Origin of the sequence: Neptuniibacter marinus (assembly GCF_001597725.1) — a bacterium.
Taxonomy (GTDB): domain Bacteria; phylum Pseudomonadota; class Gammaproteobacteria; order Pseudomonadales; family Balneatricaceae; genus Neptuniibacter; species Neptuniibacter marinus.
In genome coordinates this window covers 1-56,671 of record NZ_LUTR01000017.1, presented here as the reverse complement: position 1 = coordinate 56,671, position 56,671 = coordinate 1, and the positions used below count along the sequence as shown (strand labels likewise).

General features: G+C 42.5%; 55 protein-coding genes, 4 tRNA genes, 1 other RNA gene and 1 pseudogene (1 of these 61 cut by a window edge). 30 read left to right on the top strand and 31 right to left on the bottom strand.

The window, feature by feature from the left end; genetic code table 11:
- On the bottom strand, nucleotides 1-684 hold the 5' portion of the coding sequence (locus A3774_RS11920) for an EAL and HDOD domain-containing protein (RefSeq protein ID WP_067867631.1). The gene continues 543 nt to the left of window position 1, outside the view; the window shows 684 of its 1,227 coding nt (coding positions 1-684); the start codon lies at nucleotides 682-684; its stop codon lies off the left edge, out of view.
- A 674-nt stretch (nucleotides 685-1,358) separates the two neighbouring features.
- Here A3774_RS11920 and ffs point away from each other — a divergent pair.
- From ffs to A3774_RS11905, 3 genes are all read left to right on the top strand, one after another.
- Nucleotides 1,359-1,455: signal recognition particle sRNA small type (gene ffs / locus A3774_RS11915), an RNA gene on the top strand.
- 178 nt (nucleotides 1,456-1,633) lie between these two features.
- On the top strand, nucleotides 1,634-1,963 hold the full coding sequence (locus tag A3774_RS11910) for a hypothetical protein (protein WP_067867628.1): 330 nt from the start codon (nucleotides 1,634-1,636) through the stop codon (nucleotides 1,961-1,963).
- Between the two features lie 108 nt (nucleotides 1,964-2,071).
- Nucleotides 2,072-2,410, top strand: a complete 339-nt coding sequence (locus tag A3774_RS11905) for a hypothetical protein (RefSeq protein WP_067867625.1) — start codon at nucleotides 2,072-2,074, stop codon at nucleotides 2,408-2,410.
- A gap of 91 nt (nucleotides 2,411-2,501) precedes the next feature.
- Here A3774_RS11905 and cynS read toward each other — a convergent pair whose 3' ends face one another.
- Entirely contained in the window at nucleotides 2,502-2,942 is a 441-nt protein-coding gene (cynS, locus tag A3774_RS11900) for a cyanase (protein ID WP_067867622.1), read from the bottom strand.
- Between the two features lie 276 nt (nucleotides 2,943-3,218).
- Here cynS and A3774_RS11895 point away from each other — a divergent pair, with 276 nt between their 5' ends.
- Nucleotides 3,219-3,845, top strand: coding sequence for a DUF2238 domain-containing protein (locus tag A3774_RS11895; RefSeq protein ID WP_231867978.1), 627 nt, complete (start codon nucleotides 3,219-3,221; stop codon nucleotides 3,843-3,845).
- Between the two features lie 2 nt (nucleotides 3,846-3,847).
- On the opposite strand, the gene A3774_RS11890 is transcribed toward A3774_RS11895, so the two are convergent.
- Nucleotides 3,848-4,720, bottom strand: a complete 873-nt coding sequence (locus A3774_RS11890; RefSeq protein WP_067867619.1) for a LysR substrate-binding domain-containing protein — start codon at nucleotides 4,718-4,720, stop codon at nucleotides 3,848-3,850.
- A gap of 152 nt (nucleotides 4,721-4,872) precedes the next feature.
- Between A3774_RS11890 and A3774_RS11885 the strand changes: the two genes are divergently transcribed.
- Both A3774_RS11885 and fghA read left to right on the top strand, forming a co-directional pair.
- Nucleotides 4,873-6,003, top strand: a complete 1,131-nt coding sequence (locus tag A3774_RS11885; RefSeq protein ID WP_067867615.1) for an S-(hydroxymethyl)glutathione dehydrogenase/class III alcohol dehydrogenase — start codon at nucleotides 4,873-4,875, stop codon at nucleotides 6,001-6,003.
- Between the two features lie 63 nt (nucleotides 6,004-6,066).
- Entirely contained in the window at nucleotides 6,067-6,903 is an 837-nt protein-coding gene (fghA, locus tag A3774_RS11880; protein WP_067867612.1) for an S-formylglutathione hydrolase, read from the top strand.
- A gap of 69 nt (nucleotides 6,904-6,972) precedes the next feature.
- Here fghA and A3774_RS11875 read toward each other — a convergent pair whose 3' ends face one another.
- The 3 genes from A3774_RS11875 to A3774_RS11865 all read right to left on the bottom strand — a co-directional run bounded on the left by A3774_RS11875 (nucleotide 6,973) and on the right by A3774_RS11865 (nucleotide 10,107).
- Complete coding sequence (locus A3774_RS11875; protein WP_067867609.1) at nucleotides 6,973-7,587, bottom strand: LysE family translocator; 615 nt, start codon at nucleotides 7,585-7,587, stop codon at nucleotides 6,973-6,975.
- Between the two features lie 48 nt (nucleotides 7,588-7,635).
- A complete protein-coding gene (locus A3774_RS11870; protein ID WP_067867605.1) occupies nucleotides 7,636-8,442 on the bottom strand; it encodes a flagellin in 807 nt (268 codons plus the stop codon).
- Nucleotides 8,443-8,718: 276 nt separating this feature from the next.
- The gene (locus A3774_RS11865; protein WP_231867977.1) at nucleotides 8,719-10,107 is read right to left on the bottom strand and encodes an SLC13 family permease; all 1,389 of its coding nucleotides are present in this window, start codon (nucleotides 10,105-10,107) and stop codon (nucleotides 8,719-8,721) included.
- Nucleotides 10,108-10,208: 101 nt separating this feature from the next.
- Here A3774_RS11865 and A3774_RS11860 point away from each other — a divergent pair, with 101 nt between their 5' ends.
- Entirely contained in the window at nucleotides 10,209-11,018 is an 810-nt protein-coding gene (locus A3774_RS11860; protein WP_067867602.1) for an AraC family transcriptional regulator, read from the top strand.
- 67 nt (nucleotides 11,019-11,085) lie between these two features.
- Here A3774_RS11860 and hisC read toward each other — a convergent pair whose 3' ends face one another.
- A complete protein-coding gene (gene hisC / locus A3774_RS11855) occupies nucleotides 11,086-12,156 on the bottom strand; it encodes a histidinol-phosphate transaminase (RefSeq protein WP_067867599.1) in 1,071 nt (356 codons plus the stop codon).
- 192 nt (nucleotides 12,157-12,348) lie between these two features.
- On the opposite strand from hisC, the gene A3774_RS11850 reads away from it, so the two are divergent.
- A complete protein-coding gene (locus tag A3774_RS11850; protein ID WP_067867596.1) occupies nucleotides 12,349-12,744 on the top strand; it encodes a DUF2750 domain-containing protein in 396 nt (131 codons plus the stop codon).
- Nucleotides 12,745-13,173: 429 nt separating this feature from the next.
- Here A3774_RS11850 and A3774_RS11845 read toward each other — a convergent pair whose 3' ends face one another.
- Nucleotides 13,174-13,581, bottom strand: coding sequence for a bacteriohemerythrin (locus A3774_RS11845; protein WP_067867593.1), 408 nt, complete (start codon nucleotides 13,579-13,581; stop codon nucleotides 13,174-13,176).
- Nucleotides 13,582-13,941: 360 nt separating this feature from the next.
- On the bottom strand, nucleotides 13,942-14,700 hold the full coding sequence (locus A3774_RS11840) for a hypothetical protein (RefSeq protein ID WP_067867590.1): 759 nt from the start codon (nucleotides 14,698-14,700) through the stop codon (nucleotides 13,942-13,944).
- Between the two features lie 293 nt (nucleotides 14,701-14,993).
- Between A3774_RS11840 and A3774_RS11835 the strand changes: the two genes are divergently transcribed.
- The 3 genes from A3774_RS11835 to A3774_RS11825 all read left to right on the top strand — a co-directional run bounded on the left by A3774_RS11835 (nucleotide 14,994) and on the right by A3774_RS11825 (nucleotide 17,145).
- Nucleotides 14,994-15,653 carry an NADPH-dependent FMN reductase gene (locus tag A3774_RS11835; protein WP_067867587.1) on the top strand — a complete coding sequence of 220 codons (660 nt, stop codon included), beginning with the start codon at nucleotides 14,994-14,996 and terminating at the stop codon, nucleotides 15,651-15,653.
- A 182-nt stretch (nucleotides 15,654-15,835) separates the two neighbouring features.
- A complete protein-coding gene (locus tag A3774_RS11830) occupies nucleotides 15,836-16,090 on the top strand; it encodes a MetJ regulator of methionine regulon (protein WP_067867584.1) in 255 nt (84 codons plus the stop codon).
- A gap of 260 nt (nucleotides 16,091-16,350) precedes the next feature.
- Entirely contained in the window at nucleotides 16,351-17,145 is a 795-nt protein-coding gene (locus A3774_RS11825) for a transglutaminase domain-containing protein (RefSeq protein ID WP_067867581.1), read from the top strand.
- Nucleotides 17,146-17,220: 75 nt separating this feature from the next.
- Here A3774_RS11825 and A3774_RS11820 read toward each other — a convergent pair whose 3' ends face one another.
- The 3 genes from A3774_RS11820 to A3774_RS11810 all read right to left on the bottom strand — a co-directional run bounded on the left by A3774_RS11820 (nucleotide 17,221) and on the right by A3774_RS11810 (nucleotide 21,234).
- On the bottom strand, nucleotides 17,221-18,987 hold the full coding sequence (locus A3774_RS11820) for a DEAD/DEAH box helicase (protein WP_067867577.1): 1,767 nt from the start codon (nucleotides 18,985-18,987) through the stop codon (nucleotides 17,221-17,223).
- Nucleotides 18,988-19,126: 139 nt separating this feature from the next.
- Nucleotides 19,127-20,281 (bottom strand): DUF5610 domain-containing protein, encoded by a 1,155-nt coding sequence (locus A3774_RS11815; protein WP_156473708.1) that lies wholly within the window; start codon nucleotides 20,279-20,281, stop codon nucleotides 19,127-19,129.
- A 395-nt stretch (nucleotides 20,282-20,676) separates the two neighbouring features.
- A complete protein-coding gene (locus tag A3774_RS11810) occupies nucleotides 20,677-21,234 on the bottom strand; it encodes a DUF2058 domain-containing protein (protein WP_067867571.1) in 558 nt (185 codons plus the stop codon).
- Nucleotides 21,235-21,414: 180 nt separating this feature from the next.
- On the opposite strand from A3774_RS11810, the gene A3774_RS11805 reads away from it, so the two are divergent.
- Nucleotides 21,415-22,422 (top strand): serine/threonine protein kinase, encoded by a 1,008-nt coding sequence (locus A3774_RS11805; RefSeq protein ID WP_231867976.1) that lies wholly within the window; start codon nucleotides 21,415-21,417, stop codon nucleotides 22,420-22,422.
- 73 nt (nucleotides 22,423-22,495) lie between these two features.
- Nucleotides 22,496-24,451 carry a DNA topoisomerase III gene (locus tag A3774_RS11800; protein ID WP_067867568.1) on the top strand — a complete coding sequence of 652 codons (1,956 nt, stop codon included), beginning with the start codon at nucleotides 22,496-22,498 and terminating at the stop codon, nucleotides 24,449-24,451.
- Between the two features lie 185 nt (nucleotides 24,452-24,636).
- Here the strand turns inward: A3774_RS11800 and A3774_RS11795 are convergent, their stop codons facing one another.
- A complete protein-coding gene (locus A3774_RS11795; protein WP_067867565.1) occupies nucleotides 24,637-25,974 on the bottom strand; it encodes an SLC13 family permease in 1,338 nt (445 codons plus the stop codon).
- 298 nt (nucleotides 25,975-26,272) lie between these two features.
- Nucleotides 26,273-27,445: a YbfB/YjiJ family MFS transporter gene (locus A3774_RS11790; protein WP_067867562.1), complete on the bottom strand. Its 1,173-nt coding sequence runs from the start codon at nucleotides 27,443-27,445 to the stop codon at nucleotides 26,273-26,275.
- Between the two features lie 110 nt (nucleotides 27,446-27,555).
- Here A3774_RS11790 and A3774_RS11785 point away from each other — a divergent pair, with 110 nt between their 5' ends.
- The 3 genes and pseudogenes from A3774_RS11785 (at nucleotide 27,556) to rimK (ending at nucleotide 29,901) form a co-directional block, all read left to right on the top strand.
- The gene (locus tag A3774_RS11785) at nucleotides 27,556-28,419 is read left to right on the top strand and encodes a LysR family transcriptional regulator (protein ID WP_067867559.1); all 864 of its coding nucleotides are present in this window, start codon (nucleotides 27,556-27,558) and stop codon (nucleotides 28,417-28,419) included.
- A gap of 42 nt (nucleotides 28,420-28,461) precedes the next feature.
- Nucleotides 28,462-28,893, top strand: a pseudogene (locus tag A3774_RS16825) (ATP-dependent zinc protease family protein); the annotation flags it as partial.
- Between the two features lie 84 nt (nucleotides 28,894-28,977).
- Nucleotides 28,978-29,901, top strand: a complete 924-nt coding sequence (gene rimK, locus A3774_RS11780) for a 30S ribosomal protein S6--L-glutamate ligase (RefSeq protein ID WP_456264840.1) — start codon at nucleotides 28,978-28,980, stop codon at nucleotides 29,899-29,901.
- Nucleotides 29,902-29,905: 4 nt separating this feature from the next.
- On the opposite strand, the gene A3774_RS11775 is transcribed toward rimK, so the two are convergent.
- Nucleotides 29,906-30,808 (bottom strand): LysR family transcriptional regulator, encoded by a 903-nt coding sequence (locus tag A3774_RS11775; protein WP_067867556.1) that lies wholly within the window; start codon nucleotides 30,806-30,808, stop codon nucleotides 29,906-29,908.
- Nucleotides 30,809-30,870: 62 nt separating this feature from the next.
- On the bottom strand, nucleotides 30,871-31,272 hold the full coding sequence (locus A3774_RS11770; RefSeq protein ID WP_067867553.1) for a hypothetical protein: 402 nt from the start codon (nucleotides 31,270-31,272) through the stop codon (nucleotides 30,871-30,873).
- Nucleotides 31,273-31,623: 351 nt separating this feature from the next.
- On the opposite strand from A3774_RS11770, the gene A3774_RS11765 reads away from it, so the two are divergent.
- Entirely contained in the window at nucleotides 31,624-31,890 is a 267-nt protein-coding gene (locus A3774_RS11765; protein ID WP_067867550.1) for a hypothetical protein, read from the top strand.
- 76 nt (nucleotides 31,891-31,966) lie between these two features.
- Here A3774_RS11765 and A3774_RS11760 read toward each other — a convergent pair whose 3' ends face one another.
- The 8 genes from A3774_RS11760 to arsC form a co-directional block, all read right to left on the bottom strand.
- The gene (locus tag A3774_RS11760) at nucleotides 31,967-33,556 is read right to left on the bottom strand and encodes a GDYXXLXY domain-containing protein (protein WP_067867546.1); all 1,590 of its coding nucleotides are present in this window, start codon (nucleotides 33,554-33,556) and stop codon (nucleotides 31,967-31,969) included.
- Nucleotides 33,549-34,556, bottom strand: a complete 1,008-nt coding sequence (locus A3774_RS11755) for a DUF2157 domain-containing protein (protein ID WP_067867541.1) — start codon at nucleotides 34,554-34,556, stop codon at nucleotides 33,549-33,551. Before A3774_RS11755 ends, A3774_RS11760 begins: the two co-directional genes overlap by 8 nt.
- 112 nt (nucleotides 34,557-34,668) lie before the next feature.
- Complete coding sequence (locus tag A3774_RS11750) at nucleotides 34,669-34,920, bottom strand: regulator (RefSeq protein WP_067867537.1); 252 nt, start codon at nucleotides 34,918-34,920, stop codon at nucleotides 34,669-34,671.
- Between the two features lie 46 nt (nucleotides 34,921-34,966).
- Entirely contained in the window at nucleotides 34,967-35,437 is a 471-nt protein-coding gene (locus A3774_RS11745) for a nucleoside triphosphate pyrophosphohydrolase family protein (protein WP_067867534.1), read from the bottom strand.
- A gap of 52 nt (nucleotides 35,438-35,489) precedes the next feature.
- On the bottom strand, nucleotides 35,490-37,190 hold the full coding sequence (locus A3774_RS11740; protein ID WP_067867653.1) for a SufS family cysteine desulfurase: 1,701 nt from the start codon (nucleotides 37,188-37,190) through the stop codon (nucleotides 35,490-35,492).
- 34 nt (nucleotides 37,191-37,224) lie between these two features.
- Entirely contained in the window at nucleotides 37,225-37,662 is a 438-nt protein-coding gene (locus A3774_RS11735) for a DUF2069 domain-containing protein (protein ID WP_067867531.1), read from the bottom strand.
- A gap of 25 nt (nucleotides 37,663-37,687) precedes the next feature.
- Nucleotides 37,688-38,287, bottom strand: a complete 600-nt coding sequence (gene wrbA / locus A3774_RS11730; protein ID WP_067867525.1) for an NAD(P)H:quinone oxidoreductase — start codon at nucleotides 38,285-38,287, stop codon at nucleotides 37,688-37,690.
- Nucleotide 38,288: 1 nt separating this feature from the next.
- Nucleotides 38,289-38,639: an arsenate reductase (glutaredoxin) gene (gene arsC / locus A3774_RS11725; RefSeq protein WP_067867521.1), complete on the bottom strand. Its 351-nt coding sequence runs from the start codon at nucleotides 38,637-38,639 to the stop codon at nucleotides 38,289-38,291.
- Nucleotides 38,640-38,814: 175 nt separating this feature from the next.
- On the opposite strand from arsC, the gene A3774_RS11720 reads away from it, so the two are divergent.
- The 3 genes from A3774_RS11720 to A3774_RS11710 are packed head-to-tail and all read left to right on the top strand — an operon-like array spanning nucleotide 38,815 to nucleotide 41,496.
- A complete protein-coding gene (locus tag A3774_RS11720; RefSeq protein ID WP_067867518.1) occupies nucleotides 38,815-40,029 on the top strand; it encodes a YihY family inner membrane protein in 1,215 nt (404 codons plus the stop codon).
- Between the two features lie 52 nt (nucleotides 40,030-40,081).
- Nucleotides 40,082-40,366, top strand: coding sequence for an acylphosphatase (locus A3774_RS11715; RefSeq protein WP_067867515.1), 285 nt, complete (start codon nucleotides 40,082-40,084; stop codon nucleotides 40,364-40,366).
- A gap of 59 nt (nucleotides 40,367-40,425) precedes the next feature.
- A complete protein-coding gene (locus tag A3774_RS11710; protein WP_067867512.1) occupies nucleotides 40,426-41,496 on the top strand; it encodes an HDOD domain-containing protein in 1,071 nt (356 codons plus the stop codon).
- A 52-nt stretch (nucleotides 41,497-41,548) separates the two neighbouring features.
- Here the strand turns inward: A3774_RS11710 and A3774_RS11705 are convergent, their stop codons facing one another.
- From A3774_RS11705 to A3774_RS11690, 4 genes are all read right to left on the bottom strand, one after another.
- The gene (locus A3774_RS11705; protein ID WP_067867509.1) at nucleotides 41,549-43,273 is read right to left on the bottom strand and encodes a proline--tRNA ligase; all 1,725 of its coding nucleotides are present in this window, start codon (nucleotides 43,271-43,273) and stop codon (nucleotides 41,549-41,551) included.
- Between the two features lie 83 nt (nucleotides 43,274-43,356).
- On the bottom strand, nucleotides 43,357-44,196 hold the full coding sequence (locus A3774_RS11700) for a mechanosensitive ion channel family protein (RefSeq protein ID WP_067867507.1): 840 nt from the start codon (nucleotides 44,194-44,196) through the stop codon (nucleotides 43,357-43,359).
- Nucleotides 44,197-44,219: 23 nt separating this feature from the next.
- Complete coding sequence (locus A3774_RS11695; protein WP_067867504.1) at nucleotides 44,220-44,699, bottom strand: DUF523 domain-containing protein; 480 nt, start codon at nucleotides 44,697-44,699, stop codon at nucleotides 44,220-44,222.
- Between the two features lie 240 nt (nucleotides 44,700-44,939).
- Nucleotides 44,940-45,371: a MaoC family dehydratase gene (locus A3774_RS11690; RefSeq protein WP_067867499.1), complete on the bottom strand. Its 432-nt coding sequence runs from the start codon at nucleotides 45,369-45,371 to the stop codon at nucleotides 44,940-44,942.
- 257 nt (nucleotides 45,372-45,628) lie between these two features.
- Here A3774_RS11690 and fabV point away from each other — a divergent pair, with 257 nt between their 5' ends.
- From fabV to A3774_RS11670, 4 genes are all read left to right on the top strand, one after another.
- A complete protein-coding gene (gene fabV / locus A3774_RS11685) occupies nucleotides 45,629-46,822 on the top strand; it encodes an enoyl-ACP reductase FabV (protein ID WP_067867496.1) in 1,194 nt (397 codons plus the stop codon).
- Nucleotides 46,823-46,929: 107 nt separating this feature from the next.
- Nucleotides 46,930-47,673 (top strand): META domain-containing protein, encoded by a 744-nt coding sequence (locus A3774_RS11680; RefSeq protein ID WP_082792431.1) that lies wholly within the window; start codon nucleotides 46,930-46,932, stop codon nucleotides 47,671-47,673.
- 94 nt (nucleotides 47,674-47,767) lie between these two features.
- Nucleotides 47,768-49,978, top strand: coding sequence for a YgiQ family radical SAM protein (locus tag A3774_RS11675; protein WP_067867489.1), 2,211 nt, complete (start codon nucleotides 47,768-47,770; stop codon nucleotides 49,976-49,978).
- A 119-nt stretch (nucleotides 49,979-50,097) separates the two neighbouring features.
- Complete coding sequence (locus A3774_RS11670; protein ID WP_067867486.1) at nucleotides 50,098-50,283, top strand: hypothetical protein; 186 nt, start codon at nucleotides 50,098-50,100, stop codon at nucleotides 50,281-50,283.
- Nucleotides 50,284-50,349: 66 nt separating this feature from the next.
- On the opposite strand, the gene A3774_RS11665 is transcribed toward A3774_RS11670, so the two are convergent.
- The gene (locus A3774_RS11665; RefSeq protein ID WP_067867483.1) at nucleotides 50,350-50,952 is read right to left on the bottom strand and encodes a DUF5610 domain-containing protein; all 603 of its coding nucleotides are present in this window, start codon (nucleotides 50,950-50,952) and stop codon (nucleotides 50,350-50,352) included.
- Between the two features lie 233 nt (nucleotides 50,953-51,185).
- Nucleotides 51,186-52,514 carry a diguanylate cyclase domain-containing protein gene (locus A3774_RS11660; protein WP_067867481.1) on the bottom strand — a complete coding sequence of 443 codons (1,329 nt, stop codon included), beginning with the start codon at nucleotides 52,512-52,514 and terminating at the stop codon, nucleotides 51,186-51,188.
- Nucleotides 52,515-52,650: 136 nt separating this feature from the next.
- Here A3774_RS11660 and A3774_RS11655 point away from each other — a divergent pair, with 136 nt between their 5' ends.
- Together A3774_RS11655 and cysS are read left to right on the top strand one after the other, a co-directional pair.
- Nucleotides 52,651-53,559, top strand: coding sequence for a hypothetical protein (locus tag A3774_RS11655; RefSeq protein WP_067867478.1), 909 nt, complete (start codon nucleotides 52,651-52,653; stop codon nucleotides 53,557-53,559).
- A gap of 80 nt (nucleotides 53,560-53,639) precedes the next feature.
- Nucleotides 53,640-55,025: a cysteine--tRNA ligase gene (cysS, locus tag A3774_RS11650; protein WP_067867476.1), complete on the top strand. Its 1,386-nt coding sequence runs from the start codon at nucleotides 53,640-53,642 to the stop codon at nucleotides 55,023-55,025.
- Nucleotides 55,026-55,082: 57 nt separating this feature from the next.
- Here the strand turns inward: cysS and folD are convergent, their stop codons facing one another.
- Entirely contained in the window at nucleotides 55,083-55,937 is an 855-nt protein-coding gene (gene folD / locus A3774_RS11645) for a bifunctional methylenetetrahydrofolate dehydrogenase/methenyltetrahydrofolate cyclohydrolase FolD (protein WP_067867474.1), read from the bottom strand.
- Nucleotides 55,938-56,298: 361 nt separating this feature from the next.
- Here folD and A3774_RS11640 point away from each other — a divergent pair.
- The 4 genes from A3774_RS11640 (at nucleotide 56,299) to A3774_RS11625 (ending at nucleotide 56,669) form a co-directional block, all read left to right on the top strand.
- Nucleotides 56,299-56,375 (top strand) — tRNA-Arg (locus A3774_RS11640).
- Between the two features lie 23 nt (nucleotides 56,376-56,398).
- Nucleotides 56,399-56,474 (top strand) — tRNA-His (locus A3774_RS11635).
- A gap of 15 nt (nucleotides 56,475-56,489) precedes the next feature.
- A tRNA-Leu gene (locus A3774_RS11630) sits at nucleotides 56,490-56,574 on the top strand.
- Nucleotides 56,575-56,593: 19 nt separating this feature from the next.
- A tRNA-His gene (locus tag A3774_RS11625) sits at nucleotides 56,594-56,669 on the top strand.
- Nucleotides 56,670-56,671: the final 2 nt, after the last annotated feature.

Below are 56,671 nucleotides of genomic sequence, written 5' to 3'. Positions count from 1 at the left end.
GAGGGTCGCTGCGGTTACATCCTCATCTTGAAGGGCCGCTAGTAGATGAATCACAATCGCTTGGTTAGAGGTTAATTTCTTTCCTTGGATTTTTGTGGGTTGCGATAAAAAGTTACCTTGGAATAGTCGAAACCCCAATTTATAGCAGGTTTCATACTCCTCGTAACTTCCAACATTTTCTGCCAAGGCTGTGACTTTAAAACGTTGAATCTGTTTTAAATGGGCCGATATATCAGACTGACTATGTTTGATGATATCAACCCTAACTACATGGGCAAGCTCAAGTAGGGGATTGTATTTTTCAGAATAGGTAAAGTCATCGATGACTAGACGGTATCCAGCTTCGACATAACCTTTAAGTGAATTAAGGAGCTTTGGTGTGATCTCCTGATCTATTTGGATCTCAATGACTAAATTATGGCGGGATAAGCTTGGTAAACTCTCTGTTTTGATAAAACTCTCAGTAACATTGAGAAAAGCGGGTAGTGATTTTAAAGTGCCTGAATCATAGATGCTGGTGAAGTTATTAATCAGCACATTGCAGGCTTCCTGATCGCCGTTTAAAAATTTTGCTACCTCATTGCCGTTTTCGGAATGATAGAGTAGTTCGTAAGCAACAACGTTAAGGTTACGATCGAAGATTGGCTGACGTGAAAGGCCTAATTGATTAAAGTGTTCATCCATGTTGCTTTACCTTTGATTATCCCAAGACGCATATACTTAAGTTAGTGTATGGGCCTATAAATATTGCCGCAATAATTGATCCATATAAAACAGAAAAAAATTAGATCAATATCAGTAAATTACGATCTTTCTCGTCTCAGTATAGCCCTATCTTTTGGGAATCTTCGTTCATATCCGGTTTTATTATTTAAAGTTAATTCTTTTTAGAAAAGCTATAAGTTTTAGTCATAGGACTTTAGTATATGTGTAAAGAAGATCTATGAGAGTTATCCCATTCAAAACTATCCGTTACCTAATAAGATTACCTAAGATGTGTATGCTTGACCGTCACTATGGTTGTGCATAATACCACGTTGAAAACGTTCCAAGCAGGACGTTAATTACAACGACGGTTTCAGCGGATATTCTTCGGGACCAGGTCTTAATGATGCTCAGTTGTTCTGTACCGATTATGGCAGGGGTTATATGGTGGTATGTCAGAAAGTTACTAAAGCACTACGGGGATGATTAAGCACTTCTGTTGAGCTATTTAGGTGGTTTTGAAACATAGAAAGACTAAAAAACAATAAGTTAAGCATATTGCATTTGCATCTTGTTTTTTCACTGGTATACTGCGCGCCTGTCTTACGGAAACGCCCTTAAGGCAAGGCTTACAGGCCACGCGATGGTGGCCCTGTTGGTCCTTCCGCAATGATAAATCGTGAACCTGGTCAGGCCCGGAAGGGAGCAGCCACAGCGATGGATTCATGTGCCGGAATGTGGCTGGCGGGGTCACCCCCAATCTCTATTTCTAGTACCATCTCTCCATTTTCTAATCCCTTATGTATGAAAAATTCTCATTCAGCTTTTCAATTTAGACGTCTACACTAAATTCACCGTTTCATTTTTTAATCCATAGTCGATACTTCGGTTGCTATGGAGCAGCATGTGCGCAAGGTGGCGATTTGCTATGCTGAAACTTGTTAAAGACTTTCATAATTACCAGTTTGTTTATTATTGGATCGATAACCAACGAAAAAAGGTTAGTCCAAGCCTTCCAACAAAACAGTATGCGACAGAATGGTTAATTCACTATCATTTTGAAACTTACTCAGGGCGAGAACGTCGTCGCCGGATGCTGGATCGACGTTCTGAATCTCAGAAGATAAATTTGCGGGGTGTACAGATTTTCTTCTCTAAACGAAAGGGATTAACGAAGGGGCGACGTCGCTCAGACCTTAACGTAGAAGTCGATTTTGATCTGTCTAAAAAGAAACTGAATAAACTGCGCAGCGCTTAATTTGTTGACTTATTGATCAGAAGTACTATATTTTATGGTAGTATTTAAAACGCTTGTTAGATTACTAGTGTTTAATTCAATATGGCATAAGCAGTATTGTCGTTTCTTATGGATAAGTTGGACGGTTCATTGAGATTGGTTAAAGATCTAAGTTCATCGGGCATTGTTTATTTTTGGATAGATAAAGACGAACAAAAGCTGAGTCCCGATATTCCTAGCCTACCGCTTGCAGAGGAGTGGTGGACAAATTACCTGTTCTCACTGTTTGATGGGCCAGAAAGACGTTACTCTCTGATTGATCGCCGACAAGATAAAAATCAACGTAAAGATATAGACCAGCAGCTGTTTTCTAACCGTTTAAACCCCGCAGGCAGGCGGGAATCGGATAAACCTATTCAGGTGGATTTAGATCGCGTTGCTGATAAGCTCAAAATTTATTACAGCTAACTCTTATCCCTTATCCCTTATCCCTAATTTTGCTTCTGTGGAGTGAGGTGCAGTTTTCTATGTTTAAAAACTGCACATTACTTAGCTATATTTACCAGCTTTTATAAGGTAGGAATTTACCATTTAGCGTGAGTAATACGCGGTCACCTTTAGGGTCTTCAATTTTATCGACCTCCATGGAGAAGTCGATTGCACTCATAATGCCATCCCCAAATTTTTCTTGGATCACTTCTTTCAGTGTTTCTCCATAGACTCCAACTACCTCATATAATCGGTAGATAAGTGGATCTGTTGGCACTTGCTGATCCCAAACTTTTGTTGGATAAGCTTCTAAAGCAGTTGTGACTTCTGGCCCTAGGCCTAAATAATTAGTGATTTTCTTAGCGGCCTCTGGGGAGGCGCTGTTCATGCCAAGGCAGGCAGATGTAAGCCATACAGGAGACATGCCGAGATCAGTCCCTATTTTTTCCCAGCTTAGTTTCTTCTCTATTTTGGCTGTGACTATCGCATCAGTCATTGCTAACTTGTCCATTCAAATCTCCTCACTATCGTAAATAACGGCGTACTGAGAATCTGGTGTATATAAGGGCGAACATCGAAGTGTTAGGTAGTAAATTGCACAATATTGGTGCTTGAGTTCTTCGATATCTAACTACAGCCAGTTATTTACATTGATTTATTTAGTTTCATATAGGTAAAAGCAAAGGAGGTGCCAAGTTATTTAATGGATCTATCTAAGCTTTTTAGGGCGCTTTTGGTTATATTGAGTAATCCTTTTAAGTACATGGCAACATTGAGGTTAGTGTCAGTGGAGACGGTATTAAAATATATCTGGATAGCTGTTTTCGTTACAGTACTGGTCTGGTCAGGTATTCATCCGAAAGAGCAGATGACGTGGTTTTTAGAGGTATTACCTGCGCTGCTTGGCGTTGGCTTATTAATAGTGACCTATAATCGCTTTAGATTAACGCCTCTCTTGTATCTGTTTATCTTAATACATTGCATTATTTTAATGGTGGGAGGTCACTATACCTACGCTGAGGTTCCTCTATTTGATTGGCTCAGAGATGGCTTAGGTGGTGAACGTAATAACTACGATAAAGTAGGGCATTTTGCTCAAGGTTTTGTGCCTGCTCTGTTAACTAGAGAGATATTGCTTAGAAAGGCAGTCGTCAACGGTGCTACGTGGCTGAATTTTTTTATTATCTCGATCTGCCTAGCGGTGAGTGCTTTTTATGAATTGCTGGAATGGTGGGTTGCTTTAGCTATAGGTCAAGATGCAGATGCGTTCTTAGGTACACAAGGTTATATCTGGGATACTCAGTCAGATATGGGCTGTGCACTATTGGGCGCGATCAGTTGTTTACTGCTTTTATCTAAATGGCATGACCAGCAGCTTTCTAAATACCCAAGCCGTTTACTGACAAAGGGATAGGTCTACATTGCCAAGTGGGTAGACATATAATCGATAAGCATCCGGACTTTAGGTGATACATATCTGTTCTGTGGATATAACGCCCAGATACCTTCATCGTCAGGTTGATAGTTCTTGAGCAAGGGGATTAATTGGTGGCTATCAAGGTGTTCCTGTACATAGTAATCAGGTAGTTGAACAAGGCCTAAGCCTTTAAGCGCCGCATCAACGAGGGCGGGGCCACTATTAAAATTTAAGCTCCCATGTATCTTAATATTATGTTCCTGTCCGTTTTCCTGAAATCGCCAAAACTGAAGTGTTCCTTGTAAACAGTTATGTTGTTCCAGCTCTGTAAGTAGGTGTGGCTCTCCATGGTTAGATAGATAGGTGGGAGAGGCACAGACAAACAACCGTCTTGAGGCTAGCCGTTTTGCCATCATACTTGAGTCGTCCAGCTTGCCGAGCCTAATGGCTAGATCAAAGCCGGAATCAACCAGATCTATTTTTTGATTGGTAAATAGGCATTCAATCTCTAATTCAGGGTAGAGGAGGGAGAAGTCATTTAGCATAGGCGCTATCTTACTCTCACCAAAGGATGTGGGAGCGGTTAAGCGCAGCCGTCCTTTTGGTGTGTTTTGTAATTGTGTAAGAACCCGCTCAGCTTCACCAAGCCCATCTAATAATTGGCGACAGTGTTGGTAATAGATACCACCGGCTTCAGTGATAGAGACCTTTCGGGTGGTTCTGTAGAACAGTTTGGTTGATAAGCGCTTTTCGAGTGCACTTATCTGGCGGCTAACTTGGGCTGTGGATATACCTAGTTGTCGAGAAGCTGTGGTAAAGCTCTCTGTCTCCGCGACTGCAACAAATTCAGCAATACCCTCCCAGCTATACATAATTATGATCCTCTATCGGTCTTTATTGCTAGCGTTACTACCAATATTATTACTGTATGGTAAAAGATATTTATTAAAATTATGGATTATAACCTTGGAGTAATTAACTACAATAGATCTATTGTAATTATTCAAGAATGCTAGAGGTGGGTATGAGTGAGAAGATGATCAAATCGAAAGCGGCCATTGCTTGGGGTCCAAATCAACCGCTATCTATTGAAGAAGTGGATGTGATGCCGCCGCAAAAGGGCGAGGTTTTAGTCCGTATTATCGCTTCCGGTGTTTGTCATACCGATGCTTTTACCTTATCGGGTGATGACCCTGAAGGTATATTTCCTGCGATTTTAGGCCATGAAGGGGGCGGTGTTGTTGAAGCTATTGGCGAAGGCGTAACAAGCGTTGCGGTAGGCGATCATGTTATTCCTCTTTACACACCCGAGTGCGGTGAGTGTAAATTTTGTACGTCCGGTAAAACAAACTTATGCCAGAAGATCCGTGAGACTCAAGGTAAAGGTTTAATGCCCGATGGAACTACACGTTTCTATAAAGATGGCCAGCCGATCTATCATTATATGGGTTGTTCAACTTTCTCTGAATTTACCGTTCTTCCTGAAATCTCTTTAGCTAAAGTCAATAAAGATGCGCCATTAGAGGAAGTCTGCTTACTTGGTTGTGGTGTAACTACAGGTATGGGCGCAGTAATGAACACCGCCAAAGTTGAAGAGGGTGCTACGGTTGCCATCTTTGGTATGGGCGGCATTGGTCTATCTGCGGTTATCGGTGCGACTATGGCTAAAGCGAGCCGTATTATCGCGATTGATATTAATGAAAGTAAGTTTGAATTGGCTAAGAAGCTTGGGGCGACGGATTGTATTAACCCTAAAGACTACGATAAGCCAATCCAAGAGGTCATTGTTGAACTAACGGATGGCGGCGTTGATTACTCATTTGAATGTATAGGTAATGTGGATATTATGCGTTCGGCTTTGGAGTGCTGTCATAAAGGTTGGGGCGAGTCGGTTATTATTGGTGTGGCTGGCGCAGGGCAGGAGATCTCCACCAGACCTTTCCAATTAGTAACTGGACGTGTATGGCGTGGTAGTGCGTTTGGCGGTGTAAAAGGCCGCTCAGAGCTGCCTGAGATCGTTGAACGTTATATGTCAGGTGAGTTTAAGCTTGATGACTTTATTACGCATACAATGGGTCTAGAGTCGATTAACGAGGCGTTTGATTTAATGCACGAAGGTAAGAGTATTCGTAGCGTTATTCATTTCGATAAATAAGGCTCCATCATCAAGAGGCTTTATTTCAAAGCCTCTTTTCGGTGTCTTCGTTAAGGAGTTCCTATGAGTATTGAAAACCTGAGTCAAAACAAATGTTTTGATGGTTGGTTAAAGCAATATAATCATCAATCATCTGTCTTAAATTGTACGATGCGATTTAGCATCTTTTTACCACCTCAAGTGAATGATGGGGCTAAAGTGCCTGTTATCTACTGGTTATCTGGTTTGACCTGTACTGATGAAAACTTCACTCAAAAAGCTGGTGCGCAAAGAGTTGCGGCTGAGCTTGGGGTTGCGATTGTTGCACCCGATACTAGCCCTCGGGGTGAAGCTGTTGCTGATGATGATAACTATGATTTAGGCCAAGGTGCGGGTTTCTATCTTAATGCTACAGAAGAACCTTGGAAGCAGCATTATCAGATGTATGATTACATCACTAAAGAGCTACCTGCACTGATCGAAGAGATGTTTCCGGTGACGGATAAACGTTCAATTACCGGTCATTCAATGGGTGGACACGGCGCCTTAACTATTGCGCTAAAAAATATTGACAAGTATCAGTCAGTATCGGCGTTTAGCCCCATCACTAACCCAATGAAGTGTCCTTGGGGGCAAAAGGCGTTTACTGCTTATTTAGGTCGTAACACTGAAACATGGAAAGCATACGATAGTTGTGAGCTTATTAAACAAGCAACATCGACCCTACCTATGTTAGTTGATCAAGGAACATCGGATGATTTCTTGAAGGAGCAACTGAAGCCAGAAGCGCTTTCCCAAGTGGCTGTTGATATGGGCTTTCCGTTAGAGCTGCGTTATCACAATGGTTATGATCATAGCTATTATTTTATGGCTAGCTTTATTGAAGATCATCTTAGATTTCATGCCAAGTATTTGAAATGAACCTGAGATAATCAAGAATTAAAAAGGGTATAGATCACTGATTTATACCCTTTTTTTGATTCTCGAATATCAATGCCGAGTAATCAGAAATAAGCCTGCTCCGGCCATAATGGAACCTGCACTTTTATTCAGACGGTTAACCGCTTTCTCTGATTTAAACCAGCGACGTGCTTTACTCGCAAAAAGTGCGATCAGCATTAAACCACTCATCAAGCTAACTAATGTTAGAAAAGAGGCGAGTGCTATATCCATATTATCGAGTGCAGTTAGATCCATAAATGTAGGTAAAAAAGCGATATAAAACAGAATCACTTTAGGGTTTGAGGCAGAGATGAGAAAGCCTTGAATAAATCCCATTATGCCTTCGGATTGTTTCTCACCATTAGCCTCCGTTAAATCTAACGGTGCATTCCACATTTTCCAGCCTAAGTAGATAAGGTAGCAAGCCCCTAAGATTCGAATAAAGGTAAATAGCTCACTCCAATGGGTGGCAATAACGGCCAAACCATAACAGGCAGCAACTAGGTATAAAATATCACTCATGGTCATCCCTAACGCTAGCATAAGACAAGCAGGTGCACCTTTAGTTAGAGCGCGGGCTAAAATGGCAAAGATACCTGGGCCGGGAGTAATACTAAAAATAAACACTGCCACAAAAAATGATAATGCGCTTTCTAAGGTCATAAATAACTCGAAAATAGGGACTGTAACTATCGTTGAAGAGGGAGGTATTTAGCTGGCCAATAAGTTAAGGACTAAACCTCGGTTAGCATTAGCTTGTGCTTGCATTGCAACTCCGACCTCTTGTTGAACCAGTGCCGCAGAGCGCTCGGAGAGTGTTTTCGCATAATCGGTGTCTCCAATCCTAGAGACAGCCTCCGCGCTATTTAGACTGGTCTCAGACAGTTGATTGATTGTGCTGTCGAGCCTATTTTGGTTAGCACCAATTTCGCTAGATACGGTTGTTAAAAAGTTTTGTGCGTTATCTAGCTGATCAAGCGCTGCACTCTCAGTAATATCAATTGAAAATAAACCTAATTCTTCTAAAGAGTCGGTTAGATTGTATGTCGTAATGTTTTGAGAGTTTTCAGAACCAGGCCCCGTCTGAAGTTTTAACTCGCCGTCTTGGGAAAGAAGGGATTGGCCATTAAATGAGGATTTAGAAATCGCGTCTTTAATACCTTCAAGTAAAGCGTCGGCTTGTTTCTGTAATGATGCTTTATCATTGCTATTGAGTGTTCCGTTTTGAGCTTGGACGGATAATTCTCTGATCTGTTGTAAGGAATCATTGACTTGGTTGACGCTACCCTCGGCAATTTGCAGGGCTGATATACCATCTAAGCTATTTTTAATGGCGGTATTATTACCTAATTCTTGCCCTTGTAGCTGAAGAAAAACTTGGAGACCAGCAGGATCAATCGCAGATTCATTAATACGTTTGCCAGAGGCAAGTTGTTGATCATATTGATTAACACGGGTTTGAATCTGATTAAATTGATTAAGTGAGCCAGCCGAAGCGCCTGTCACAGTAATAGCCATTAGAATATCTCCCTTACAATCCTCTCAATTATAGCTTATTTCAGTGAAACGATAGTGAGATTTGTTCACGCTATAGAAGGGGGTATTGTAGAAAAAAAAGGCGTACCTAAGTACGCCACAATATCTTGCAAAGGATAAGATTAGAATGCGTGAGCATTCAATGACTCAAGGTAAAAAGAAGAAAAGCTTGAGTGAACAACGATAGTAGTTTTTCTTGCGCTTAACTAACATCATCTCTTAGTTCTATTATAAAAAGTATGGTTATTATGGTAGGGTTTATAACCAGCCAAGTATTTTCCACCAGAGGTAATCTAAGGGAAATAGGACTAAAATTGTAATAGGGGTTAAGACAAAGCAAAGTTTAGCAGCATGTCTAATCGATACCCCAGCCAATTGCATTCCCACCATTAAGGGGGCTGATTGGAAAGGAAAAAGAATAGTAGAGAAGCCCAATACTTGAGTCATCAGAACGGCCTCCAATGTAAAACCACTTTTATCACTCATCTGCTCAGCGAAAGGGGTTAGTATGGCGGGCACACCGGGAAGTGTTGCAACCATACCGGTAGTAAAAGCAGTAAGGGAGAGAGAAAGATAGCTCAGTAACGGGTGTTCGCTTGAAAGTGGTAACCACGTATTAAGCTGCTCGCCAACTACATCACCTATACCGCTATAGTTAATTAAAGCACCAACACCTAGTACACCAACAACAAATACCAGCGAGCTAATATTAAATTTCTTCTGGAAACTTTGCTGGCTTACCACGCCAATCCTAGGCATTAACAGTATACAAACCGCTGCCAAACCTATCCAAGCTGCTGAGATATGATGGAGAGAATCGGTTAACCAGAAACCGAGAGTGACCATCATAATAACCATCAATTTATATTCCTGTTTGGATACAGGTTCTTTAGCTACCGATCGGTTAGAGCGCGTAGGTGTGTCGGGAAATAACCAGACAATGACAGCAATAATAAGTAAAGCTTTGATAAAACCTAAAACCGGGAAATGCAGTAGTAAGTATTCTGCATACATAGGTGTCCAGTTATGCATAGTTTCAGCGGCGCCGATCAGTACCATATTAGGTACGTTTGCGGGTAGCACTGCAAAGGTGGGTACATGACAACCAAAGGCTGCAGCAAGCGCAACACCAATTTGACCATTACTGCCCTCTTTAAAACCGCAACTTGTCCCCATCGCCATTGCAATAGGGATTAAAAGTACAGCCCTACCTATAGAGGAGGGCATAAGAAAACCAAGCAAAATAGAGAGTAAAACAATGCCGCTAATAAGATGGGTGTAGCTTTTATCTAATCGGCCAGTAAAAGTGTTGCCTATACGTTTTGCTAGCCCCGTTTCATTAACCGCGATACCAATAATTAAACCGGAAAAGATAAGCCAGCAAGCTGTTGAACTAAAACCAGAAAATACAACCTCGGCAGGTGCTATGGCTAGCAACATAGCGGCGGTCATAAAAATCAGCATACTGAGGTGTTCAGAGATTGCGCTGGTGGCTAAGAGTACTAGAGCCGATAAAATTAAACAGGCAGATAAAAGTTGTTTGTTATCGAGCGGCAAAGATAGAGGGCTCAAAAAGGCAACAAAAAATATACTAGGAATAAGTATCAGAGCGATTAATTGTGAACGGCTTAATTGAAGATTGATCATTGCAACACCATTATTAATTATCTCATGGGCTTATTGTGACAGGGAATTAAAAGTGATTTAGTCGATAATATGACAATAAATATCGCATAAGTGACAAAGCTATGGAAAATTCTACTTCTAAACGGCAACCTTCATCTATTGGTCAGAGAATCGATTCGCAGCGACCTATTGTTGGTTTACGGGGGCATTTAGCAGCTAACGTAGATATGGATCCACACCAGCATCCACGGGGCCAGCTTGCATATGCTAGCGAAGGGATTATCCGTGTATACACAGATGCAGGCAGTTGGGTTGTTCCTCCAACCCAAGCCGTTTGGATACCGGGAAATATAGTGCATAGAACGAATGCTGAGGTGTGTGCTGAATTGCGTCATCTGTTTGTCGATCCAGCGTATCTACATAGCTTATCTGATCAATGTAGTGTGGTCGAAGTTTCCCCTCTACTGCGGGAACTGATTATGAAAGTAGCGGATTTTGGTACAGAGTACTTGCCAAATAGTCCCGCGAGTCGGATATGTGCGGTTATTTTAGATGAGCTTCAAGCACTGAAACCCTCTTTACTTCATCTGCCAGGCGCAACAGATCGACGTTTGCAAAGGGTGATGAAAACAATGATTAAGTCACCCAATGCTGAAACAAGTCTAAATGAGTTGGCTGCCAAAGTTGGTGCCAGTGAGCGAACGGTTGCTCGGCTATTCAGCAAAGAGACAGGGATGACGTTTCAACAATGGCGCAAGCAGCTAGTGCTGCAAGAAGCGGTGGATAGAATAGGAAAAGGGGATGCGGTGATTGATGTGGCATTAGCTCTAGGTTATCGCAGCCCGAGTGCTTTTGTAGCGATGTTTAGAAAATCCCTAGGTAAACCGCCAGGTCAGTATTTTAGTGATACAGGTACAAGAATTGAGTTCTAATATAAAAAAACAGCCCTAATAAATTAGAGCTGTTGTATTGATTAATCTATGTTTACTAAAGCTTTAGTTATAGCTTAAAAAGATCAGGGTGTTGTTCTAGTGTATCCACTAAAAGCTGCATCTCTTCTTGCGTACCGATACTAATACGCAGGTAGTTATCTATACCGGGTTTACTAAAATAGCGGACCAATATTTTTTTAGTACGAAGGTAGCCCATCAACTCGGCTGCTTCTAAGATGCGGTGGCGAGTAAAAAGGAAGTTGGTTTTTGAGGGTAGGCTAACAAAGCCTAATTCAGCTAAACGCTCAATTGTCCAAGTCCGAGTAGCAATAATTTTTTGAGTCGTCTCCTCAAAATAAGTTTGGTCTTTTATCGCTGCAGCGGATGCTTCGATTGCTAACATATCCAGTGGGTATGAGTTAAAACTATTTTTTACCCGCTCAAGACCGTCAATAAGGTCTTCATGCCCAATGGCAAAACCGACACGCATTCCTGCAAGAGAGCGTGACTTCGAGAAGGTTTGTATCACTAAAATGTTGTTGTAACTCTGGGTAAGCTCAACAGCCGAGCTTGCACCAAAATCCACGTAAGCTTCATCGACAACAATAACGGATTCAGTGTTGCGTTTTGCTAATGATTCAATCTCGCCTAGCTCAATTGCTCGGCTTGTGGGGGCATTTGGATTTGCAAAGATAATACCGCCATTAGGCTGATCAAAATCATCTACGTTAAGCACAAATTCGTCACGTAGGGGGATTTGCTCGTAGTTGATATCGTAAAGGTTACAGTACACAGGATAAAAGCTATAAGTGAACTCCGGCATTAACAGCGGTTTATCCTGTTGAAAAAATGCGGCGAAGGTATGAGCAAGTACCTCGTCTGAACCGTTACCCACAAATACATGCTTACGTTCAACGGAAAAGTGATCGGCAATTGCATCTTTTAATAGTGTGCAATCTGGATCTGAATAGAGACGTAGACGATTTGTATCGAAATCCTTAATAACCGCTTCAGCAAGAGGTGAAGGTGGGTAAGGGTTCTCGTTGGTGTTGAGTTTAGTGATCCCTGATTCTTTAGGCTGTTCGCCGGGGACATAAGGGGTTAGACGCTTAATTGCATCACTCCAATATTTGCTCATTATATGATCCGTAGTGGCGCGCACGTTTGGAAATCGCTTATAGATCTGCCCGTGCGGATATAGATTGTTAACTGGCTTGAAGAATAGCAGAAAAGTGGTTTTTTCATAAGCCTGATAATCGAATGCTAATAGTTCAAGAATCTATCATCAAATTGCTTTATCCTATCCTTTTCTAAGTTCGGATACAGGTTTATGTCAGCTCAAGATAACAGCTATGATTTGGCTGCAATCGAAAAATTAAATGATGAGCAGCTCTATGCTCTTTTTGTTAGCGAAGCAGTCTCATCAGATGAAATTTGGATTCTAACCGATCAATATGGCAGCGTAATGCTCAATACAGAAGATGAAGACTGCGTGCCTGTTTGGCCATATAAAAAGTTGGCTGAAGCTTGGGCTACGGGCGAGTGGGAGGCCTGTAAAGCAGAGGCAATCTCTCTGTCTAAATGGCATAGTCGTTGGACACCCGGTTTGGAGGATGACGAGTTTGCTGTTGTTGTTTGTCCGACTGAGGGCCGAGATGGGTTAGTGGTATCGCCTTTGGAGCTAGATAAGGCTCTTAAAAAGCGTAAACAGAAACAGAGTACTTAAATCCGTTATTGTGGTTAATCGCTTTGATTGGGGCTCTTTTTTATTAGAGCTCTTATTCTCTATAGGTTAGCTTTAGATCTGACTAGGTACCGCGAGTATCTAAGCCTTTATATCCTTTTAGCTTTTTCCAACGTTTTAATTGATCTCAAACGTTAATGGATTGGGTGTCTATTTCCTCCTCGTTTTTATCACTCTCATATAGATAAGCATAATCTCTCCTTAAATGGGTTCTGCGCAAACATATTTCAAATATGGTTTTTTTATGCAAGTTTATACCGTTATCTTGGTGATTTTTTTTATAGGGCCCTAAGCTAGAACGCACTATAAAAATAAGACTAAAACCAAGTAAACAGGGGGAGGTTTAGGCTTATACCTGAATGCATAAGCCTAGATGAGTCTGAGATCACTTTCTTTTAGAGTGAAGTGTTTTCAGTGGGCATGCTGGTTGATAAACATGGCTGTGACTGTATCCATTGTTTTAATATGGTTGATAAACCAGTTCCACAAAGTGCAGTTAAGGTAGTGCGCAATATACTCTCGGTCGTTTCTCTCTTTCCACTGCTCTATTGCTTCAGCTAATTCAAACAGAACGCGGTCATGCTCCCCTTTATGGCAAGAATAAGGGGGGAAATTAACGCGTCTCATCTGTTCCTCTTCACGGGAAAAGTGGACTTGGTTATGAGCGAAGAACGCTTCGAGCCGTGAGGTAACCTCGTCTACAGTACTGTTCTCTATAGCAGCGAGTATGGTATCTAGTATTTCGACTGCTTCCTCATGGTCATTATTCATAAACTCTACTGTGACCTGAGGAATCAACTTTGTATCAGCATGCGTCATTATCTTGTGCTCCAAAAGAACATGAGTGTCTATCTTATGTGGAGAACAAAAGTTTAAAATTGATATCCGTCAATAACATATATTTATAATACATTTATTTATGGGCTGTACTCGCCTCTTTCAAATAACCCTATATTTTGATTAGAAAAGAATTAGTTCTAGGGTTGTCTAAAATGATGGAAAAGTACCTTAGTCTATTCATGCTGTTTTTCAGCACCTTGCGCAGAGGTAAGCTAGTATCAAGCAGATGCTTTTTAAAAGAGCGCTGTTAAGTAAATATTTGAGAAGTTGCCAGATAGAGCGTTATATAAAGCTAAATCTAAAGGGCGCAATCAAGTGGTTTGGCTGCCTGAGTAATGATTAGCGCCAATGAATCCAATAACTGTATTCAACGCGATTAGAGTTGTTGATTGTAGTTTGAAATAGTTGGCTTGCTGATGATGAGCATTGAACTCCTTTAAATTCAGGTTCTGCCCAGCCAGTCATACCTCCCATATACTCACGTTTATAGCCCCAAGTACCACATGACAGCACTAAGTCGTAATGCTGATCCCGTTCACAAATTGCGCAGGTCTCAAAATCAACCTCTAGATCTTTCCCTTCCACACCATAAGAATCGGAGACGTAAGGCGTGTCATAGATAGATACGGACGCATCGCGGAAGAATCTTCCCTGCCAAGGCTTGTCAGCATCATCTTTAGGGGTTTTGTGCAGCCCGCGACCATGTTCAAGTGGGGCATTATCATAGAAAGGGTTTTCGGCTTCGTTAGGGATATCAATCTGTATACCTCGTTCGCCTTGGTGGAGTTTAGCATTAGTTTTTCGAATCTGTAATAAGCGATAACGATCACAGTCTGCTAAGTTCAGGCCATCCGTTTTACCATTAAAGTTGTTTTTCAGGTGGATCTCTAAACCTATTCCCGTAGCATTATCCCCAGGGATATACTTCGCATTAGAGCGACTGCTATGGTACCAAGGCTTAGAGAAAATAAGCCGTCCAATGGATTCCTTTTGATAAGTAACAGGGCATACCTTCCCCACCTTTAGCTCTCCGGCCCATAGTTTATGAGATAGGACGCTCAGTAAAATCAACGGTAAAACTTTGTAATAATTAACCATCAAATCACCTTAATTGTAATTTGTATATACAAAGTATAGTCTAAAATTTATAAGCCGATAGTTAAGATTTAGTGGGCGATAAGGAGCTAGCTCGGTACTGTTGAGTTTAAGGGAGTGATAAGTTACAACCTAAAGATAAAAGAGAGACCGATCTTTGGCATAGATGAATGAAGCAGTGAACGCTTTGTGCTTTTAGGTATAAGAAATCGCTCAAAAAGAGCAAAGGAGTTCCAGTCGCTCTCTATTTCATTAGTTTCCTCGCAGGCTTTTTCTAACTTATATCGAGTTTTAATATGAAGTTTTTAGTTTTTTTAGGCACTGTTCGTGATAGCACACCACCTAGCCCCGCTCGTCTTGGTTTGCGCGTTTCAAAAGCTTGCATTGAATGTTTATTGAGTCACTATACTGAGCATGAAGTGGAGCTGATTGATCCTTTAGATTACCCTTTGGGACCTGTTTTTAAACCACATTTTGCGTACTCTCAGCGCACGGTTCCCCCAGAACTGAATGAGCTGGCAGACAAGATAGAGTCAGCTGATGGCTATATTATGGTTAGCCCTGAATATAATCACTCGATGAGTCCTGCGTTGGCTGATATGTTAAACCATTTTGGTAGCTCTCTATTCTCTTACAAGCCGAGTGCCATTGTTACCTATTCTGCGGGGCAGTGGGGTGGTATGCGTGCAGCTGTAGGCATGCGGACGTTTCTTTCAGAGCTTGGTTGTTTACCTGTTTCTGCGATGATTCATGTACCTAAAGCACAAGAGGTCTTTGCCGAAGATGGGAGCGTGCAGGCAGGCCAGAATCAGGCGTCTTGGTTTGAATATTTTAGCCGTACCTTCAATCAACTTATTTGGTGGGCTCAGGCTACCCGTGAGCATAAAGCGGTAGTCGATCCACACAAAATAGTGATGCCCTTAAAAATTGACCCCTCTCAGCGAAATGCGCCTTAATCAGCTTGGCACAGGATAGATTGGATCGGTTTTTGATAGCCATTGGTAAAGAGAGTGGGCGTACGATAAGCAACATGCTGGTGCTACTGACCTGAGGAGTAAGTGAAGTAAATAGATCCAGTTTGTTATCGCTATGATGACTATTGAGGGCAGAGTATGATTTTTTTGATGCAGGATTAGCGATGGAAAACTTTCGAGTAATTATATTTATAGTGGGAAGTGCTTTACTGTTATTTAGTTACTTACGTTTTATAACGGATGAGCAAGGCCATGTGAATTTAAATAATTATCGCTTTACGGGCGGGATCGGACTTGTGATTATCGGTATAGTAAAAGGGACGGGTGATATAGTCTCAAGGGATCTCTCCCAAGATGGCGTTTCCGCACTCTCAATCTATATGGGAGCCTTACTTTTCTATATAGGTTTTACACTGTAAGAGCAGAATAAAGAGGGGAGTTTATTCTCGGCTTAAACTAACACTTGCTCATCCCTCTATAGTCAGCTGCTCTATTTGCTTATATATAATCTATTCTAAGCTTAATCATACTTCTAACTCATAGTGCTAGCGGCAGTGGAGGTGACGTGCTAGATTAACTGAGTACGTAAAGAACGAAGGACGATGCCTAATAGGGTTGTGCCGTTGTGAGTAGTTTAGAGTATAGAATTCCTTTGGCTTAAATTAATTAGGATGTTCTTATGTGGCTACATGCTTCTTGTGTTCTTGACTTCAATATCCCTGTAGCTACGCCATTTTTATTAATGCTTCGCCCTCGTAGTGGGCAGCAGCAGTGGGTAGCCCGTGAGCAGTATGAGTTTTCACCTAGCGTTATGGCGGTCGAGTTCACCGATCCATTTGGTAATTTATGTCAACGGGTGGTGGCACCTGCTGGACCTTTTTCAGTTTACACATCGGTTAATATCGAATGTGCAGATGCCTTTGATGTAGCGCCGGGGGCACCGTTTATTGAAGTGCAAAATTTACCTGAAGATACACTTCCATTTCTGTTACCGAGCCGTTTTTGTGAGTCTGATCGTTTCACTCAATTAGCACAATCACTCGTTGTTGGTGTCGCGCCTGGATATGATCAGTGCACAGCAATTATTGATTATATTCGCCAAACACTGCGCTACTCTCCTGGAAGTGGTCAGCAGATCATTAGTGCCTGTGAAGTTAATGAAAAATCAGAGGCGGTTTGCCGGGATATGGCCCATCTAGGTATAGCCTGTTGTCGTTCTCTGTCGATCCCTGCTCGAATGGTTGTTGGTTATCTTGAAGGGCTTGAACCTATGGATCTTCATGCTTGGTTTGAGGCTTATGTCGGAGGGCGCTGGTATGCATTCGATCCGACTCAGAATAGCCGATATGGTGGACGTGTTGCGATCGCCTACGGTCGAGATGCTGCTGATGTGGCGATATATAGCCAATTTGGTGATCCAGTGGATCTACTGCGTATGGATATCAGAGTCGAACGGATGCCTGCGCTGTTGTAATGATATTCAGTTCGATGTAAATGATTAATCTTGGAACGGTTGAAGTAGGAAAAATTTCGGAGGTGGGCCTTCTACTTAAAGTTGATTGGCTTTACGGTATTTACCTTCGTAATCGAAGATCCGTTCTTGAACGCGCCAGTAGTGTTTTTGCTTACGGGCGATGACGAAGTCTGGGGCCGTAAGAAGTGACTTGATGGCGAGTACTTCGGAAATGTTGTTCAGGGTTTTAGGGGCTTGCGCATTAGCGATGCGTTTGCCAAATAGATTGTTAAATACAGCTGTCTGGCTGTGTTTAGAAAAATCAAAAGATTCGCTCAGTTCTTCGCCATCCTCTCCATAGTAGGTGACTTTTAAGCGATCTTGTACGCTGCTGAGTTCCATGCCTGAACAGCGAATAACCATTGCATCTTTTAGTTTTAAGGCGTTTTTTAACTGGTCATCGGGATCGATAATCGCCATTTTGCATTTATGGCAGTTGCGTGCAGCGATGTCGTTTTCGGCGTTACAGTGAGGGCATTCCTTAAATCTAAAACGGTAATCACACTGTTGTGGTTGCTGTTTTAGCTCTTGCTTATCTGTAGGGTCGAAATCTAGTAAACCTTGACAGCGACGACCGTAATGTTCGATCACGTTCCCTTCATCATCCGTTTTCCCCCAGAATATATTGGCAAAGCCACAGCTAGGGCAAAAGACTTGTACTGGATCAGTATCAGGGTTGGGTTTCTTTTCCCCCACTTCAGGGTGATGCAGGTTAAAGTGGTTGCCGGCATAGTCAATGACCAGGCAGTCAGTTTTCCCCTCTGCAAGGCGAAGACCACGGCCAACAATTTGCTGATACAAACTTACCGATTGGGTTGGGCGTAGGATGGCAATAAAGTCTACGTGGGGCGCATCAAAACCTGTCGTAAGTACAGAGACATTAACCAGAAATTTCAGTTTTTTCTGCTTAAAGCTTTGTATGAGTTGATCGCGCTCTTTGTTGTCAGTCGCACCAGTAATTAAGGCGGTTTGATCTACTGGGAGGTAGCCGCAGATCTCTTGTGCATGTTTTACGGTAGCAGCGAATACCATGACACCTTGACGGGTTTGAGACAATGCTTTGACTTGTTCAATAATCGTTTGTGTTACGCGGGGATGTTTGCCTAGTAATTGGTTTACTTCTGCTTCTGCATATTCGCCAAAACGGTTTTGCTTTAATGCGGAGAAGTCATATTGGGTAATGCTGGCATCAATACATTTAGGCTCAGTTAGATAGCCGTTACGAACCATATAACTTAAGGGAAGTTCGTAAATACAGTATTTAAAGGGTTTTGGATCGCTACTACGAGCAAAACCACGGTGATGGTATTGATAGATCCATCCCATGCCTAGCCGGTAAGGTGTAGCGGTTAGCCCGAGTACTTTTAGCTGTGGGTTGAGTGAACGGAGTTGGCTGATAATCTTGCCGTATTGGCTGTCGTCATCATCATTTAGGCGGTGGCATTCATCAATAATCAGCAGTGAGTATTCTGCTGAGAAACGGTCAAGATTAGCTGATACGGACTGGATACTGGCAAAGGTAACTTGAAAATCATTTTGTTTGCGCTTTAAACCTGCGGAGAATATTCCGCCTTTGAGCCCGTAGCTTTCATACTTAGCGTGGTTTTGCTCAACTAGTTCTTTTACATGGGCTAAGACCAATATTTTTCGTTTTGCGAGTTTGGCCAGCTCTGCTATGACTAAGCTCTTTCCTGCGCCAGTGGGCAGCACAATGACGGCTGCATCCTCCGTTTTACGGAAGTGTTGTAGAGTGGCGTCTACAGCATCTTGTTGATAAGGGCGCAGTGTAAAGGGAGAGCTCATGGATACATGATCAAATGATGATGAATTATAGGGCTGATCATATCAGCCCTTGTCTTTATATGGGAGCGATTGAGCGGCATAAAAAAAACCGGCCATTAAAAGGCCGGTTTTACGTATATTGCAGCGATTAAGAAGGGGGTTAATCGTCTGCATTTTCCTGAGAAAACTGAGCCATAATGCTTTGCAATAAACCAACGTTATTATCTAGTTTACTCTGGGATTCTTCATCCGCATCTTTGTAACGTATATCTTCTTGGATCAAATTTTCTAATAAGCTGGCGCCAAATAAAGAGCTATCTTCTAAGAATCCAAGTGCTGGATTATTCATGAAGTTCTCCATGTTTTGCATCATGCCACCTAAGTGACGCCCGTTATCGCCGAGCGGATTATCATACTGCTGAACTTGCTCATAAGCGGCTACTGCAGAGTAACTCGTTGACTGAGTCATAGTTACATTCAAGTTCATTAATTGGGATTTGTCCATTTCTAATTCGGCCGCTTGATTAAAAGCATCCTGAACATCACCGCTGTAGAAATCTTCTGCAATCAGATTAATGTCTTGAATTAAGGAGGTGAGGGCGTCTAACTCTTCTTCATTAAGATCGCCTTCTACACTAAAGCTAAAGTTACTGCTGGCGTTACGGTCAATACCATAAGAGACGGCACTGGTTTCACCATCAGTATATGCACCAAGGGACGCTGTAATGCTGGCTTCACTATCAAAGTAGATTGAGACCTTGTCGCCTTCTTGGGTCATCACTTCCATAGAGAAGGATTCTGCTTTGGAATAACGCTCAGCGGCAGAGATAGATGTTTGGCTGCTTGTTGCTGCCACGTCTTCAGTGCTTGCTGTTGGTGCAATTGCGGCTAGTGCGTCAAAGGTGAGGTCTTTAGTTTGATCTATAGTGGCGGATGTATCTTCGGTGAGCATATTCAGCTTTTCTAGTATCTCCGTGGCTTCTTTAAAGCCTTTCTCAACACCCGATACAGCTGCTTGGTACATGCGATCGAGATCAGCGTCAGAAGCGCCGCGAGAACGAGCTTGCTCTAACCCTTGGGCAACAAAATCGGAAATCCGAGAAGCTACTTTTTCTGGAGAGTAATCATTTGCATCGAGACCTTTCATCTCAGATAAGCTCATTCCAGGAATATTTTCTGCTAGTTTGGCGACTAACTTATCTGCCGCAGATGCAGAACGACCACTGCTGTCTTTACCATCTGCAAACCCACCGGTTACCAATGTTTCTTGGCGAACCTGAGAATAGGCTGCTTGGCTGCTTAATAAAACTTGCACGGGTAATTCCTCCACAGACAAAAAAGGACCCTTATGATCCCGATTTTGTATTTCCATATTATAGCGATAAATGGGTTATCGACAGATATGCACTTTGCTTTAATGTAAACACTAATGTATGAAATTCTTTCATCAGATAAAAGGGTTCTTATTGGCTTTAGTCAATGGGATGGTTATACCCACTTTCAGCTATTGGCCAGATAATAAAACAGTTTTTACCTTATTCATTTAGTTGTTAGGCCGTATAAAATGATTTGATTACGGACAAGGTAAAGAATTTCTTTCATGTTCTGTTAGGGATTAAGCTTTGACCTGAGTTTAATCGCTATTCAGTAGGGCGCTACTTATATCTATAGCCAGCGCCCGTGCGAAAGGTCTTTCAATTCCTAGTTCGACTACCACATAAGGTCATCAGGGATCTTATAATCGGCGTAAGGGTCATCTTCATCCGGTTCTTCTTCAGGTTGAACGCGAATAACGTAATCAGGTATACGTTGTTCAATCTTTTCTGCGAACTTATCGGGGATTAAGTAAAACTTTTCATCGAGTGTAGCAATGGCTACTTGGCCACGTATCAACTGTGTCTGTAAGTCGCTGGTAACGTACATTGTTTTAACTTTTTTATCGTAGACAAAGTTGTATGTGAGCTCAGCATTGTCTGGAATATTGATCTGCTGCTGCATGATCATTTGTCGGCATTGCGCTTCAATCTCTCGGTTCTGGCGCTCCTCATCGCGCTGTAGATTGAGTAGGCGGTCACGCTCTTGTTTCTCTTTACGCTGCTGCTCGAGTGCTTGTTGTTTAATCGCTTGTTCGTCGATGACTGCTTGGCCGGATTTCCGCGCTTTATTAGCCTGTTTTTTCTGTTTCTTCTTGTCTGAATCGGCTTTTTTCGCTTTCTTCTGATCAACGAGGCCGATGTTTAGTAATTGATCTTTCAGTGAACCTGCCATAACAATCTCTTAATACAAAATATAGATGTTGCGAAACTATATCAAAAACTGATCATAGCGCCTGCATTTAATCGTTTTTAATGTTGTAAATTGTATTAAAAAATAGCCCTTTAATGGCTTGCAGCGGCTAACGCTTAAACGTAATCTCCAGCCATACTGTAATTTATAGCTAGGAATAGAATGTCTGAAGATAAAATGCCTGAGCATGATAAGACCCATCCCTTTGAACGCTTAACACCCTCATTTTTGATGGATGCTGTTGAGACGCAAGGGTTTTGGTGTGATGGTCGGACCTTTCCATTAAATAGCTATGAAAATCGTGTTTATCAGGTAGGTATTGAAGATAAAGAGCCGCTGATTGCGAAGTTTTATCGGCCCAACCGTTGGAGCCGAGAGCAGATTTTGGAAGAGCACGAATTTTCGTTTGAATTGGCCGAACATGAACTCCCAATTGTTACCCCTTTAAAAAATGAGGAAGGTAATACACTGTTTGATTATCAAGGGTTTATGTTTTCACTTTTTCCTCGAAAGGGTGGACATGCGCCTGAACTTGATAATATGGATAACCTGTTTGTATTAGGTCGATTGCTGGGCCGAATGCACCGTGTTGGTGAGGTTAAACCTTTTACTCACCGCCCCGAAATTACTACGCAAAATTTTGGTTATGAGAGTGTAGCGTTTGTCTCAGAGCACTTTATTCCCTTGGATCTTAAAGCGGCTTATACATCGGTCTCTGCTGACCTGTTACAAGCGATTGATGAGATCACTCAACAGTGTGGCGAGATAAAGAAGATTCGTGTTCACGGCGACTGTCACTCTGGCAATATGTTGTGGCGAGATGATGCCCCTCATTTTGTTGATTTCGATGACGCGCGTATGGCTCCGGCCATGCAGGATATTTGGATGCTGTTATCAGGGGACCGCCATGAGCAAACGGCACAACTCTCCGAAATCGTTGATGGGTATAATGAATTTAATGATTTTAGAACTACAGAGCTTCGTTTAATTGAGGTCTTACGGAGTTTGAGAATTATGCACTATAGCGCTTGGTTAGCTAAGCGCTGGGAAGATCCCGCATTTCCACATAGCTTTAACTGGTTTAATACTAGCCGCTATTGGGGCGAGCATATTTTAGAGTTAAGAGAGCAGATGGCCATTCTTGATCAAGCGCCTTTAAAAATGATTTAGTGTTGGTTTTTTCTGGATTACAGGCTTAAATTCCTATACCGTTAAGTACTGTTTTTATATACAGTTTATTTCCATGATTTTATATATAGCCGAAAAACCCAGTTTAGGGCGAGCGATCGCTGATGCACTGCCAAAACCCCATAAAAAAGAGGAGGGGTGTATTCGGGCAGCCAATGGCGATACTGTCACTTGGTGTATAGGTCATCTGCTTGAGCAGGTTGAACCTGATGCATATGATGAAAAATATAAACGCTGGTCACTAGAAGATCTACCGATTATCCCTCAACAATGGCGACTGAAGCCCCGTAAATCCGCTGGAAAACAACTGTCTGTTATACGCAAGCTGCTGAAAGAGTTTGATTCTATAGTACATGCCGGTGACCCTGATCGTGAGGGGCAGTTATTAGTGGATGAAGTTATTGATTACTGCAAAGTCAGTAAAACTAAAAAAGAACGTATCCAACGATTATTAATCAATGATTTGAATCTACCCGCAGTGAAAACCGCTTTACATCAAATGCGAAGTAACAAAGAGTTTATTCCTCTATCGGTTTCAGCCTTAGCACGTTCAAGAGCTGATTGGTTGTATGGAATGAATATGTCTAGAGGCTATACACTACTTGGACAAAAAGCGGGTTATAAAGGGGTGTTGTCTGTTGGCCGTGTTCAGTCGCCTCTGGTGGGTTTGGTTGTGCGCCGTGATGAAGAAATAGAAAACTTTATCCCTAAAGATTTTTATACACTGGATGCCATTATCCCTTATCAGCAAAATCCTTTGCTGGAAATTTATGCACGTTGGCAGCCGAGTGAGGCTTGTCAGCCTTGGCAAGATGAAGAAGGAAGAGTTATAAACCGAAAGCTTGTGGAGAATGTTGCTTCACGTATTGTGGGTCAACCGGCGCAGGTTGTTACTTCAGAGCAAAAGCAAAGCAAACAAGCGCCGCCATTACCTTACTCTTTATCGGCACTGCAGATCGATGCATCAAAACGTTTTGGTATGAGTGCTCAACAGGTCTTAGATACTTGTCAGTCGCTGTATGAAAAACACAAGCTAATTACCTACCCTCGCTCTGATAGCCGTTATTTACCTAATGATCATTACAAACAGTCCGGCGCTGTTCTGGATGCCATAGCGGCTAATGAACAAACATTGAGTACCGCTATCAATAAGGCTGATCGACACCTTAAATCTAAGGCGTGGAATGACAAAAAAGTAGATGCCCATCATGCGATTATTCCGACACCTAAAAAACAATCGCTAAGTAGTTTATCAAGTTATGAGCGGAATATTTATCAGCAGATAGCACGACAATATATTATGCAGTTTTATCCCGCTGCGCTCTATGCGGATTCTAAGTTGGTATTTGATATAGCCGGTGGATGTTTTATTGCGAAAGGGCGTGTTCTTATTGATGCGGGCTGGAAAGCATTAATAGGTAAGGACAGTAAGGAGGAGGAAGGAAATATAGTTCCTGTGCTGGATAAAAATACGGAGTTAATTTGTCGTGAAGGTCAGATAAAAGATAAAAAAACCGAACCGCCTAAGCATTTTACCGAAGCCAGTTTACTACAAGCTATGACGGGGATCGCTCGATTTGTAGCGGATAAAGAGTTAAAGAAAATTTTAAAAGAAACCGATGGGCTAGGTACTGAAGCGACGCGAGCAGGCATTATGGAAACGCTGTTCAAAAGAAAACTATTGGTAAGAAACGGCAAGTCGATCCTTAGCACCGCTGCAGCACGAGGTTTGATACATGCTTTGCCCCGTGAATATACATATCCCGATATGACTGCTCAATGGGAGCATCAATTACAGGCGATGGCGGAAAGGAATCAAGCCTATCAGCCCTTTATGGATGAGTTAGAGCATAGAATTAAAACAATTGTGGCTCAGATAAAAACGGGGGGGGTACCTGAACCTTTACGTCATCTACCTCCCGTTGAAGCAACTAACTTTAAGCGTAAACGTAGAAGTACGGGTAAAAGTAAGCCAAGATCTAGAACGGCTAAAGCTAGGCCTAAGTCATAACTTTCCTTTGTTACCGATGTTTTACGTCAATTGATATTTTTATGCTTAACTTAGGTCGCTCTTTGAGTTTTAAGCCTGTTAAATGTTTAATGATATAAAACAAAAGCCCGCGGCAAGGTTTAAATATAAAACCAAGATGCGGGCTGTAAGATCAGCTGTTGTTGTTCGCTGAATAGTGGGTGTCTTTACCAGAAAATTCTAGCGTATAAAGTGATCACGGCGATACACCCTAGATTGATCCAAATGCCTATACGCATCATATCACTTTGTTTGATAAAACCAGAGCCAAATACAATTGCATTGGGCGGCGTCGCAACCGGCAGCATAAAGGCACAAGAGGCTGAAATAGCGATAACCGTTGATAGGATAATAGGTGACATTCCCAAGCTTTCTGCAATAGCAGCAAAGACGGGTATAAGTAAGGCTGCACTTGCCGTATTACTGGCGAATTCAGTTAATATTACGACAAAAGCAACAACGCTTAATAACGCGATTACTGCACTGGAAGATTGTAAAAAATCACCGATTGTATGCGCAAGAAATACACTTGTTCCTGTGGCTTTAAGTACGGCACTTAAACATAAGCCACCGCCAAACAATAGTAAGACACTCCAATCTGTTGTTTTTTCAATCTGCTTCCATTCGACCACACGACAAAAAGCCAACAAGATAATAGCGGATATAGCGATAAGGCTATCAAAACTAGATAGACCACCTAAAAAAGCATTAAGTGGTCCACTAAAGATCCAGCATAAGACAGTCAATAGGAATATACCCATCGTTATAATGCGGGAAGGTGTGAGTTCTAGAGGTTCATGCTTAACACTAAATTGGTGTTTAAGGTTAGGACGTAAAGCAAAGTACAAAATAACGATCGCTAAAGGCAGTAATATCACAGTCAAGGGAGCGGCGAGCTTCATCCAGCCTATAAAGTTAAGCCCTGTTTGTGCTGCTGCAATCGCATTGGGTGGACTACCGACTAGTGTTGCTATACCACCAATGCTGGCACAATAGGCAACACCGAGTAGCATAAATACATAAGTGTTACGTTCTTTAATGGGGTCTAATTGGCGAAGTATACCCAATACTAAAGGCAACATCATTGCGGTGGTTGCGGTATTACTGATCCACATAGATAACAGAGCGGTGACAATAAAAATAAGTAGAACTGCGACGCTTAAACGGCTGTTAGCAACGTGAAGTACCTTGCTGGCAATTGCTTTATCTAAGCCTTGTGAGTTAAGTGCTGCGGCCAGCGCAAAACCACCTAAAAACAAGAATATAATAGGGTTAGCAAAATTACTCAGGGCGTCTTTGGCGTTAAATATGTCAAGAGCTACCGCCAAAATAGGTACGAGTAAAGCGGTAATACTGACGTGCAGAGCTTCTGTAAGCCAAAGAATTGCAATAAATAACAAAATGCTTAGGCCTTTAACTATGGGCTCCTCAAAGGGAAGGTACGCCATCATTAGCGTAAATAATAAAATATTGCCCAGTACTATAAAGTGCTTATGGTTAATCATTGGGTGAGTATCTTCTTACAGTTATTAAGGATGAGTGTTTTATATAGCGTGTTAGAGCATATGGAGTGGATAATCGCGCCAGTATATAGTGCTAAATTGGGGTTGTTCAAGAAATACCACGTTTAATATGGATTAATAGGGGATCAAATCAATGAGCGGTATCTATGAGGGCAAAAAACGAAGATTTAGCACAAGGGAAGTATTATGGATCTTGGGCTGAGTCGAACCTAAAGGTACGATCCAGCTCCAAGCGATTAAACGTGACGGGTGATATTTCAACACTATCTAGACAACGGGTTTACAGGGCATCTCGCTCAGAGATCATCAAAATTGTTGAGATAACCGCCCCTAATAAAACCATACCGGCTGCTATCCATAAGCCTAAATTGTAGTCACCCAATCGTTCAGCAAGATTGCCTGTAATGGCGGGTGCGATGATTTGGGCGACACCATAGGTTAAGGTCATTTTACCCATGAGTTTGGCTGGTTTAGTCGGATAAAAGCGGCCAGCCATCGTTAATACTAAACTTACAATCCCGATAAATGTGCCGCCAAAAAGTACAGCGCTTATAATAACGGCTACGGCTGAATCGGTAAGGGCGGGAAGAATAATCCCTAATATTTGTATGATATAGGCGATTAAAAGAGCGGTTAACACACCTAACTGTCGAGCGATTAAATCCCAGATAATACAGGCCGGTGCTGCAGCTACCCCAACGATCAGAAAAACAATGGGGCCTAACCCTTGTAGAGCTTCCTGCCTATCAACAATAGCAACAATAAACGTGGCGCTGATAACGTAGCCGTACCCTGCGCAAAAGTAGGCGGATAGCATAAGGAAGAGAAAGCGCTTACTGGGTGGGTTGTCCACCATTTGAGCACCCGATATAGTCGTGCCTGAGGTGTCTGGACGTGGTAGCCAAGCCCATGCAGGGATTGCTAAGAGTACGCCTAGACCTGCGAATAACCACCAAAGCTCTTGCCAGTTGAGTTTTATATCCATCAATGCAACAACAGCTGAGCAGAAAATGATGCCTAATCCCAAGCCTGAAAAATGAATACCCAGTTCACTACGAAAGTTATGCCTAATCAGCCAGTTTAAGATTAACCCTGAACCGATTAATAGACCCGCGGCACTTGTCAGTCCTGCAAAAAAGCGCATAACTCCCCAGATGATGACATTATCAGTAACAGCCATACCTGCGGTTGTTAGAATGGCAACAATGAGTCCCCATCTATAAAGCTTATCTTTTAAGGTCAAGTCGCTGATTGAGGCGGCAACAAATGCCCCTGCCATATATCCCATATAATTAAATGTGGCTAGCCAGCCTCCGATAGCATCGCTCATGCCTGCTTGAGCCTGCATAAGAGGAAGCATCGGTGTGTAAGAAAATCGTGCAACGCCTAGCATGAGCATTAAGCTAAAAATACCGGCAATAAGGACTTTATACTTTTGTAATTGAGTCGTCATAATTTGGGTTCATAAATAACTGGTGTCAGAGAGGTTAACTCGCTTAAACTATCACTACAAATGAATAAATAAGAATCTTTTATTCTATATTAGAGAAGGGTGAAGCTAGAATGGAGTTGGTCTCATTAAATACATTTAAAACTGTCGCAGAACAGGGTGGAGTATTAGCAGCTTCACGTCTACTACATACTGTTCAATCGAATATTACAGCAAGAATCAAACGCCTTGAAGAAGAGCTTGGCTCTGAACTTTTTTATCGTAAAGGGCGAGGGCTAGAACTAACACCTGCAGGCCATACGCTACTTGAATATGCTAATAAATTACTTCACCTTGAGCAGCAAGCCTGCATGGCGGTAAAACAGGTGGGAGAATCGGTGGGTGAGATCCGTATTGGTTCAATGGAGTCTTTCGCTGCGACCAGAATGCCAGGGCTTCTTCAGGCGCTTCGCAAAGCTCATCCTAAGTTAATGCCTAGGGTTAAAACAGAAACCAGTAGCGAGCTTGTTCAAGATATTCTCAATTATCGCTTGGATTGTGCATTTGTGGGTGGTCCTATTGAGCATCAACACCTAACCTGTAAGCAAGTGTTGATTGAAGATTTAGTATTAGTGTCGGCGAAAAATGTAGATGTCTCCGATTCATTGATTCTTTTTCGTGAGGGCTGTGCTTACCGTGAAAAGGCAATAAGTTGGTTAAAAAAGCATGGCCGTCTAGACACTGAAGTTATGAGTATGGGGACGCAAGAGGGTATTTTAGGCTGCGTGGCCGTTGGTTTAGGTTTTACGTTAGTCCCGCGTAAAGTGGCTGAGGAATCTAGGTACGCTAATGATCTAAATATGGAGATTTTAGCACCTGAATATAGCCAAGTGCCGACGTTATTGGTGACACATAAAGATGCAGCGCAAATGGCGGGGATTCAAACATTGTTAGGTTTATTTAAAGATGATCTACCTGAATGGGAGTCAGCTGCCTAATATTGCATTTATTGCTTGCACCTTCAGCTTGTTCAAGCTTCAATGGCGCAAATTTTTTTATGGTACTTTTCGGGTATTGGTATGGGACTTAGTAAACTATTAGTTGGTGCTGAAGAGTGGTGTCGTTTTCCCGACTTGGCGTTGCCGGCAGTTAAGGCGCGTGTGGACTCTGGTGCGAAAACATCTTCATTACATGCATTTAACATTCAGCCGTTTAAACGGAGTGGAGTGCCTTGGGTTCGTTTTAATATCTGCCCGATACAAGATAATCGGAAAACCATGGTGTCCTGTGAGGCTCCCGTTCACGATCGTCGCAAAGTTAAAAGCTCAAGTGGTACATCAGAAACGCGCTATGTAATTAAGACAACTTTAGGTATTGCTGATTCTAGTTGGGAGGTTGAGGTCACTTTAACAAACCGCGATGCTATGGGGTATCGCATGCTGTTGGGGCGTGAAGCGATGTCAGGCCGAATTCTCGTGGATCCTGAAGGCTGTATGCTTTTAGGGGGAATATCGGATGCTGAGTTGAAAACGCTGTATCAAACTAAAAAACCTTCAGTGGGTGGACTCAAAATAGGTTTGCTCGCCAGTAATCCGAATTTGTACAGTAACCGTCGTATTATTGAGGCGGGCGAGCAGCTTGGTCATGAAATGGTGTTTTTAAATATTAAACACTGTTATATGAAGATGGATGCTGAAGAGCCAGAAGTGCACTATCGTGGTGGACGAGTACTTGATGATTTAGATGCAGTCATTCCACGTATCAGGCCGAGTATGACTTTTTATGGCTGTGCATTAACACGTCAATTCGCCTCTATGGGTGTTTACTGCTTGAATACAGCCGCGGCAATTACACAATCACGGGATAAGTTACATTCTTTGCAGCTGTTGTTTGAAAATAATATTGATATTCCTATTACGGGTTTTGCTAACTCGCCATTAGAAACAGATGATCTGATTAGCATGGTTGGTGGTGCTCCACTTATTGTGAAGTTATTAGAAGGTACGCAAGGTAAAGGTGTTGTCCTAGCTGAAACCAATAAAGCGGCTGACAGTGTTATTAATGCTTTTAAAAGCTTAAACGCTGATATATTAGTTCAAGAGTTTATTAAAGAAGCTCAAGGCAAAGATATCCGTTGTTTTGTTGTTGATGGTAAGGTTGTCTCGGCTATCCAGCGCGAGGCAGAACCTGGAGAGTTTAGAGCAAATATTCATCAAGGTGGCACAGCCAGTGTTATTCGTCCTACGACGGATGAAAAACGCATCGCTATTAAGGCTGCTAAGTGTATGAACTTAAGCGTAGCAGGTGTTGATATTATTCGCTCAGCTAAAGGGCCGCTGTTGCTTGAGGTTAATTCTTCCCCAGGATTAGAGGGAATCGAAGGTGCCACAGGTAAAGATATTGCGAAAATGATGGTTCGAGCTATAGAGAAAAAACTACAATGGCAGCAAGTAGACACGAGTGCTGCCGATCAATCGTAAAAAATTAGGGCTTATTTAGCCATGGGTGCTGGTGCTCTTCAAGGCTTTCGATCATGAAATCTATAAAGAGTCTTACTTTAGGGTTTAAATGTCTTCTACTTGGGTAGAGGGCATTTATGCTCACATCGGGGGCTTGGTAATCAGAGAGTACTTCTTTAATAAGCCCTGATTCAATATCATCCATACAGAACTGGATTGGCAGGCGTGCTATGCCTAAGTCCTTTCTTAGCATTTCACGGCAGAAGCTAATACTGTTTGCGCGAACTTTAAAGTTTGCGGGCACCGGTTTTCCATCGTTCCAGTTTTCAAATATCCAGCCAGGGTCAGATAAGGCCCCGCCTAGACACTGGTGATTAATTAGATCATCAGGTGTCTTAGGCTCACCATGTTTTTCTAAATAGTTAACCCCAGCATAAAGCTTGATATTTACATCAGCAATTTTTCTGCCTATAAGGCTGGAATCGGTTAATTCACCCACTCTTAATGCGAGATCAATGCCGTCCTCTACTAAGTCTACTAAACGGGGGCTAAGCTCAATATCAATTTGAATCAGGGGGTACATCTTCATGAAACCTGCAATCACATCGTTCATGATAAAGATGCCCATTTCTGGAGGCATGGTAATGCGTAAACGTCCCTTTGGAACCGCTTGCTTGGATACTACGCGATCTTCAACGGCTTCCATCTCATCGAGTAGAGGCTGGCAGCGTTGAAAAAGGTCTTGCCCTTCAGAGGTTAGGCTAAGTTTACGTGTTGTTCGTTGTAAAAGCCTCACACCTAGCTCATCTTCAAGCTGGGCAATTCGTCTACTGATTGTTGATTTTTGTATCCCTAGTTTATCGGCAGCCGCAGTAAAACTGTTATGCTCAATTACGCGTATAAATAGCCGTACATCATTTAGGTTCATAGTAATTTTTAAAATCAGTCAGAAAAGGGGAGGCAAGTAAAGCAACCAACTTTTTGATGGACCTAAGAGCAGCGACCTTTAGTTGTTAATGTAACTGAAGGTGTTGTTGTTTTAACTGCTTCGAATGTCATATCCGTTTTGTTGATCGTCAGAGTAGTTGTATCCATACCACCCATAATAGGATCTTTAGCTGTTCTACTTAGTTTGAGCATATTGCTATCTTGTTCAACATTAAACCCGCTGACACCATTAATAGTGCCCGATGAGCCATCAATTGTTATAGTGTATTTACAGTGTTCTTCTGGGCAATCACGTGTACCTGGGGTTTTCATAAAAGGGGCCGTGAATACCGCATGGGTATATGTACACTGGTAGTGGGTAGCTTCTGCTTGAACGGCTGTAGCTAATAATGAGAATACAGATAACCCTGCACTTGCGATAATCAAATTTAATCTACGGTTCATATTCCTTTCCCCTTAAATTTCCTTGTTAGAGTTTAGGGCAATTTATTGATTGCTTAAACCTTTTTTATTGTGTTTTGTTTTTATAGAACAGCCAAATTAGCTCTTATTGAAACAACTAAAGAGCTTAACATAATGCGTGGCTTGAAATTTGTTGTATGAAGTTTGTACATTTTATCTCGCATATTCAAGATTGAATGGTTAATATGCTGCCACTGAATAATTATCAGTAAAGCTGTCTGTTGATAGAAAAGTAGTATACCTGAGCTGGATTTACCGGCTGTAGTCAGGCCGTGTCGTTCAACCGTTCTGTTTGCGCTTTTAGCGCTTCTACTTATCAAGGAGTCATTCGTTATGAAAAAGCAATTGATTACAACAACGCTTGCAGCAATATTAGTTCTTTCTCCGGCGTTAGCCGTTCATGCTGGTGAAGCCTCGTCCGATCGTGTTCAGGTTAGAAAGCTTGTTTCAGTCCAAGAGCGTGCAGCCCACCGTACAGAGTTGAAAAATGCTGCGACTGCTGAAGAGCGTGAGACGATTCGTACAGAGTTCCGTACTTTAATTAAGCAGCGCGCCGATGAAAAAGGCATCACGCTACCTGAAAACTTTAAAGTAGAATAAGCGTACTCTGCCGGAGGAACCGTTTCTATTCTGTTCCCCCGGTTTTTCTTTTTCCGTTTTTACATTTACTGTCCCATTAGGGTCTATTTGTACCTAATAAAACATATTGCTTGTCACGAAGTCCCACTAGAAGCATTTCCCCGTTACCGCTAACTTTAAATTCACCGTATTTAGCTTTTTCATAGATTTTGGCACTGCCTTCTTGGAAGAAGAACGCGTTAGTGGCAAATTTTAAGACACCATCACGGATCCGATAGTGCAGTTTGTGCTGTTGAGGCGATAGCTCAGCATCAGGATTGAGTGTAATAAACTGAGCGACACTGTGTTGATCGAGCTGCACAATGGCAAACCCATCTACGGATTCTTTGTCACCGATCGCGTACTGAATCGTTTGACTCATTCTATAGCGAAGTCGCATATAATCACCCTGCATCAGTGAACGTGGATCAACAGGCGCTAGTTCGAGTAATACGCTTTGCCCTTCGCGAATTAACGATTCCTTTTGATAAATATTTATATTGATAGCGGCTAATACGATTAAGATGGTGGCTAAGGAGATCCATTTTTTTCCATTCACTGGTGCGCTGTTAGCTGGGTCTAAGGTAGGTTGAGCCTTGCTGAAGTAATGCAGCGTTCCGACAATTGTAAGGCAGACAGCGCCGATGGAGAGTAAATAGATCGATTTAACCAGCAGTGTTTCCGATAGGCTGTAGTAGTACCAAGATATAAAGCTGATTAAGGCAAGGATGCCTAACGCCATTAAGATAAGGCGTTGTCTAAAGAAGCCGACCAACAGAATTAAGAGAGCACTGCTAACACCTGCAATATTAAACGATAGCCCGAGTAGCATGAGGGTTGCGATAACCGCGATAGAACCGGATGGCGAGGCCAGTTTGATGTTCTGTTCTGACAGAATGGCAAAGACAAGGTAGAGACATGTGCCCGCTAGGATCAGGCTCCCAATCAAGGGGCTGTATTGTTGTAAAAAGCCCACCTCTGCTCTGAATAGGTAGTGTGAAAATTCATGTTGAAAGAGGAAATGCCCGCTAAATTGCAGAAGTGATATCGCGAGGCCAAAGCTGATAGGCAGTAGATGTGAACGGTATTTATACCAATGTTTCTCTCGGATCCAAATCAAGGTGAAAAGCGCTGCGGCGAGTGCGCTATCTAAGCCAAAAATACCCTGTTGGTTTAAGCCCCAAAAGAGCGCAACCATGGCGAACCAGCTACTGAAAACCCGATGTAAGAAATTCGGCATAATCAAAGCTAAAGCCCCTTGAAATAAGGCTAAGATCAAAAATGCGGAGGAATCTGAAATCGAAAAAACGGTAAAAATTCCCCAAGCCACCATAAACTGGCCGCACAAACTGATAGCTAAACCGAGCTGCTCTAAGAAAGGGGTCTTATCATTACGAAAGATAAAGTACGCGGCAGTACAACAGATAAAGCCGCAGAGGGCCAGTAGCACTTGGTTATCGTAGATAAATAAGCTACCAATAATGGTGCCGACAAAGGCGAGTAAAAACAGCGCGGCTATCCAACCGGCAAAGCCCTGCATTGTTTTTATATACCAAGGGCTTAAATCTAATTCGTTTTCCGGATAGTCAGTGCGGGTCAGGTTATTTCTCTGCAATTCAAGCCATAGCTCATTCCCAGAATTACGCATCCTGATGCTCCTTATCGCTCGTGATTGGCTGATCGGCTGCATGTTCTTTACTAAGTTTTTTTAACCAGATGCCCGCAGATGAAGATAGCCCGATAATAAATATTGCGATAATTAAGAAGGCGTCGCTCTCTAATGCATCATTAAATATATAAATTAATAAGCTACTCGCAATAACAATAGCGCTGGTTACACAGCCAGAAATAATGAAAAGATCGAAGAGGCGGTAGCGGTAGTAGAGATAAGTGCAGAGGATCCAAACTAAGTAACAAGGGAGCCCCCATTGTAGTTCGGCCTCATCAAATATGGCCCAAATCGCCAACCATGTTGCGGCTATGCCGGACGCTAATAAGCAGGTTTGAACGACCAAACGGTTATCTAAGCATCGTGTTTTACCCTGTTGAAGTACTTCAAAGGCGATGGCAAGTAAGGTATTGAATAGCAGGAAAAGGCCTACTAAATTGTCATAGTGCAGCAGGATGCCAAAGACACCGCGGAAATCATAATAGTAGAGGTAACAGGATAAATTGATTAAGAGAACCCACAGGAGCCACAACGTGCTTGCGCGGTTGGTGACGGCGATAGGGGTCATAAATAAGGCCCAAAAGGCAAACAGCTGCCAAGGGTCAGCTCCGGTTTGGTAAATCTGCCCACTTAACGCAAGCAGGGCGCCGATCAGCATTACCATAAGGAAAGCGATGGCGGTGCTTGGTAGGGTGAACGGTTTGAGCTTGGTATAGATCAGGGTACTGACCACCAGAGAGGTTTGCATTAAGGCGAATTTAACGAGGTTGCTCATCTCATCCCAGTTAAATGCAAAGAAGAATAAAGTCCCCGCCGCCAGAGAGATAACACCCAGCCATAGGAAGAGGTTTTTTATAAACTGAAACCATTGTTGATTATCTGGGTTTGCACGGGAGAGTGAGAGGGCGGTATCTACGTCATCTGGGCTGATGTAGCCTTGCTCTGCCCAATGGAGTATATGTTGGCGCTTTGAATTCATAAAACAGGCTTCCTGCCGATAGATAGTCGTAGTGAAAACGCTATAGGCTTAAGTGTAATGAACTGCCTACAACGATCCTGATTAATTGTAAGCAGATCGGATTGCATCGTTTTTAACTACAACCTCCACTCGGGCAGTCCTTTCCGCTCATGCAGGGCAAATCTTTAGCCTTTATTTTAGGGCTCGTTTTTACCATACCTGTAACCGCTAATAACTTAGTTACTAATGATTTCGCAGGTATACCTTGAGGATCAATATTTGCTAATAGGCAGAGCTCCTCCCAGTTTTTTGGAGTAAGCGCTACAGTATGTGTTACTTCGATGATATCACCGGTTTCTTCAATGCGGTAATCATATGTCGGCATCGGTTAATCCAAATATAGTAGGTTTAATATCTGCAAACGAGTGTTGTTAGTCTAGTACAGGTTCATGCCAGTTAGTGTTTTTTAAGAACTTGTGAGCTGGGTAGAACTTACCATCACTGCCGGTTTGGTCTTTTGTGGATTTTACATAGGCTTCTGGAAGTTCACCGCCGGCATAAACATCTAGGCCTTTTTCATTTCGGTAGAAGGCGAGCGTTTTGTCGATCTCTGCTTGGGTTTTACACAGCTTTGATAAGTTGCTTGCTTGAACCGCTGCCATATCTTTGTCGGCATCAATGCCCATAATATGTGCCATACCGTAAGTCACTACCAGAATATCGGCGACCGCATCACGTATTTCAGACATGTCTTTTTTTTCTATACCTTCAACAAGCTCTGCAAGTTCTTCTTGGATAAGGTGTAGCTGTTTGGCTGACTTTTCCCAATTAGGGTTTTGCATATCCCCTTTCTCGTTTCCGAAAACTGTATTTAGATAGGAAACATCAGTGAAATTGCTCATCTTTACTCCATTACTTGTTAAAAATAGTCAGAATATTTAAATATTAATTATCTTAAGAGCTATCTGTTTGCTTTGCGGCTAATTGATAAATTTTATCGACTACTGCGCGAATACCATTGCCGCGTGAGGGGCTTAAATGGCGTTCTAAGGATAGCTGATTAAAAATGGATTCTATATCAATATCTTGGATCTGTTGTGCTGTTTTATTATGAAATAGATCTAATATTAAGGCTAATAGACCGCGAATAATACGGGCGTCTGAGTCTGCTCTCAATTGTATACGCTGATCTTGCCCTAGTTCATAAAGCAGCCAAGTGTTACTTTCACAGCCCTTTATTCTATTGGCATCTGTTTTGAGATGTTCAGCTAAGCTCTGCAGTTGTTTGCCTTGTAGCATGATTTCACGATAACGGGCATTCCAATCCTGTAAGCTGAGTAATTTATCGAACAACCCTTTTTTTGCTTCCTCTATCGTATGAGTAGACTGGGTGCCTTTAGAATTAGAGGTAACTAAAGCTGACTCATCACGGCTAATCATATCTAATGCTGTGACGAAATTTTCTACCTCATTAAGCGTATTATAGAAAGCAAAAGATACCCGTGTAGTACCTGATAAACCAAGAGCTTGCATGAGGGGCATCGCACAGTGATGACCAGTGCGAACAGCAATACTTTGTTGATCTAGCAGATAGCCAATATCTTGTTGATGTTGATGAGCTAAAGTGAAAGAGATGAGGCTTACAGACTTTTGGGGTGATGCGATCCGCTGCCATCCTTTAATTTGAGAACAACCATCAAGTGCAGCTTTATATAAGCTAGTTTCATGCTGTTCAAGTAGGTGCCTATCTTGGGCTTGTAGCCATTCAATAGCGGAGGCAAGTCCTATAGCGCCAGAGATGTTAGGTGTGCCCGCTTCAAATTTAAAAGGTAAATCATTAAAGGTGGTTTCGCTGAAACTCACTTGAGAGATCATCTCTCCACCCGCTTGCCATGGAGGCATGGCTTCTAATAATTGTTGTTTCCCATAAAGCACCCCTATGCCTGTTGGCGCGTATAATTTATGTGCTGAAAAAACATAAAAATCTACATCTAGGTCGTTTACATCGACTTGAAAATGAGGGAGCGCTTGTGCTCCATCAATTAAGGTTAAAGCGCCTGCATCGTGAGCTAAAGATATGATCTGCTTAACGGGATTAATCGTACCTATGGCATTAGATACATGAGTAATAGCAACAAGGCGAGTTTTATGGGTAAGTAAGGTTTTATAGGCCTGTATATCAAGATCGCCACTCGCTAACAGTGGAATAACTTTAATAATCGCGCCGCTTCTCTGTGCGAGCAATTGCCAAGGAACAATGTTGGCGTGATGCTCTAGAGGGCTGAGTATAATTTCGTCTTCAGGCTTTAAATAGCTTCCCCAGCTATTGGCAATTAGGTTGATTGCTTCAGTTGTGCCGCGGGTCCAGATGATCTCTTTACTGCTTTTAGCGTTTAAAAAATGGGCGACGGTGTCGCGAGCGGCTTCAAACTTACCGGTTGCCTCGGTGCTTAAAGCATGGCTTGCCCTATGCACATTGGCATTAAATGTGGCGTAGTAATTATTTACGCTCTCAATAACAACACTTGGCTTTTGCGTCGTCGCGGCGTTATCTAGATAGATAAGAGGGCTGCCATTAACCTGCTGTTCTAAAATAGGAAACTGGTTGCGTACCTGTTCTAGGGTTTGTTTCTTTGCTTGATCTGAGGCCGTCATGACTCTCTCTAGCGAATAAGTTGTTGAGCGACGTTTAGCTTTCTGGGTTTTTGCTGTTTGCTTTCTTTTCATTATCCCAATGGGCTAACTGTTTGTTGTAGCGGCTCTGCCAGCGTGCATACATCATTGAGCTGGTGAACAGCGTGCCGACTAACAGCGAGTAACCTAGCCCATAGATAAACGTATTGGGGTTGGTTGCAGCTAAAACTGACTGAATAAATGGCAGTAATAATACGAAGCATAGCCAAGCGTGGCCGCGAGGATTCCCTGTAATAATGACACGAATAAATGCGAGTAGTGGCAACATATGAAGTAAACTGATCACCCATGGATGACCGGTAGGTACTGGAATTAAAAACATATGCCATAAGATAAACCAGCCTAATAAAGCGGTGTAACTGGTAACTGTTACTCGTCTGCTAAAAAGGGCTTTAGCGGCGTAATTATGGTCGTCTGGTATGTATGCTTTCAAAAGAGAGTTCTCAATGTTGTTAGGTTTACAGTTTATGGCGGAGCTTATGTGCGAGTTCGCCAAGGCGTTTGCCTTGTGCGACACAGAGTGACAACTCATTGTCATCAAGTGGGCGGTTATCTTGGCCTGCAACATGGGTTGGGCCGTATGGCGTTCCGCCGGTTGTTGTCTTTAACAAAGTAGATTCGCTGTAAGGTAGGCCTGCGATCACCATACCCTGATGGAGCAGGGGGATCATCATCGAGAGTAGAGTCGTTTCCTGTCCGCCATGGAGGCTAGAGCTTGAACTAAATACGGCGGCGGGTTTATCGATTAGAGCGCCAGACAGCCATAGGGAACTTGTTCCATCAATAAAATACTTTAACGGCGCTGCCATATTGCCAAAGCGGGTTGGGCTACCGAGGGCAAGACCTGAACATTCAGCCAAATCCTGTTCGCTGCAATATAGCGCGCCCTCATCGGGTATATCGGATGCCGTTGCTTCACATATAGTTGAGATGGCAGGCACTGTTCGTAATCGAGCTTCCATGCCCGATTGTTCAATCCCGCGTGCAATATGCTGTGCCATAGATCGTGTTGCTCCATGGCGACTGTAGTAAAGAACTAACACGTAGGGCTGAGACATGTTACAAAATGTCCAAAACGGACTCAGGAGGACGTCCTATTCGTGCTTTATCACCTTTGATGACGATTGGACGCTCAATAAGTTTGGGAACCTCGGTCATTACTTTTATAATCTGCTCATCTGATAAAGCGGTGTCATCTAAACCTTGTTCTTTAAATTCAGGCTCTTTCGTGCGTAAAAGCTCGCGAGCTGAGATTCCTAGTTGTTTTAACACAAGTTTAAGCTCATCCGCAGAGGGGGCATCATCCAAATATTTACGGATATCAGGCTGAATACCGTTCTCTTCAAGCAACGCTAAGGTTTGGCGAGATTTGGAACAGCGAGGATTGTGGTAGATAATTACTTCATTCATTGTGCTATACCGTACTTATTAATTATTAATCAATCGAAGTAAAACGGATGATTGATTTAACATGTTAGGTTATTTTGCATCATTGTATACGGCTATAAGATAGATTTCATGAGTGAATCACCTTTTTAGGTACCTATTACTTAGTGTATTTTTGAACGCTGTTTAAAGGAGTGTTATGAGCAGATTGTTTAACCATCCCTATCTACTGTTTCTGAGGTACCTTTTTGCCCAGTTTCGTCATAACCAAGGGATTTTGAATTCAGCGGCATTAACTTATACCACGCTATTTGCGGTAGTGCCTTTAATGACAGTTTCCTACGCGATGTTGGCCGCGGTGCCATCTTTTCAAGGGGTTGGACAGGAGCTACAAGGCTGGGTATTCCAAAATTTTGTACCAACAACCGGTGCAGTGGTGCAGGATTATTTAACCGATTTTTCATCTCAGGCGCGTAAATTAACGGCGGTTGGTATTGCTGTATTAGCGGTAACGTCGATCATGATGATGAAGAATATAGAGGCGGCGTTCAATCGTATTTGGCGTGTATCAGAGCCGCGCAAAGGGCTATCAAGCTTTTTACTCTATTGGGCTATTTTAAGTTTAGGTCCTATTCTAATTGGTTTAGGTCTGTTGCTTACCTCTTATATTGCATCTTTACCTTTTATTTCCTCTGCCACAGAACTTGTAGGAAGAGGTCGTTTGTTAAGTTTGTTACCTACTTTGTTTTCTGCTGCTGCATTTACGCTGATTTATGTTGCCGTTCCGAACTGCCGTGTTCCTTTGAAAAGTGCTTTGATTGGTGGTGTTGTCGTGGCTTTGCTGTTTGAAACCGCAAAACGTGGTTTTGCTGCCTTTGTGACTCAGTTTCCCTCTTATGAGTTGATATATGGTGCGTTTGCCGCAGTTCCTTTGTTTCTTCTTTGGATCTTTATCAGTTGGGTAATTATTCTGATGGGGGCAGAGTTAACCCGCTGTATTACGGTTTATCGGCCAGTAGATAAAGGTAAAACTATACCGCACCTGTATACCGTGGTTGCAGTTTTATACCGGCTTTGGAAAGCGCAAAATGAAGGTGCAGCGGTCACTGACCGGTGTTTGTTGCAGGAAGTGGATACATTAGATCAAGGGCGTTGGGATACATATATAACTCTGTTGATTGAGGAGGGAATTATTAAACGCAGTGATCAAGGGGAATACCTATTGAGTCGTAGTATGTCGAGTTTATCGCTTTATGAGCTTAATGATTTGTTGCCTTGGCCCACACCAGCACCTTTGCAGGCTAGCGCTGCGGCGGCTTGGGAGCGAGAATTGGAGAAACGTTTGCAAGATGTCCATCTTGCGGAAAAAGATACGTTTTCGATTTATATGGAGCAGTTGTTTGTTAGTGCTTAAACAATGCAAAGCGTCTTAGTTTTGGCATTTAATATATTTTACGGAGATTAGAATGGTGGAAATTTGCCTCCATGCGATTGTGATAGGTCGAGTGCAAGGTGTCTGGTTTCGAAAATCAACTCAAGAGCAAGCTGAGTCATTAGGCTTGAGCGGTTGGGTTAGAAATCTGCCTGATTCAAGTGTCGAGTTAATGGTGTCTGGCGATGAGCTGGCGGTAAGGCAGCTTGAGGCTTGGCTTAGCCAAGGTCCAGAGCTTGCGGTAGTGGCTGAAGTTAAAAGTAAGCAGAAAGCGTTGCAGGAACTACCCTATCCTTTTGTGATTGTTGATTTTGAGTAGATTGTAGGCTTTGCTATATATGTAGGGTTAATGAGAACCCGAGTGAGCAGGGTTATGGTATGTTTGAGCAGATAAAAGCTTTTTTTGGTCACAAAGCTCATCAAGAAAATACTCCGGTTGCTAAGTCGGAGCCACTAAATGCAACGACCGAAGCGCAAAAAGTACAACAGACGGATAGTGAATGCCCCTCTTTGGAAAGTGAAAATTATGGAATTAAGCCTTTACGTAATGCGAGAGAGCTTAGTTTAACTTTTATCAGTAGCTTGTTAGGGGTTAGGGTATTAGATTCTGAAGCATCGAAAGCGCAAGAACGTTTGCTAAGAGCCTCGTTAGATGAGGAGTTGATCGGTTTAAGTGATGAATCTATACCTAAGTTGTCTAAAACAGCATTAACGCTTATGGCCGACCTACTGAGTGCCGAAAGGGTGCAAAGTAAGATTATTACGGCGATTCAGGAAGATCCTGCTTTAGCGGGTAAAATAATCTCCATTGCTAATTCCCCGCTATTTGTAGCCTCTGACATGGAGATTAAAGACCTCAGTCATGCGCTTAGCTTATTGGGAGAAGAGCGGCTTAAAAGTATAGTTATGTCGTCGTTGTTAGCCGATAAATTTGAAGTGAATAGCTATTATTTTGAGACCTTCGGCAAAGCGTTGTGGGAGCATTCTTCTGAGGTTGCGGAAAATGCCCGAAAAATTGCTCTAAAGATCAATGCTGATCCTAGTTTATCTTATTTCGTTGGTTTGATTCACGATATAGGTAAGTTGATGATCTTTAGGAAGTTAGTTGAGTTACACAGCGATGAAAATATAGAGCCTCACCCTCAAGTGTTTAGTCATCTATTAAATGATTATTCTGATGCGTTGACGCGTCAGGCCTGTGAGTTTTGGCGGCTGCCAGTGCGTTGGTATCAGCCTATATTAGACTGCCAGGGGGCGGAGCTAGGGGATTTGAAATTACCTGAATCTATAGCGTTATTTCTGGGCAATCGATTTGCTGAATTGCATAGCCTTCATCAGGGAGGGGAGATTACTGATTTTGAATTGGTGTGGCGGTTGACCGAAGTAGGATCAAGTATTGATGAATACCATGATTTGTATCCTAATAATAAAGGTAAATCCGAGATATAAAAAAACGGGCCTACTAGGCCCGTTTTATTCTACATAGTAGATCGTATCTGAATTACAGGTTGATGCGTTCCGCTAAAACAGACATGAGATCGTCGACTTTCACGTCTTGTTTTTCTGCATCACGACGGCCTTTATATTCCAATGTCCCTGTTTCTAAGCCTCGTGGTGAGATGACAACGCGGTGGGGAATACCCATCAGATCCATGTCCGCAAATTTCACGCCTGGGCTGGTCTTTTTATCGCGGTCATCCAGAATGACGTCATAACCGGCTTGTTGGAGGTCTCTATACATTTTATCGGTCAATGCTTTGACCTCATCAGATTTGTCATACTGAAGAGGAATGAGTGCAATATGGAAAGGCGCAATGCTTTCTGGCCAGATAATGCCGCTCTCGTCATGATTTTGCTCAATGGTTGCAGCAATAACACGTGATACACCTATGCCGTAACAGCCCATATCCATAACGACAGATTTACCGTTTTGGTCGAGGACTTTAGCTTCTAAAGCTTCAGAGTACTTTTGGCCAAGCTGGAAGATGTGACCGACTTCAATACCGCGCTTAATTTCAATGGAGCCTTCACCGCAAGGGCTTGGGTCACCTTCGACGACGTTACGAATATCAGCGACCTGTGGAAGATCTACATCGCGGTTCCAGTTGATACCGAAATAGTGTTTGCCGTCTGCATTAGCACCAGCGCTGAAGTCTGATGTTTTGGCTACTGTACGGTCGGCTATCACAGGAATCTCTAAACCTACTGGGCCAAGAGAGCCAGGGCCTGCACCAATTAAATTGCGAATTTGCTCTTCTTCCGCAAACTCTAGAGGCTCTGCAACTTCAGGTAATTTCTCTGCTTTGATCTCATTGAGTTCGTGATCACCACGAACTAAAAGAGCGACGAAATCGGCCTCACAGGCATCCGAAGCCACAACAAACAGTGTTTTGATTGTTTTTTCGATAGGCACATTAAACTGTGTCACTAGCTCATCAATGGTTTTAGCGTTAGGCGTATCAACTATTGTCATTTCAACGGTCGGAGCTGCGAGCTCGCCTGCAGGAGAGAGCGCTTCGGCTAATTCAATATTGGCCGCATAGTCACTAACGTTTGAAAAGGCGATATCATCTTCGCCTGATTCTGCTAAAACGTGAAACTCGTGGGAGGTTGCACCGCCGATAGAGCCCGTATCTGCTAATACTGGGCGGAAGTCTAAACCTAAACGGTTGAAGATCGCGCTATAGGTTTGATACATCAAATCGTAAGTTTGTTGTAGCGACTCAGTACCTACATGAAAGGAATAGGCATCCTTCATAATAAATTCCCGTGAGCGCATTACGCCGAAACGGGGGCGTATTTCATCGCGGAACTTCGTTTGAACCTGATAAAAGTTAGCTGGTAGTTGTTTATAACTTTTAATTTCGCGGCGGATAAGGTCTGTAATTACCTCTTCATGCGTAGGGCCTACGCAAAATTCGCGATTATGGCGATCTTTAACCCGCAACAGTTCTGGGCCGTACATCTCCCAACGACCGGATTCCTGCCAAAGCTCAGCCGGTTGGATCGCGGGCATTAAAACTTCTAGTGCACCTGATTTATCCATCTCTTCTCGCACGATCCTTTCTACTTTACGAAGGGCTCGTAGACCTAGTGGTAGCCAGCTGTATAAGCCTGAAGCAGCTTTGCGAATCATGCCTGCGCGTAACATTAGCTGATGGCTAACAACTTCTGCGTCAGATGGAGTTTCCTTAACCGTGGAAATGAGATATTGGCTTGTGCGCATATTATTACTCAATCGAAGAATTCATTAACAAAACGAGGCACATTGTAGGTGCCAGTGCTTGAACTGCCAAGTAAAAATGAAAGTTATGAAGCTGCTTGAGTTAAAGTGACTTCTCGTTGCGGGAATGGAATAACTATTTTGCTTTCTTGTAATGCATTGTATACGGCTAAGTTAACTTGGTATTGAACCTCAAAATAGCGTTCAGTAGGCACCCAATAACGATAACCAATATTGATAGATGAGTCGGCAAAAGCCTCGACGCCTACTTGAGGCGCTGGGGTTGTTGGAATCTCAACAAATTGCGAAAGGGCGTGATTAATTACGTTAATTGCTTCTTCAGGTTTGCACTGATAACTGATGCCAACGCTAGACTCGACAATTTTATATTGGAATGAATTAATGATAACTTCACCTACAATATGTTTGTTGGGGATAGTTATCATCTCTCCATCTTCTGTGTCAAGGATGGTGTAAGCTAAGCGTATCTCTTTAACTATGCCGGATATATTATTGATATTTATGGTATTTCCAACAACAAAAGGGCGGGTTATTATGATGGTAAAGCCTGCGCCATAGTTGGAGAAAACCCCTTGTAATGCTAAGCCTAAACTTAATGAAATAGCACCTATAGCGGCCACGAAAGGGGCAACACTAATACCAAATTTTCCTAAGCAAACAATAAGCACCATTGCGATAATAAAGAGCTTAACGCAGCTAGAAATAAAGAGGCTTAAAGTGACATCAACATTTTTCTTTTCACATAGTCTTAAGACAATTTTTGCTATCCAGCGGGCAACGATGAGGCCCAATAGGAAAATAATAATGGCGCCAATTACTTGGAAGCTATAGTTGACGAAAAATTCGATAACCATATTACTAAGCTTGGTAATTGTTTCTAACTCATTTTGAAGTTCTTGCTCCATTACTAGCCTCTGCGGAAAAATGATTAAGCGGTGATTCTTTCTGAATCTTCGATAAAAGCAAAGAGTTCTGCAAGTTGTTTTTCGTTAAAAACAGGAATGCCGTTTCTTAAGAGTTCAGCCGCTGCCACACCTGCACCATCAGTTAAAGTGTTTGTGAAGTTACCATCATAGATTTGATTATTGCCACAGGAGGGGCTTTTGGCCTTCATTAAGGCACAAACTACGCCTTCACGTCTGGCTATCTCGAGGGTTTTTTCCGCACCACTTAAATACTGCGGCGTAACATCTTTCCCCTCTTTTGTAGTGATAAGTATCGGGAATTTACACTGGGTTTCAGCAGGAGGGCGTGGTGTTGCTAATCCACCTGATATTTCGGGGCAGATAGGTACTAAACGTCCCTCTTCTTGCCAGCGCTGTAGATTCGGGTGATTAATTAGGTGATGGCCACCATCGAAGCGAACTTTTTCTCCGAGCATGCAGGCACTAATTAGTATTCGTTTCATATCCGTATTTCTTGTTGTTATTTTTTTTCGCACATTTTACGGAACAGTAAAAACTTATCAATGAACTAAAGTATGAATTACAGGTTTGATTTAGGTCAGTTAGCACTAAGAAATGAAACTGTCTTTAGGGAGTGTTTTTTGATGCGAAGAAAAGGGAAGTGAGGGAGCGCCTGTTTCAGAATAGAAAAAACGATAAGCACCATTTTATAAAGAAAGTGGTGCTTAATCGTATAGGTGAATTTAAGCTTCGCGTTTATCAACCATAAATGTGGCGCTACCGGTCGCAACTATTTTGTCGCCTACATAAACTTCTGTTTTGCATTTTACTCGTTTACGGCGCATATCAATTTCTTCAACGGTGAGGAGAGCATTAGCTGTATCACCAATGAAAACAGGTGCTTTAAATTTGATCTGTTGATCAATGTAAATGGCGCCAGGTCCTGGTAATTTTGTACCCGCTACAGTAGAGATAAGCGCTGCGCTAAACATACCGTGAACAATGCGTTTGCCAAACATGGTTGTTTTTGCGTATTCATCGTTTATATGTACTGGATTTGTATCGCCAGATATTCCTGCAAACAGACAAACATCGGCGTCGGTGATAGTTTTGGCAAATGAAGCGTTCATTCCTACTTCAAGGTCTTCTAAGTAATAACCATGTAAATCAGACATCGGGTAATTCCTTAAATAAGCGTCAATAATAGTGTGATGATAACGAATATTACGGATGAATGGCTAATAGAAAACAGCAGAGGTAACAATTCGATAGAATTGGCGTATCTGCTGACCGACTATGGTTATAAACATTAAATATTACAATCTAGGTGTTTTTGTTGGTTTTTGAGCCCTGATATGACGCTGTAAATTTTGCGCTATTTCATGTATCTTACGAATCAACTTTATTTACTGGATTTGAGACCCGTTTACGCATGATTATCAAACCAAAAATTCGCGGTTTTATTTGTACTACTACACACCCCGAGGGCTGTGCAGCCAATGTTCGTGAACAAATTGCCTATACCAAAAGTAAAGGTAAAATGGTTAACGGACCTAAACGTGTTCTCGTTATTGGTGCATCAAGTGGCTATGGCCTTTCATCACGTATCGCTGCGGCGTTTGGCTCAGATGCGGCGACAATAGGTGTTTTCTTTGAAAAGCCTGGCACAGAACGTAAGACGGGTACAGCGGGTTGGTATAACTCCGCGGCATTTGATGCAGAAGCGAAAGCGGCTGGTTTATATTCAAAAAGTTTGAATGGTGATGCTTTTTCCCATGAAGCAAAAGCCAAAACAATCGAATTGATTAAAGAGGAGATGAAGCAAGTTGACTTAGTTATTTATTCTCTTGCTTCGCCAGTGCGAAAAATGCCTGATACAGGAGAGGTTGTTCGCTCCTGTTTGAAACCTATTGGTAAGCCTTATCAGTCCACGGCCATTGATACTAATAAAGATGCCATTATCAGTGCTGAAGTTGAACCTGCCACGCAGGAAGAGATCGACGCGACCGTTACTGTTATGGGTGGTGAAGATTGGGAATTGTGGATTAATGCACTTGAAGAAGCCGACGTCTTGGCTGAGGGCTGTAAGTCTGTTGCGTATTCCTATATCGGCTCCGATATTACATGGCCGATCTATTGGGATGGTGCTTTAGGTAAAGCTAAGCAAGATCTTGATCGGGCGGCGTCTGCAATTGATGCTAAGCTCAAAGTTAACGGCGGACAGGGGAATATTGGTGTTCTTAAATCGGTCGTTACTCAAGCGAGTTCAGCCATTCCTGTTATGCCGTTATATTTGGCTATGTGCTTCAAAGTGATGCGCGAGAAAGGTTTGCATGAAGGCTGTATGGAACAGGTTCAGCGTTTGTTTGCTACGGGCCTTTACGGTGAATCGGTTGTGATGGATGAGAGTAACCGTTTCCGCATGGATGATTGGGAGCTTAAGGATGAAGTTCAAAATGCCTGCCGCGAAATCTGGCCACAAGTTACCACAGAAAATCTGTTCGATTTGACTGATTATCAGCTTTATAAAGATGAATTCCTGAAATTATTTGGCTTTGGCATTGAAGGTATCAATTATGATCTTGATGTCTCTCCGCTTGTGGACTTTGATGTAAGCGATATATAGTTAACGGTTTATTTGCCAGATAGTAGCGGTATGCTACTATCTGGTGTATCTAGGGATTTTATATATCCTTTCTAACCCTGTTTTTTTACTTCAAACGGAATTGAAGAATGCGCTTTATACCTGTAACGCTACTGTCTGTAGTTTCCCTTTTTATTCTTTCTGGGTGTCTATCACATCCTTCTATGTATAAAGCTGATGGCGCTTTTCTCATCATCGATGCGCAGCCGTTATCGCACCTGCCAGAGTCTGCGAAAGTTGAGGTTGCATTAATTTACAATGATAACAGCGTTAAGTCTGAGGTAATTGAAGAGAACGGCTATTTACCTTATCACTATGAACTGCCGGTTGATGCGGGAAAACAGCCATCCGTCAAAACAATCAAGGTAGCGGTGAGTATTGGTGCGGAAAGAGTATTAGAGGGAGAAAAAACAGTCTCTAGTATAGATGACGCTCCTGTTGCCTTACACGCCCTTAGTGAAGATGTTCTGGCGAATACTTATTGGCGAGCAGAGGATGTTTCTGGGCGGGGTATTCCTCCATCGGTCGATACTACTCTAATTTTTAATGGCAGTAACCGGTTGTCAGGCTATGCGGGCTGTAACTTATATCAAAGCGCCTATACTTCTTTGTCGGTGTTTCTTGAAATTGATAAAGCCCGCTTAACACGGCAGCGCTGCTCTAGCCCCATTATGTATCATGAAAATCGTTATTTAGCCCTACTGACTTCAGCGGAGTACTTCTCTATTGATGAACAAGGTAATCTAGCGATTTACTTGTCTGAGCGTGAAAAGCCACTTAAATTTACCCCATTAACTTATCAAGAAGCCCAACAATCTATGATTCTTCAATAAAGTTTTCATATGTGAGCGGTTTTCACTGGGAGTCGTCCCTTGTTTCTGAGAAAATAGCTTTTCTTAGTCACTTATTCTGGTCTGTGTCTCCTATATGAGCCAAATCCAAGCCCGAGATCTATTTTCGTATCCAAAGTATTGGGCCGAATGTTATGCCCCAGCCCCGTTTTTGCCAACAACTCGAGAGGAGATGGAGCTGCTTGGTTGGGATAGCTGTGATGTTATTATCATTTCAGGAGATGCTTATGTAGATCATCCTAGTTTTGGTATGGCTGTAATGGGGCGACTGTTGGAGGCTCAAGGTTTTAGGGTCGGCATTATTACACAGCCGGATTGGACCAGTGCTGAGGACTTTAAATCATTAGGTCAGCCTAACCTCTATTTTGGTATTACTGCCGGGAATATGGACTCCCTTATCAACCGTTATACGGCGGATAAGCGTATGCGTCATGATGATGCTTATACGGCTGGGGGAATGGGAGGTAAACGTCCTGATCGAGCAGTGATTGTCTATAGTCAGCGTTGTAAAGAGGCTTACCGAGAAACGCCTGTTGTTTTAGGGGGGATTGAAGCCAGTCTTCGCAGGATAGCTCAATACGATTATTGGAGTGATAAGGTTCGTCGCTCTGTATTGATGGATGCGACAGCGGATATTCTGCTTTATGGTAATGCCGAGAGAGCGATTGTGGAATTAACCCATCGTTTAGCTAATGGCGAAGCTATTGAGGCTATTAACGATCTACGTGGTACTACAATTCTTTCCTCAGCTATTCCAGCTGATTATATTGAGGTTGATTCTACACGTATCGATTGGCCTGGATATATTGAAGATCTACCAAACCCTTATGAATATAAAGATGTAGCAACCTGCGATAAAAAGGATGCTGCTGATAATACGGTTCAACCTTTACGTATTGTTCCTGCACCATTAAAAGGTAAAGAGCGATTACCTGACGAAGCTTATATTCGTTTACCTTCCTTTGAAAAGGTATCAAAAGATCCGGCGCTTTATGCCCATACTTCGCGGGTATTACATCAAGAATCAAACCCCCATAACGCTCGAATCTTAGTGCAAAAACACGGTAATCGTGAATTGTGGGTCAATCCTCCACCTATTCCGTTGACTACCTCCGAAATGGACCAAGTCTTTGGGCTGCCATATCAGCGTATACCTCATCCCCGTTATGGTCAGGAAAAAATTCCTGCCTACGATATGATTAAATTCTCAATTAATATTATGAGGGGCTGTTTTGGCGGTTGTACTTTTTGCTCAATTACCGAACATGAAGGGCGGATTATCCAAAGCCGCTCCCATGAATCAGTAATTACTGAAATTGAGGAGATAAGAGATAAGGTTCCAGGTTTTACGGGTGCTATCTCCGATTTAGGGGGGCCTACCTCTAATATGTATCACCTTAACTGTAATGATCCGGAGATACAGTCTTCTTGTCGTAAGCCTTCTTGTGTATATCCAGTAATTTGTAAGAACTTAGATACTGATCATAGCCCAACGACTCAGCTTTATAGAAAAGCACGTAAAGTGAAGGGCGTACATACAGTATCTATCTCATCGGGTTTGCGTTATGACTTAGCGGTAGAGGATCCGGAATATGTACGAGAGCTGGTGACATATCATGTTGGGGGGTATCTTAAAATTGCCCCTGAACATAGCGAAGAGGGCACGCTATCAATGATGATGAAACCAGGGATGGGGACCTATGATGCGTTTAAGAAGATGTTTGAGCGTTTTTCCCGTGAAGCGGGTAAAAAACAATATCTTATCCCGTATTTTATAGCCGCTCATCCTGGGTGTGAAGATGATGATATGGTCAACTTAGCTCAGTGGCTTAAACGTAATGAATTTAAAGTCGATCAGGTGCAAACGTTTTACCCCTCGCCGATGTCTTTAGCAACGGCGATGTATCACTCAGATAAAAACCCGCTGAAAAAAGTAACCTATAAAAGCGAGAAGCTTTATACACCTAAGACTGATGATCAACGGAAAATACAAAAAGCATTGCTGCGTTACCATGATCCTGTGAATTGGCCATTACTGCGTCAGAAGCTTCCAGAGATGGGGTTTGCTCATCTTGTGGGGGATGGTAAAAATAGCTTAGTGCCTGCTGAGGAGGAAAATACAAAAAAAGTACTTTCTCGGAGCAAAGGAGGAGCTAAACGGACGAAGAGAAACGCTTCGTCAGCAAGTAAGCGTTCAACGGATTTAGCCGCTAATGGCAAAAAACCTAAAAGCCAAAAATTTAATAAGCCAAAACGTAAGCAGCAGCGATCATTGAAGCCAAAATAGATAAGTTCAAGAAAGGCCTGTTCAAATAGATGGCTGTTGTTAAAATGTAAAAGCAGCCGAGATTTGGTTTCATTAACGTATGAATATTTTAGTGCAGGATCAGCATAGGAGGGCTCCACATGGCAGCTACCGACAAAGTACATCCTAAATTCACAGAGGCGATGGAGAAGCTATCGGCAATGAGCGAAGAGGAAAGGCTTTCAGAGAAAAATAAAGATCTTTTTGAGCAAGCTATGAATTATGCCCCGCTTGATATACAACCAAAATTGGTCGCTATCCGTAAAAAGTATGATGAATTGCATTAAGCCTTGATTTATATAGTGTCGCGTATATAGCGGCACTATATTTTTGCTAATCTCTTAAGTAGTCGTTTACATTCTTAGTTTATTCAATAGCTCATCATCCCATATGTCATCATATTCGCCCATTAACTCTGATTCACTATCTAGATTGCTTTCATCATCGCAGTAGTAACCAAAGCTCTGGCAGTATTTATTTAGTTCTTCGTAAAGTTGTTCTTCTATTTCCTCCACTTGCCAAGCAAGTTCCCCTTCGAGTAGCTGTTTGCTATCAAGAAGCTCTCTTGTCTCTATAATTCCATTACGAAAAGCTTCTTTAGTCATATTAATAAAACATTCGAGAGCTGAAGATTCAGTTAATTCTGTGTGGAACTCAGTGAAGGAGGCAAAAAGATTTATGGCTGCTGAAAGTATATCTTCTGCAAGTATTTCAGATGTTGTTATATCTTTCGCTTCGTAATTTAAATCCAGTGGGGTGGTGGGCAGCTCGAGTTCAAAGGTTTCATTCAAATGACTGAGAATTGAGTGATAGAGCAAGGTTTGTAAATATGATTTCTGGATCTGCTGCCTAGATCTCGATTTTTGCTTAATGATGTTTTGTTTAGATCGATTGTCTGTAAAGGAAGGGGGGTGGCGTTTGGGGTTTTTTGTGGGTTGGGTGTTATTTGCAGTCATCACTTCCTCCTAAGGTTGAATACTTCTGTTGATTAAGTATCGATCACTTTTCGGTTGACTGACTGATTTTTATTCAATTTAAAGTATTATTTCATTGAAATAATTCAGATTTAGTTGGCGGGGTGTTTCGGATAGTTTGGGCTGTTGAAATGATCTCTCTAAAGTTAGATCTAAAGAGAGTAGAGGGCTATTTTTGTATATGAGGTATCATTAAACCTAGATGGGCTTGGGTTTTATTTGTATAAATAATAACCGTTGCCGCCTAGAGATTTTGCAGCATACATTGCCTTATCAGAATTGCTGATTAGCTTATCCGCATCATCTCCATGCTCTGGGTAAACTGCAATGCCAGCGCTTGCGCCGAGATTAACTTTAATATTGTCAATGACAAAGGTGTGTCTTAGTGAGGTAATGATTTTTTGCGTTACAACGACAACGCTTTCAACGGATCCAACTTCCTCAAGTAAAACGGCAAACTCGTCGCCGCCTTGGCGCGATACCGTATCTACTTTGCGGACGGCCTCTTTAATTGTATTGGCCGCGTGGATTAGCACTTTATCCCCAAAAGGGTGACCGTATGTGTCGTTTAAGGGTTTAAAGTCATTTAAATCTAAATAAATAATGGCGCATCGCGTGTTATTGCGATTAGATTGTTGGATGCATTGGCTGACGCGATCAAGAAATAGAGCACGATTGGCAAGGCCTGTTAAGGCATCATGGAAGGCTAAAAACTCTAGTTTATCTTGGGTCTGTTTTTGTTCCGTATTGTCAGTGAATTGCCCCATATAGTGAGATATTTTTCCATCACCAGAACGTATAACCGATATTTTTATTTTTTCATTATAGAGCTGGCCATCTTTTTTGCGATTCCAGGTTTCTCCTTCCCAGTAACCGTGATAATGAAGTTGATGCTTAATGCTTTCCATAAACTCGGGGGCGAGCCAGTTAGCATTGATGGTAGAGGCGGGTGCGCCAACTATATCATTGGCTGAAAAGCCAGTAATTCTTATAAATGCAGGATTGACTAATGTTATTTTGAAGCCAGTATCGGCAATAATGATAGCTTCATTGCTGTGTTTAATCGCATGTGTCGCTAGCTCGCTATAGGTCGACCCGCTTACTTGTAGGGTCGGAGATAGCTTCATTAGGCCGATGATTCCTGTAACATGACCACAACTGCTTTTAAGAGGTGACTTGCTAAGCCAATAGGTCTCTGTAGCCGTTGAGTGAAGATATATATTATCTAGCTCTATCGTTGCTTTGTTGTGGAAAACAAGAGCGTCGGAATCGATTAATTGGTCTTGAAGAAATTTAGGAAACAATTGTCGATCGGTACGTCCTTTGATCGCGTTAACAGGCATGCCAATAAGATCAGCATAAGCTTTGTTTGCATAAAGGTATTCTGCACGTCTGTTTTTTATCCAGGCAGGATAGGGAAGTGCTTCCAAAAGTGTAAGTTGCTGGGAGGGTATAGTTTTATTATCAACAAGGGGCGATGGTGCATCTATTTTGGGATAAAATGTGCTTTCTTCATCGATGTTGTTATGTATATCGTTTCCCATTCCCTATAGAACCCTGTTGTTTTTATATTTACCAGTAGCGAATCCTTGCAGTTTTTAATACAAACGTCTAGTGCTTATGTCAATCGAATAGATGAAAATAAGTAGTGATGAGTTATTTTTGATAGAACGGTGCTATATGAACCTTTTTAAGTACGCTAAACCTTGTGTTGTTTTTTTTGTGGTTATCACCGCGGGGTGTGCTCCTTTGAATGCCGTGAATGTCTTTCCGTCAGGTGTCGGCGATATAGTGCGTGCCTCCTGGCCTGTAGAGGTGAGGGAGACTTCGGGAATTGCATTACATAACGAATTAAACTGGACGGTTAATGACAGTGGTGGCGAACCTGTTGTATATGCCATTAATAATGATCATGACATTGAGAAAAAGGTTTATATCCGCGAAGCAAAAAATGTCGATTGGGAGTCATTAGCTCAAGACGATGAGTTTTTGTATATCGCAGATTGTGGAAATAATCGTGGCAACCGCTCTGTTGTTCAGATCTATAAAGTCCTGTGGCTTTCGCTAATAGAGGGAGTTACGGGTGAAAGTGTGGCAGCAGAGAAAATGAATATTCGTTACGCAGATTTCCCTGAAGAAAAACTGAGCAGGGAACACAACTTCGATTGTGAAGCACTTACTGTCGTTGATGATGAGTTGTGGCTTTTTACTAAAGGCTGGGGTAATGAAAAAACTAAACTCTATAGGTTGGATAAAAGCAAACCTAATCAGGCGGTAGCCGCTGAGCAGGAATATAATGTTGATGGCTTAATTACAGGCGCTGATTTTGATCCATTGTCTAGACGTTTGGTATTGCTAGGCTACGATAAAAATTTAATTTTTGGGCAGTCGTTTATCTGGCTTGTGCCAGTCGATAGCTTGCCTATATGGGATAAAGCTCAGCGTATAAAATTGCATCCTTATGCGCAGTGGGAAGCCGTTGCATGGAATAAAGAGGAAGGAGAAAACGAGTTGCTTTTAACGAGTGAGAGAAGCCCATTGCTAGACGAGAGCGTAGGGCGGTTAAAAATAGCTACTGACTTTTTATAAAGGATGATCACCTCGCAGATGAAAGCGATTTCATCTACAATACTGCTCCTTTTCAGCCGTTGAATAATAAGTTACGAATCATGCTGCAGATCTACAATACGTTAAGTAAAGAAAAAGCCACTTTTATCCCTCTTCAGGAGGGGAAAATAAAAATGTATGTGTGTGGTATTACCGTATATGACTTTTGTCATATTGGTCATGCGCGTGTGATGGTGGCATTTGATGTAATTACTCGTTATCTGCGCTCCCAAGGTTGGGATGTAGATTATGTGCGCAATATTACCGATGTAGATGACAAAATTATCAAACGAGCAGCCGAGAATGGTGAAACACCAGAACAGCTGACGCAGCGAATGATTGCTGCGATGCATGAGGATGAAGATAAGCTGTCAGTACTGCGCCCAGATCAAGAACCTCGTGCTACTGCGCATATTGGTGACATTATTACCCTTGTCGCGACGCTCATTGAAAAAGGGTTTGCTTATCCGGCTTCTAATGGTGATGTGTATTACCGGGTTGAAAAGTTTGAAAGTTACGGAAAGTTAACTAACAAAAATGTTGATGAGTTACGTTCCGGTGCGCGTGTAGAAGTTGAAACCGCTAAAGAAAGCCCACTTGATTTTGTGTTATGGAAAGCAGCAAAAGAGGGTGAGGTGAGCTGGCCCTCTCCTTGGGGAAATGGTCGCCCAGGTTGGCATATAGAATGTTCCGCGATGTCAAAGTGCTGTTTAGGCGATACCTTCGATATTCATGGCGGTGGGCCAGATCTTCCGTTTCCTCATCATGAAAACGAGATTGCTCAATCTGAAGCAGCTAATGGTTGTACTTATGTGAACACATGGATGCATGCAGGGCCTGTGCGCGTTAACTCAGAAAAGATGTCTAAGTCATTAGGTAACTTTTTTACCATTCGAGATGTGTTGGACAAGTACAATGCGGAAGTCGTGCGCTTCTTCCTAGCACGGGTTCATTACCGTACTTATATTGATTACAGCGAAGATAGCTTAAAAGAAGCGCGAGTTATGCTTGAACGCTTCTATCAAGCACTAAGAGGTGTTGAGCCTAGAGATGAGGTTATTGAAAATGATTTTGATGCCCGTTTTATTGAGGCGATGGATGATGACTTTAATACACCTAAAGCTATGTCGGTGCTTTTTGAATTAGTGAACGAGCTAAACAAAGCCTCCCGTGAGGGTGCTCCCGAAGCCGGTATGTTGGCTGCGCAGTTGAAGCGCCTAGGAGGCACTCTTGGTTTGCTTCAGCAGGACCCAGCTGGATTCTTGAAGGGCGAAGATAAAGAGGGTGAGTTGGGTAGCGATGAGATCGACGAGCTTATTCAGCAGCGGGCAGCAGCTAAGAAAGCCAAGAACTTTGCTGAATCTGATCGAATCCGTGATGAGCTGGCTGCTCAAGGCGTGATTCTTAAAGATACTCGGGAAGGAACTACATGGTTTCGTGAAGCTTAGGCTTTCTTATGCAACAAAAAAGGCAGCTAAAGGCTGCCTTTTTTTGTGTTTATACGCTTAACTATCTTGTTTGTTAGCGGCTTCTAAAGTGTTTTCCATTAGTGTTGCTACGGTCATAGGGCCTACACCACCTGGTACGGGTGTTATAAATCCTGCACGTTTTTCCGCTTCTTCAAAGCCAACATCACCCACTAAACGACCATCATCTAAGCGATTGATGCCTACATCAATAACAGTCGCACCCTCTTTGATCCATTCGCCTTTTACTAGGTTAGGGATGCCAACGCCGACAATGACTAAGTCTGCACGGCGAACATGAGCTTCAAGGTCGCGTGTGAAACGATGTGTAGTGGTAACAGTGCAGCCTGCTAAAAGCAGTTCAAGCCCCATTGGACGACCTACAATGTTGGATGCGCCTACGATTACTGCTTCCATGCCGTGGAGATCTTGATGAGTGGACTCAAGCAGGGTCATAACACCTTTAGGTGTACATGGGCGTAGAACCGGCATGCGTTGGGCTAAGCGTCCTAAGTTAAAGGCATGGAAACCATCTACATCTTTTTCAGGATGTATGCGCTCAAGTATCTCGTTTGCATCTAAGTGTTCAGGTAAAGGGAGTTGAACTAAGATGCCGTTGCATTCTGAGTCATCATTAAGTTCATCGACTAGTTTAAGTAACGCCTGTTGTGTGGTCTCTACAGGTAGGTCGTATGATCGGGATTCAAAACCGACCTCTTTACAGGCGTTTTTTTTATGTCGTACGTAAACTTGTGAGGCTGGGTCCATACCAACAAGTATTACGGCTAAACAGGGAGCTTTTTTGCCGTTATCTATGCGTTGTTGAACACCGTCCGCAACACGTTGACGTACTTCGGCGGAAATTTTCTTGCCATCAATAATCTGTGCGCTCATTAAAGGGAGGTTCCTTTAGAAAAAATATAACTGAGATAATTCTCTCATGGTTAGGATTTAGCTCCAAGCGCCTTTTGCTAATTAGATGGAGGAAAGTAAGACTGTAAAAACCGGATTTCTTCCTTATGAAATAAGTAGTTGATGGAGTCTGATGGGAGTGGGGTGGTTTTTTGTATGGAAAACAACCGTATCTGCACATAAGTTGAGCAATCTAACTCATTTATTTTCTTGGATAAAAAAAGGGTTGACGCTGAAATTAGAGCTGTATATTATTCGCACCTCCTTAAGACGAGGTACTTAAAAACAGCTAACAAATACTGTTTTAAAAGTGCTAAATTATTAAGGACTGACGATGAGTCGGGCGCCTATAGCTCAACTGGATAGAGCAACGCCCTTCTAAGGCGTAGGTTCCAGGTTCGAGTCCTGGTGGGCGTACCATTGTCAGTATAGAGAATATTATGGTGGGCATAGCTCAGTTGGTAGAGCTCCGGATTGTGATTCCGGCGGTCGTGGGTTCGAGCCCCATTGTCCACCCCATTCTCTAAAAGGTAAGCGGACGTGGTGAAATTGGTAGACACGCCAGATTTAGGTTCTGGTGCCGCAAGGTGTGAGAGTTCGAGTCTCTCCGTCCGCACCATTTGTAAGATATTTTTGTGGTGGGCATAGCTCAGTTGGTAGAGCTCCGGATTGTGATTCCGGCGGTCGTGGGTTCGAGCCCCATTGTCCACCCCATT

Excerpts from the sequence above, each read along its gene's own strand:
- A3774_RS11710 (WP_067867512.1), top strand. The coding sequence starts at position 40,426 with ATGTTTGAGCAGATAAAAGCTTTTTTTGGTCACAAAGCTCATCAAGAA.
- A3774_RS11715 (WP_067867515.1), top strand. The coding sequence starts at position 40,082 with ATGGTGGAAATTTGCCTCCATGCGATTGTGATAGGTCGAGTGCAAGGT.
- A3774_RS11655 (WP_067867478.1), top strand. The coding sequence starts at position 52,651 with ATGAACCTTTTTAAGTACGCTAAACCTTGTGTTGTTTTTTTTGTGGTT.
- A3774_RS11890 (WP_067867619.1), bottom strand. The coding sequence starts at position 4,720 with ATGTATAGCTGGGAGGGTATTGCTGAATTTGTTGCAGTCGCGGAGACA.
- A3774_RS11795 (WP_067867565.1), bottom strand. The coding sequence starts at position 25,974 with ATGATTAACCATAAGCACTTTATAGTACTGGGCAATATTTTATTATTT.
- A3774_RS11820 (WP_067867577.1), bottom strand. The coding sequence starts at position 18,987 with ATGAGCTCTCCCTTTACACTGCGCCCTTATCAACAAGATGCTGTAGAC.
- A3774_RS11750 (WP_067867537.1), bottom strand. The coding sequence starts at position 34,920 with ATGCCGACATATGATTACCGCATTGAAGAAACCGGTGATATCATCGAA.
- A3774_RS11850 (WP_067867596.1), top strand. The coding sequence starts at position 12,349 with ATGTCAGCTCAAGATAACAGCTATGATTTGGCTGCAATCGAAAAATTA.
- A3774_RS11805 (WP_231867976.1), top strand. The coding sequence starts at position 21,415 with ATGTCTGAAGATAAAATGCCTGAGCATGATAAGACCCATCCCTTTGAA.
- wrbA (WP_067867525.1), bottom strand. The coding sequence starts at position 38,287 with ATGTCTCAGCCCTACGTGTTAGTTCTTTACTACAGTCGCCATGGAGCA.
- A3774_RS11885 (WP_067867615.1), top strand. The coding sequence starts at position 4,873 with ATGAGTGAGAAGATGATCAAATCGAAAGCGGCCATTGCTTGGGGTCCA.
- A3774_RS11870 (WP_067867605.1), bottom strand. The coding sequence starts at position 8,442 with ATGGCTATTACTGTGACAGGCGCTTCGGCTGGCTCACTTAATCAATTT.
- fabV (WP_067867496.1), top strand. The coding sequence starts at position 45,629 with ATGATTATCAAACCAAAAATTCGCGGTTTTATTTGTACTACTACACAC.
- A3774_RS11770 (WP_067867553.1), bottom strand. The coding sequence starts at position 31,272 with ATGAACCGTAGATTAAATTTGATTATCGCAAGTGCAGGGTTATCTGTA.
- A3774_RS11790 (WP_067867562.1), bottom strand. The coding sequence starts at position 27,445 with ATGACGACTCAATTACAAAAGTATAAAGTCCTTATTGCCGGTATTTTT.
- A3774_RS11740 (WP_067867653.1), bottom strand. The coding sequence starts at position 37,190 with ATGACGGCCTCAGATCAAGCAAAGAAACAAACCCTAGAACAGGTACGC.
- A3774_RS11845 (WP_067867593.1), bottom strand. The coding sequence starts at position 13,581 with ATGACGCATGCTGATACAAAGTTGATTCCTCAGGTCACAGTAGAGTTT.
- A3774_RS11670 (WP_067867486.1), top strand. The coding sequence starts at position 50,098 with ATGGCAGCTACCGACAAAGTACATCCTAAATTCACAGAGGCGATGGAG.
- A3774_RS11910 (WP_067867628.1), top strand. The coding sequence starts at position 1,634 with ATGCTGAAACTTGTTAAAGACTTTCATAATTACCAGTTTGTTTATTAT.
- A3774_RS11905 (WP_067867625.1), top strand. The coding sequence starts at position 2,072 with ATGGATAAGTTGGACGGTTCATTGAGATTGGTTAAAGATCTAAGTTCA.
- A3774_RS11745 (WP_067867534.1), bottom strand. The coding sequence starts at position 35,437 with ATGAGCAATTTCACTGATGTTTCCTATCTAAATACAGTTTTCGGAAAC.
- A3774_RS11765 (WP_067867550.1), top strand. The coding sequence starts at position 31,624 with ATGAAAAAGCAATTGATTACAACAACGCTTGCAGCAATATTAGTTCTT.
- A3774_RS11755 (WP_067867541.1), bottom strand. The coding sequence starts at position 34,556 with ATGAATTCAAAGCGCCAACATATACTCCATTGGGCAGAGCAAGGCTAC.
- A3774_RS11680 (WP_082792431.1), top strand. The coding sequence starts at position 46,930 with ATGCGCTTTATACCTGTAACGCTACTGTCTGTAGTTTCCCTTTTTATT.
- A3774_RS11720 (WP_067867518.1), top strand. The coding sequence starts at position 38,815 with ATGAGCAGATTGTTTAACCATCCCTATCTACTGTTTCTGAGGTACCTT.
- A3774_RS11690 (WP_067867499.1), bottom strand. The coding sequence starts at position 45,371 with ATGTCTGATTTACATGGTTATTACTTAGAAGACCTTGAAGTAGGAATG.
- A3774_RS11835 (WP_067867587.1), top strand. The coding sequence starts at position 14,994 with ATGAAGTTTTTAGTTTTTTTAGGCACTGTTCGTGATAGCACACCACCT.
- cynS (WP_067867622.1), bottom strand. The coding sequence starts at position 2,942 with ATGGACAAGTTAGCAATGACTGATGCGATAGTCACAGCCAAAATAGAG.
- folD (WP_067867474.1), bottom strand. The coding sequence starts at position 55,937 with ATGAGCGCACAGATTATTGATGGCAAGAAAATTTCCGCCGAAGTACGT.
- hisC (WP_067867599.1), bottom strand. The coding sequence starts at position 12,156 with ATGAGCAAATATTGGAGTGATGCAATTAAGCGTCTAACCCCTTATGTC.
- A3774_RS11825 (WP_067867581.1), top strand. The coding sequence starts at position 16,351 with ATGTGGCTACATGCTTCTTGTGTTCTTGACTTCAATATCCCTGTAGCT.
- A3774_RS11775 (WP_067867556.1), bottom strand. The coding sequence starts at position 30,808 with ATGAACCTAAATGATGTACGGCTATTTATACGCGTAATTGAGCATAAC.
- A3774_RS11875 (WP_067867609.1), bottom strand. The coding sequence starts at position 7,587 with ATGACCTTAGAAAGCGCATTATCATTTTTTGTGGCAGTGTTTATTTTT.
- A3774_RS11700 (WP_067867507.1), bottom strand. The coding sequence starts at position 44,196 with ATGGAGCAAGAACTTCAAAATGAGTTAGAAACAATTACCAAGCTTAGT.
- A3774_RS11675 (WP_067867489.1), top strand. The coding sequence starts at position 47,768 with ATGAGCCAAATCCAAGCCCGAGATCTATTTTCGTATCCAAAGTATTGG.
- A3774_RS11785 (WP_067867559.1), top strand. The coding sequence starts at position 27,556 with ATGGAGTTGGTCTCATTAAATACATTTAAAACTGTCGCAGAACAGGGT.
- A3774_RS11800 (WP_067867568.1), top strand. The coding sequence starts at position 22,496 with ATGATTTTATATATAGCCGAAAAACCCAGTTTAGGGCGAGCGATCGCT.
- A3774_RS11760 (WP_067867546.1), bottom strand. The coding sequence starts at position 33,556 with ATGCGTAATTCTGGGAATGAGCTATGGCTTGAATTGCAGAGAAATAAC.
- A3774_RS11660 (WP_067867481.1), bottom strand. The coding sequence starts at position 52,514 with ATGGGAAACGATATACATAACAACATCGATGAAGAAAGCACATTTTAT.
- A3774_RS11810 (WP_067867571.1), bottom strand. The coding sequence starts at position 21,234 with ATGGCAGGTTCACTGAAAGATCAATTACTAAACATCGGCCTCGTTGAT.
- A3774_RS11665 (WP_067867483.1), bottom strand. The coding sequence starts at position 50,952 with ATGACTGCAAATAACACCCAACCCACAAAAAACCCCAAACGCCACCCC.
- A3774_RS11840 (WP_067867590.1), bottom strand. The coding sequence starts at position 14,700 with ATGGTTAATTATTACAAAGTTTTACCGTTGATTTTACTGAGCGTCCTA.
- A3774_RS11865 (WP_231867977.1), bottom strand. The coding sequence starts at position 10,107 with ATGATCAATCTTCAATTAAGCCGTTCACAATTAATCGCTCTGATACTT.
- fghA (WP_067867612.1), top strand. The coding sequence starts at position 6,067 with ATGAGTATTGAAAACCTGAGTCAAAACAAATGTTTTGATGGTTGGTTA.
- A3774_RS11860 (WP_067867602.1), top strand. The coding sequence starts at position 10,209 with ATGGAAAATTCTACTTCTAAACGGCAACCTTCATCTATTGGTCAGAGA.
- A3774_RS11830 (WP_067867584.1), top strand. The coding sequence starts at position 15,836 with ATGGAAAACTTTCGAGTAATTATATTTATAGTGGGAAGTGCTTTACTG.
- cysS (WP_067867476.1), top strand. The coding sequence starts at position 53,640 with ATGCTGCAGATCTACAATACGTTAAGTAAAGAAAAAGCCACTTTTATC.
- A3774_RS11695 (WP_067867504.1), bottom strand. The coding sequence starts at position 44,699 with ATGAAACGAATACTAATTAGTGCCTGCATGCTCGGAGAAAAAGTTCGC.
- A3774_RS11705 (WP_067867509.1), bottom strand. The coding sequence starts at position 43,273 with ATGCGCACAAGCCAATATCTCATTTCCACGGTTAAGGAAACTCCATCT.
- arsC (WP_067867521.1), bottom strand. The coding sequence starts at position 38,639 with ATGAATGAAGTAATTATCTACCACAATCCTCGCTGTTCCAAATCTCGC.